We start from the raw sequence: 49,936 nt of genomic DNA, 5'->3' as shown, positions 1-49,936 counted from the left end.
AAAAAATATTAAGGTGGTTATAGCGCAGGGGTTCCACCTCTTCCCATTCCGAACAGAGAAGTTAAGCCCTGCCGCGCCGATGGTACTGCATAGAAGTGGGAGAGTAGGTCGCCGCCGATTTTTAGAAAAGCCAGTTGAGTAATCAGCTGGCTTTTTTGCGTTGTAGACTTTTTTATCCGCGAAGTGCACGAGGGGATCAGGTAGAAAAAGTTTTTTTAACCGCGAATTACACGAATTACACGAATTATACGAATTCTTTGCTTCGCAATGTGTCGAAGACAACGATAACTATGCTTCGCAAAGCGACTGCGTCGATTAGTACTAATGGAACGAATTGTTGCTCGGTGGGTCTTAGTGCCTTCTCGGGGGGCTCTGTGTAATGGTGGGTGACACAGAGGTGCACAGAGGTGACACGGAGGGGCACGGAGTTTTTTATTGAGTTGGATCGGGGGCTTGATGTGAAGCCTGTTTGTGATGGGGTGCTGTTGGGTATTAGGCGTTAGGGATTGCAGCGGAGCCCGATCCGAGGGGGAACGCCCAAAAGAAGAGTTGAAGAGTTTAGAATGGTGGAGTTTAGGGGGGGATTTAGGCAGGGGTAGAAATTTGTAACGAGGAGTGTTGAATTATTCCAGCCACTCTAATTGGTTGTTGGCGTTTGTGATGATGAGATCGACGTCTTCGAGCCAACGAATTACTTTTTCAACGTCGGGGCTTGGGATGTTGAGGGCGTGAACGAGGTCGGGGTATGTGAGGGGGGTTTGTGTGAGGAGTTGTCGGATAGATTGTTGGATGGATTTGAATTGTGAGTCGGGCAGGCCAGTCTTTTTTTTGTCGATGCAGACGTCGCAACGGCCACAGTCGGTGGTGTTTTTTTCGACGAAATAGTGGAGGAGTAATCGGCTGCGGCATGTGTGAGTGGTGGTGGCGTAGAGGATGACCGAATCGACTTGTTGGCGGTAGATGTTGAGCCGGTCGGCATAGATGGCTTTTGAGAATGTAAGGTGACGCAGGTCTTCGCGAGGTTGTGAGTAGGTGATTTGTGGTCCTTTTCGGCGGGGGATGTAGTGGATGACGCGAGCCTGGTTGAGGCGTTTGAGATATTGGTAGATGGTGTCGAACGAAGAGGCGGTTCGTTGAGCCATGAGGTTTTCATCGATGGCAGCGTATTCGGTGAATAGGCCGGTGTACGAGCGGAGCAGGAGTTTGATGAAAGCGTCGAGATCGGCATTGGCGACCTGGAATTTGTAGAGTTCGTCGCGTTGCAACAGGAAGATGATGCGGGAGGGTAGGTTGATGTCTTCGGTGAACTCGAGGTATCCGGCGCGTTCGAGAATTCGGAGACTGCTGAGCGTGTTGGAGATACTGAGGTGGTAGTTGTGGCAAAAAGCGGCCATGTTGAAGTCGTGAATGGTTCCTGAACCGGAACCAACGGCGATTTGAAAGAAGTTACCGAGGGCTTCGTAGACGCGGCGAACGGTATCGAGTTCGGGGAATGCGGTGGAGACTTGTCGGTTAAGGTTGGTTTTATCGTTAGGCGACCAAAGGAGCACGGCGTATGCTTTGAGGCTGTCGCGGCCGGCACGACCGGCTTCCTGGAAGTAAGCTTCGAGGGAGTCGGGGGCTTGCATGTGAACGACGAGTCGGACATCGGGTTTGTCGATGCCCATGCCAAAAGCGTTGGTGGCGACCATGACACGCGTTTGGTTGAGCGTCCAGCGTTTTTGTCGTTCATCGCGCAGGTCGTGGTCGAGACCTGCGTGGAAATAATCGGCCGAAATGCCCTGCTGGAGGAGCATTTGAGCGATTTCTTTGGTTTGCTTGCGGTTGCGGGCGTAAACAATGGCGCTTCCGGGAATGGCATTGAGCATGTTGAGCAGTTGCTCTTCCTTTTTTTCAGAGTGACGCACAACGTAAATGACATTGGAGCGTTCAAAACTTTTTTGGAAGAGGTTTTTGCGGGAGAAACGGAGTTTATCCTGAATGTCGTCGACCACTTGCGGTGTCGCAGTTGCGGTGAGAGCCAGCACGGGGACGTGAGGAATAATTTCGCGCAATTCGGCCAGCTTGAGGTATGAAGGGCGAAAGTCGTAACCCCATTGCGAGATGCAGTGTGCTTCGTCGATGGCCAGGATGGAAATGTTGAGTTGGGTGACGCGTTCGCGAAAAAATGGAGATGCAGCTCTTTCGGGGGAGATGTAAAGGAATTTGTAACCGCCGAAGAGGGCGTTGTCGAAAGCAATAGAGACTTCTTTGCTTTGCATCCCGGAGTGGATGGCCAGCGCTTTAATACCCCTGCGGGATAGGTTGGCGACCTGATCCTTCATGAGGGCGATGAGGGGTGTGATGACGATACAGATGCCATCGAGCACCATGCCGGGAACCTGAAAGGTGAGTGATTTGCCCCCCCCAGTGGGCATGAGTCCCAAGGTGTCGTTGCCCGAAGCGATGGACTGAATGATGTCGCCCTGCAAGGGGCGGAAATCGTTGTAACCCCAGTATTGTTTTAGTATCTGTTTGAATTTGTCCATGGTAAGCGATGGCGTGGCAATAAGAATAAAAGTAGGAATGCGCGTTTAGATGGCATGAGCGAAGATAATACGAAATCAGGTTCTCGAGCCGGATTATTTTGAAGTTGATTGAGGTCGCTGATGGTGTTTGTGATATGTAGAGTTGGAAGGAATATGCTCCGAGTTTTTAAATGAACACGGAGGTACAGGGACGCCGCGTTTTTTTAGATTATGACGTAAGTTTGAGAAACCTTAAACCTGTGTTCCAATAGAAATCAGATTACTCAGCCTTAAATCATCTTTCTTAGCTTGATCATCTAAGAACTGACACTGATTGCAGTGAGATATGATGATCGCCAGTGAGAAGAAGAAACCTCAGTCCAATTCAACAAAAGATTTAATTCATAATTCCTCATCAAGCGGTGTTATCGCGCTTGAATAATAATAACTTAACTTGTTGTTATGTAGGAGAGATGAGTCGAATAAGGGAAAATGTAAGTTTATCGTCTGAAACCTAGTTCAATGACTTCGAGGTTTTGGATGTTGCTGCCGTCGATGACAAAACGAACGGCGGTTCGAACCACGTGAAAGCCAGATAGACCGGCAGCTCCCGGGTTGATGTGTAGTAAGTTGAAGGAGGGATCGTTTATGACCTTGAGGATATGACTATGGCCGGAGATAAAGAGTCGGGGTGCGTTTAGTTGCATTTGTTGACGAATGCCAGGGGCGTATTTACCCGGGTATCCGCCAATGTGAGTCATCCACACGTCCACATCTTCGCAGCGAAAGCGTTCATGTTCGGGCAATTCGTGACGTAAGGCGGCATCGTCGATGTTCCCAAAAACGGCTCTGCAGGGTTTGAAATCGGTGATGGATTTTAGAACATCCGAAGCGCCAATGTCGCCGGCATGCCATATCTGATCCACATCTTTGAATAAATCGTAGAATCGGGGGTCGAAATAACCATGGGTGTCAGACAGAAGGCCAATGCGAGTCATGTGGTTGTTTTGACGACGAAAATATCGTTTATTCGTAAGAATGCCAATAATGCAGTGTTGTAATGTTGATATGTAAAAAGTTTTAGCTTTACACCAAAACAGCGGATTCAGCGTTTGTTAAACAACAACCCACAAAAGATGAAAACAGGTCTTTTTATTCCCACGCTCAATGCCGGAAAAGAATGGGAGAAGTTGCTTCGATCCATTGAAGAGCAAAGTCACACCTGTCATCGACGCGTTATTGTGGATTCCGGTTCTTCGGATCAGACAGTTGCATTGGCTCATCGGTATGGGTGGGAGGTGGTTGAGATTTCACCGACAGCGTTTGACCATGGCGGCACTCGCAACATGGCGCTCACCTTGTTATCCGATTGTGATGTGGTTGTGTATTTGACACAAGACGTGATGTTTGATTTGCCGGATGCCCTGAGTCGGTTGGTGGAGCCGTTCGAGATTAACCCAGAAGTGGCATGCAGTTACGGGCGACAATTGCCACATGATGATGCCAGTGCCGTAGCTCGGCATGCGCGAATTTTTAATTATCCGGTCAGGTCACAAATTAAAGATCATCACATGATTGAAACCTATGGTTTTAAGACATGCTTTGTGTCCAATTCCTTTGCAGCCTGGCGAATGAGTGACCTGCGACAGAACGGAGGATTTCCTTCGGATATTGTGTTTGGAGAGGATGCCTGTATGGCTGCAAAATTAATATTGAAAGAAAAGCAGATTGTCTATGTGGCAGATGCACAGGTTCATCACTCTCATAATTACAATTTTTTAGAAGTAATGAAACGTTACTTTGATATTGGCGTTTTTCATGCCACGCAGCCCTGGATAAGGGATCAATTTGGGACTGTTTCAGGAGAAGGCGTGCGTTTTATTGTCTCTGAAGTGCGTTATCTATTGATGCATGCCCCACATTATTTGTTGAAAGCCGCATTGGATAATTTGTCTAAGATGCTTGGATACCGCTTAGGGCGAGTTTATCATCGTCTCCCATTTGCTTTGCGAGCACGGCTTAGTTTGAATCCGAATTATTGGGAGCGACTGAAGCAGAAAAGTTGCAAATGTGATGCACCATCTTGAAATATGTGCCAATCTGTTGCCGCCTCCCCCAATTTTTGATAATTTTAGCCCGCTATAATTTGTCGGGGGAATACACCCAAAAGGGTTATTGAATTCCCTGATATCATTCATTACATTACCGCTAATCAATTGCCTGATTATGTCGCAACAGACAGCGCAACAATTTGACCACGTTATTGGGTTATGCAAGGATATTTTTGAGAAAAAGATGACTGATTATGGAACGGCCTGGCGAATCTTGAGGCCCAGCTCGATGACAGATCAGATCTTTATCAAAGCGCAGCGTATCCGGAGTATCGAAATCAAAGGGTCATCCCGAATCAACGAGGGAATACGCGATGAGTTTATCGGGATTGTCAATTACGCGGCCATGGCACTCATACAGTTGCAAATGGGAATTGCCGACCAGCCCGAGATGGATCCCCAAAAGGCATTGACGATGTATTTGGAACAGCTTTACACCGCCAAGGCATTGATGGATGATAAGAATCATGATTATGATGAGGCATGGCGGAAAATGCGCATCAGTTCTTTTACTGATTTAATATTGATGAAATTGCATCGAACCAAGCAGATTGAAGACAATCAGGGGAAAACACTTATTAGTGAAGGGATAGATGCCAATTATAAGGACATGATAAATTACGCGATTTTTGCGTTGATCAAACTGGAATTTCCTGAACCAACAAAATAGACCTCGATATGAAAGCCATACGCATTATAAGTCTTTGGATAATAGGGTTGACCTTTATATTTTCAGGGTTTGTAAAGGCTGTCGATCCCATTGGTGGTTCCATTCAATTGACGGATTATTTGTATGCTTTTCATTTAGAGTTTTTTAAAGGAATGGTCAAGTTTTTGGCCATTGGTTTGGCTGCCATGGAATTTCTGATAGGAATACATTTGATTTTACAAATGCGCATCAAATGGGTGTCTTGGCTCATGATGGTTTTGATGGCTTTTTTTACGCTTTTGACGTTAGTGATTGCCATCTTTAATCCGGTGAGTGATTGTGGTTGTTTTGGAGAGGCCGTGAAGCTGACCAATTGGCAGACGTTTTTTAAGAATCTGATTTTATTTCCCTTTGCTGTTGTGATTTTTGTTGGGAGGGACAAAATATCATCAGTGTTGAGCCCCGTTCGCAGTACATTGGTAGGGTTGCTGAATTTGTGTTTTATTTTGACCATCAGTTGGTATGCTTATTATGATACGCCCATATTGGATTTTCGGCCATTTAAGGTTGGGGTAAATATTCCACATGCCATGAGTATCCCTGCCGATGCCGAACAGCCGGTTTATGACACCCGATTTTTATTGGAAAAAGATGGGGTGCAACAAGAATTTGGTGTAAACGATTATCCCTATACCGATTCTACATGGGTGTATGTGAGCAGCAAAACGACACTATTAAAAGAGGGTTTTGTGCCCGCTATCAAGGATTTGCATATTAGTACGCCAGCACAGGAAGAAGTGACCGATTTATTGCTCAAATCGCCAAGTGCCGTGTTTGTGATGTTGGCCCCCAAATTGACCAAGATTGATACCACGAATATGGAGAATGTAGTGAAACTTCATTTTTTGGCACAAGAGAAAGGGTTTGGTTTTTATATCATTACGGCATCAGCCAATGATGAAATATCGAAGTTTGATGCCCGATATGGAGTCGGATTTCAGTATTTGACCGCAGATGAGTCGACCATTCGAACCATTACTCGCGCTAACCCGGGGGTGATGATGCTTCAGAATGGAACAATTATCGGGAAGTGGAATGTAAACCGTATTCAGGATGCATCCATATTTAGCAATCCGCTTGAAGGGGCGCTCACGATGTTACGCAAACGGAGTGATGCCATCATGTTGTTCAGTTGCTTCTTTTTATTATTAGCCGGAATATCTATTATTTTTCGTTATAAATAATTCTATAAACACAAACCAAAATGAGACAGAACATTGTTGCCGGAAACTGGAAAATGAACAAAACCCTTCAGGAAGGGATTGAATTGGCTAAAGAAGTGAATAGCCTGGTGGCCGGCATTTCGCCCAAATGCAAAATTGTATTGGGTACCCCTTTTACCCACATCACCGAAGTTGTTAAAGCTGTTGATGCATCGAAAATAGGTGTGGCAGCACAAAACTGTGCCGATAAAGTTTCGGGTGCTTATACAGGTGAAATCTCAGCTTCAATGGTTCAGTCAACCGGAGCTCAATATGTGATTTTGGGTCACTCAGAGCGTCGCACCTACTATGGTGAGACCAATGCCATTTTGAAAGAAAAAACCGATTTGGCACTTGCCAACGGGTTGACCCCCATTTTCTGTATTGGCGAAGTATTGGCCGAGCGCGAATCGAACAAGCATTTCGATGTGGTGAAATCACAAATCGAAGAGGCATTGTTCCACCTTTCAGCCGAAGCCTTTGGGAAAATTGTGTTGGCTTACGAACCCGTTTGGGCCATTGGAACCGGAAAAACGGCCAGCTCAGAGCAAGCACAGGAAATGCATGCCTTTATTCGTAAGACTTTGGTGGCAAAATACGGCGAGGCTGTAGCCAATAATACCTCAATCCTTTATGGCGGTAGCTGTAATGCTGCCAATGCAAAAGAATTGTTTGCAAATCCTGATGTCGATGGTGGTTTGATTGGAGGAGCTTCGTTGAAAGCGGCTGACTTTTTGGCAATCATCACTGCTTTTTGATTTATACAGATTTAAGATCATTAAAACGCATCCATTGAGGGTGCGTTTTCTTTTTTAATCCTATTGAGTATTTCAATATCAATGTCGTTAAGTTAGTGCGATTCATAAAAGAGACAAGAAGATGATTAGACTAAATACAGATAGATTAGACTAAAGAGACGAAGAGAACGGATCTAAACATCTGTTTTTATCTCATCATCTGTCTCTTCGTCTGCCATCTTTTTCTCTTAACTAAACGACATTGATTTCAATATGCATTCATTAGTGGATGTTGTGGAAACTGCTATTGGAGATTTTAGAATTCATTGGATTAGAAGGAACTGGGGAGTGCAGAAAAATAAATTCGATTTGGAGTTGTATGGGACGGGAAATTGCCTAATTTTGCCAAAATTTTTCAATTCCAAAAACACCAAGCGATGTCGTTTATAGAAGATAAAATTGTATCAGACGGATTGACATTTGATGATGTATTGCTCATTCCATCATATTCCGAAGTCCTTCCCCGCGAAGTGGATCTGAGTTCCATGTTTACCCGCACCATTAAAGTGAATACGCCCATTGTGTCGGCAGCGATGGATACCGTGACCGAATCGCGTTTGGCCATCGCCATTGCCCGTGAAGGAGGAATTGGAGTGATTCACAAAAACATGACCATTGAGCAACAAGCCAAGCAGGTTGAGATTGTGAAACGAGCCGAAAACGGGATGATTTATGATCCCATTACCATAAAAACGGGAAGCACCGTGAGTGATGCGCTGCGTTTGATGGGGGAGTATAAAATTGGAGGTATTCCGGTGGTCGATCAGCATGGCTACCTGGTTGGAATTGTGACCAACCGCGATTTGCGTTTTGAACGTAATATGTCACGTCTGATTGACGAGGTGATGACCAAGGATAAATTGGTGACAACGCAGCAAAGTACAGATCTTGAGGCTGCAGCTGAGATTTTGCAGCGCCATAAAATTGAGAAGCTACCTGTGGTTGATAAAAACAACAAACTCATAGGGTTGGTGACTTATAAAGACATAACCAAGGCAAAAGATAAACCACTCGCCTGTAAAGATGAAAAGGGTCGTTTGCGAGTGGCTGCCGGTGTAGGTGTGACATTTAATACATTTGAGCGCATCGATGCGTTGGTGAAAGCCGATGTGGATGCCATTGTGATAGATACAGCCCATGGACATAGTAGAGGTGTGCTTGAAACGTTGAAGGAGACCAAGCGTCGTTATCCCAATTTACAAGTGGTGGTAGGAAATATTGCCACGGCAGCAGCAGCACTCGATTTGGTGAAAGCCGGTGCCGATGCTGTGAAAGTGGGAATTGGACCCGGTTCTATTTGTACCACCCGGGTTGTTGCAGGAGTGGGAGTGCCACAGTTATCGGCGGTGTACGATGTATCCCGTGCTCTTGCCGGCACCGGTGTTCCAGTGATTGCAGATGGCGGTTTGCGTTATTCGGGTGATATTGTGAAGGCCATTGCCGCCGGGGGCGATTGTGTGATGGCAGGTTCGTTGTTTGCCGGTGTTGACGAATCGCCCGGTGAAACCATCATATTTAACGGACGTAAATTTAAGAGCTATCGAGGAATGGGTTCTGTTGAGGCAATGCAACAAGGCTCCAAAGATCGCTATTTCCAGGATGTTGAAGATGATATCAAAAAACTGGTTCCCGAAGGGATTTCGGCACGAGTTCCCTATAAAGGAACGTTGAATGAAGTGATTTATCAAATGATTGGTGGGTTGCGTGCCGGCATGGGGTATTGCGGAGCCATTAATATCAATGCACTTAAGAAAGCGCAGTTCACAAAAATCACCAGTGCCGGTATCACCGAGAGTCACGCTCACGATGTGACCATTACCAGTGAGGCGCCCAATTATTATCGTTAACGATATTGTACTATCCATATTTAAGCCTGAGAAGCATGTCTTTTCAGGCTTTTTTTGTTGTTTGGGTGTAATACTATTCGTTTTTTAACGTTCATAAGGCTATTGAAGCCAATGTTGGGTGCATTCAGTCATCGTTGAAAGCGTGATGTTCAAATGTTTTCTGTTTGTATTATTGTTGGCTTTGCGTCCACATCAGATGTGCTGTTATTGTGTGTGACTTGCTATGTGTGATTATGAATGTCGTTGGTGAGGAAATTTATTAAACAGTTACGAGGAAGATGTGACCATTTTTGTAGTGTAGTGTTTGTTTGAATTTTAAAGTAGTGTTATTGTAAATAAATAGACAGATGAGACGATTGTTTTTAGTTTTTCTGACGGCCATGACCTGTTTATCGATGATGGGTCAACAGAAATCCACCGTTGTTTTAGAGATTGATAAGCAAAAGTTTTTTCTCGATGAGTTCGAGTTTGTGTACCATAAAAACAATCAATTGAGTCAATCACCATTGACGCCGCACGAGTATTTAGATCTGTTTACCAATTACAAGTTGAAGGTGATTGAAGCAGAGAGGCTGGGTTACGACAAGCGAGAGGGATTTGTAAAGGAGTTCTCATATTATCGTGATGAGTTGGCGAAACCTTATTTGACAGACAAGCGTGCAGAAGATTTAGTGATTGAAGAGGCCTATGAGCGATTGAAGTTAGAGGTAGATGCCAGTCATGTTTTGGTTCGTTTCCCGAGTCAAACCCCATCGCCTGAAGATACGCTCAAGGCATGGCAGCGAATTCATGAACTCAAGGCCATGATTGACCAGGGAAAATCGTTTAGCGATGTGGCCTCAGCGCATTCCGAAGACCCTTCGGCGCGTCAAAATAAAGGTCATTTAGGATATTTTTCAGGTTTTCAAATGGTTTATCCGTTCGAAACTGCAGCTTATCAAACGCCTGTGGGGCAAATGTCAGGTGTGGTGCGTACGGCATTTGGTTATCATCTGATTCTGGTACACGATAAGCGCCCCACCCGTGGGGAGATTTTGGTGTCTCATATCATGAAAATGTATCCTTATAATGCCGAAGGTGCGCAGGAACAAAAAGCGAAAGCCTCCATCGACAGTATTTATGCTTTGATTCAGCAGGGTGCTGATTTTGAGCAACTGGCACGAGAATTATCAGACGACCGTCAATCAGCAGAGAATGATGGTCAGATGCCATGGTTTTCGCCCGGACGTATGATTCCTGAGTTTGCAACGCCAGCCTTTGAACTGAAGGCCAATGGTGATATTTCTCAGCCCATTAAGACGCCATACGGGTGGCATATCATTAAACGGATTGACCATCGAGGTATCGAATCATTTGAGAATATGCGGGACGAAATCAGCAAAAGAATAGCCTCCGATGAACGCGCTTTTGCCGGTCAACAAGCGGTGCTGCGTCGATTAAAAGAGACGCTTCAGTTTCAGTCGTATCCCAATGCAATTGAACCGCTGAAAAGCGTTCTTAAAACAGACAGTATCAACGATTCCATTTTTTATTCACGTGTGATGTTGATGAACGATCCTGTTTGTGTTTTTGCCAAGCAACGGTTGACTCAAACTGACTTTGCTAAATATTTGCAGTCGAAAAGCTGGCCGGTGTCCGCAAAGAATGGTGCAGATCTCGATGAGCAACTTGAACAGTTTTGTCATGCACAGTTGCTCGATTACGAGAAAGCAAATCTTTACAACAATCGTCCAGATTATCGATTTTTGGTATCGGAGTATCATGATGGGTTGTTGATATTTGAAATAAGTCAAGCTGAAATATGGAACAAAGCAGCAGCAGATACCGCTGGTTTGGAAGCTTTTTTCAACCTTCGTCGTGCTTCATATCCTAAGCCCGTTTCATGGGAAGGTTCGCTTTATTACTGTGCTAACGACAGTGTCTACGACGTGGTTAAGAATTTGATTGCTAACAAGAGCCGCTCTGAAGCAGACTCGTTGGTGAAGGCCATGGCATTGCCTGTGTCGCAGTTAAAAGTTGAATCGGTGAAGGCCATTAAAGGAAATAAGCCATTGATAGACAAAGAAGTGTTTGGAGTGGCTGATGCACATGTGACTTACCCGAAGGGGTATGACCGGGCACTCTTGTCAGGGAAAAGTTACCCCGAGGGGTTGTACGAGTTAAGTGAGATAAGGGGGCAGGTGTTGAGTGATTATCAGGTTGAGGTTGAGAAACAGTGGATTGCTTCGTTGAAGGAGCGCTATCGACCCAAAGTGAATTATAAGGCTTTGCGTAAAATGAAAGGCACTGACGCAAAGTGATTTTTGCCCCTTTCCATATAGCCCCCGCCCCTGATGCTTTGAGCAGATATAGGACGGGGGCTTCGTTTTTATTGGTTGATATTTTTTGCGCATTGCTCGATTTTATGCCTGCTTTTGTGATTTTTAGTTGTGTGATAAACGAATCGTCTATATATTTTCAGCGCTGATTCATTTTAACTAAATTTAGAGCCACCAAAATCAATTCGTTTGTCATGCGAAGTTTTAGTAAATCGATTCGAATTTTTGTCTTTCAAGGGCTCATTGGCTTGTTGATTCTCAGCGCGTCGTGTCGGCAGTCATCAAATGATCCGCTCAATATTCCGGTGGTTGATATTGAAGGAAAAGTATTGACTCAGCGCGATTTGTATGAAGCTGTTCCTCATAACATGTCCAAAGAAGACAGCCTTGTTTTCGTTCAGGACTACATTACCCGTTGGGTCAAAACACAGTTGCAATTGCGTAAAGCAGAGTTGAATTTGACCGAAGAGGAAAAGAACATCGAGAAATTATTGGACGACTATCGCACGTCATTGCTGACTCATCAATATCAGCAAAAATTATTGGAGCAAAAGTATGCGCCCATGATCACGAGTTCCGAAGTAGAACGTTATTATGCCGAGATGAAGGAAAATTTCCCGTTAAGGGAGGTTATCATCAAAGGCATTTTCATAAAAATGCCATTGACAGCACCCAATCTTCAGCAGTTTGAGCCATTTATTCGCTCCAAAAAACCGGCAGATATGTTAGAAGTGGAAGGGTATTGTATTCAAAATGCCAAGAAATTTGATCAGTTTATTGATCGCTGGATTCCCTTTTCCCAAATCAATAAGGAATTGCCCAATCGCGTGGACGACCCTTCGGCGTTATTACGTTCGCAGCTTTATTATACCGATCAGGATTTGGAATTTAAATATTATTTGGTGGTGCATGAAGTGGTGTTTGATGATGAATTAGCGCCATTGGAATATGCCAGTGAAAGGATTAAAAGCATCTTATTGAATAAGAAGCGTGTTGAATTTATTCATCAACTCGAAGAGGATTTGTACGAAGAGGGGTTGGAACAAAAAATTGTGAAATTCTACTAACTTTACCCGCCTTAGTAATTGCCTGAGTGGTGCTTCATAGGTGTTGTTTCTGGTTTATTGAGAAATTTACTCCGACACAACGGTTTATGCCCGGAAGTGGTTTTCTGAGAGATTGATGATTGATAAAAGAATATACGATAAAGAGAAAGATAGATGAAGTTGAAATACATCATGCTCCCGTTATTCGGGATGTTTTTTGGGATGAATGCTCTGATGGCGCAGGGTAATGTGATTGATGAAGTGATTGCTATTGTGGGCGATAAAGCAATTTTGCGTTCCGATATTGAGCATCAATACCAACAATCGTTAATGGAGGGGGTAAATTTCTCGGGCGATGCCAAATGCAAAATTCTTGAAGAACAATTGATTCAGAAATTGATGCTCAATCAAGCTGTGCTTGATAGTATTGAGGTTGGAGAAAATGAGGTTGTCAATGAGGTTGATCGTCGCATGAATTATTTCATCCAGCAAATTGGAGATCAAAAGAAACTGGAGGAGTATTTTAATAAATCGATGATTCAAATTAAGCGAGAGCAAATGGAGATGGTTCGTAATCAAATGCTGACGCAGCGAATGCAAGGAGATATTACGAAAAACATCAAGGTGATTCCAGCCGAAATACGTTTGTTTTATCGTGATGCCAATAAAGATAGTCTACCCATGGTGGGGACGCAGTACGAAGTGCAGCAAATATCGGTTTATCCCGAAGTGGAGCAAAAAGAGATTGATCGAGTGAAGGATCAATTGCGTGATTTTCAGAAGCAAATTAATGAGGGTCGTGATTTTGCGACCCTGGCAGTGCTTTATTCCGAAGATCCAGGAAGTGCAACTCGCGGGGGAGACTTAGGGTGGGCTACCCGATCGACTTTTGTGCCCGAGTTTGCCACCGTGGCATTCAATCTTCAAGATAAAAACAAGGTGTCGAAAATTGTGGAGACGGAATATGGCTTTCATATCATTCAATTGCTTGACCGCAAGGGAGAGCGCATCAACGTTCGCCACATTCTCATCAAGCCCAAAATTTCGTCTGTCGCCAGGGATAATGCCCGTTTGCGATTGGATTCGATTGGGGTGTTGGTGAAGGAAAAAGGGATGCCTTTTCACGAAGCAGCTTTGCGTTTTTCGATGGACAAAGATACCCGCGCCAATGGTGGCTTGATGGTGAATGAGTACAACAATTCATCGAAATTTGAAATCACCCATTTGGAGCGGATGCCCGAATTGGCTCGTGAGCTGCAGAAAATGAAAGAAGGGGATGTTACAGCGCCTGTATTGACCAAGGATAAGAATGGGAAAGAGGTTTATCAGATGTATCTGTTGAAGAAAAAAACCGATCCCCATCGTGCGAATTTGCAGGATGATTATCAGGTGATACAAAACGCGTTGCTGGCACGCAAACGTGAACAGACCATGAAAAACTGGATTCGTGAAAAGCAGCGCTCGACCTATGTTTCGTTAGATAAAGCGTGGATGAATTGCGAATTTGAATACGAAGGTTGGGGAAAATAAGTCATTATCACAGTCTGGATGTTACGAATCTGTTCATTTTGTAGGCTGCGTTCGGGGTTACGTGCGTGGGCTATTTTGTTGGTAATGATGCCCCTGGTGTTGTTTGCACAACGTCGCACTCGTGTTGAGCTTGAGAAAGCCGATGTGCTTAAGGCCGATGAATCAAAGTATGGCAAGGGAGTTCAAGCAGTTTTTGGCAATGTCCGTTTTAAGCATGTCAATACCATCATGTATTGTGACAGTGCTTATCTCTATCGCGATTCAAACATGGTGGTGGCTTATAGCAATATCCATGTCATTCAAAACGATTCCATCCATTTGTATGGTGACAATATGGATTACCTCGGGAATCAGAACCTGGCTCGTGTTCGCAATAACGTGCGCATGGTCAAAGGCGATGTGACTCTGACCACCCAAAACTTAGATTACGATCGTTTGGGGCAGGTGGGTTATTATTTTGATGGTGGCACGGTGATGAGTGGCGATAATAAGCTGGAGAGTCACTGGGGTTATTATTATCCCAACACCGATATGGTGCATTTTAAGGAGACGGTGAGGGTGTATAACCCACAATACACGATCTATTCCGATACCTTGAAGTATCATACAGTGACCGAAGTGGTGAGTATTTTGGGGCCAACGGATATCATCAGTTCTGATAGCATTAATAAGATATATTCGGAGGACGGTTATTACGATACCAAGACTGATTTTTCTCAGTTGCGTCGTCGAAGTGTGATTACCGGCAAAGAGCAGGTGCTCACCGGCGATACCATCAATTACAATCGTCGCTCGGGATTGGGCGAGGTATATGGCAATATGGAGTTGACCGATTCGGTCAATAACGTAATTATTAAGGGGAATTACGGACTCTATAATGAGTTGACCAAGAGTGCGCTATCGACACGTAAAGCCTGTTTGTTGCAGGTGTATAATAATGATACGCTGTATTTACATGCCGATACGCTGAGGATGGATACCATCCCCGAATTGGGCACCAAGTTGGTGAGGGCTTATTACAAGGTGAAGTTTTTTCGACCCGATTTACAGGGACGATGCGATTCAATGGTTTTCAATTTAAAAGACTCCACCAATACCTTTTATCACGATCCGGTGATTTGGGCGCAAGGCAGTCAGCTCACAGCCGAAACCATTACCATGTTCAGTCATAATGAGGTTTTGGAACGAGTGGAGCTCGAAAATTCCGCCTTTGTAGTGCAACCAGAGGATACCACTTTTTTGATGTTCAATCAAATTAAAGGGAAGAACATGATTGGTTACATTCGCAACAATGAGTTGTATAAAATAGATGTGGATGGTAACGGGCAAACCATTTATCACCCCAAGGACAAGGAACTCATTATTGGGGTGAATCGTGCCGAAAGCAGTAACATGACCTTGATGTTCAAAGAACGTCGCATCGATCGCATCATTATGCGCGTGACCCCAACCGGGAATATGAATCCTCCATTATTTTTGCCGGTTGAGGATGTTAAGCTTGAAGGATTTTTGTGGCTTGAGAAATATCGACCCAAAAATAAAGAAGACATTTTTAGAACCGACGTGATGCCGGTGATGGAGGCTCGACCAACCTACGACGATTTTCAGGAAGAAGGGGTTGAGAGTATCAAAGGGCAGAAGTGAATAAAATATAAAAGCCGACTAATCGTATGATTGTCGGCTTTTTAGTGTCTGTGAAAACCAGTCGTTGTGCTTGATTATTGCGGTATTTTAATCTGATAGGTTTTCTTGCTTAAGTTGGTCAATTTTGTATCTCTAAGCCAGGAGTTTAGGTTTTTTAGAGTTTTATAGTTGGTGCCGTTTTGTTTGGCGAAATCGGCAAAGTTGGTAATGGCATCGCTCACTTCGATAGAGGATGTTGTAATCGGGGCATAAAGGTCTGATTCGGTGAGGTTGAATCCGTATTTGTCAGGGTACGACATGATTTCTTTAACGGCCAAAATTCGATACACGTACCGTCCGGTTTCCTCGCCGAAAAGGATGTTGTAATAATCCTCTTCCTTTTGTAATGTCAATTGTTTGTTGACACCGGCCATGCCAGCGTTGTATGAAGCAGCCGCCATGGTCCAAGTCCCCAATTTTTGTTTGGCACTTTTCAGATAGCGGCATGCGGCTGCGGTACTCTTTTCGATATGATACCGTTCATCCACTTCTTTATTGACTTCCAGTCCGTAGGATTTTGCTGTTTCGGTCATAAACTGCCATAAGCCAGACGCCCCGGCCGGAGATTGGGCGCGAACCATGAGGCTGCTTTCAATGACCGCTAGGTACTTAAAATCATCGGGTACACCTTCTTGTTTTAATATCGGTTCGATGATGGGGAAAAAACGGTTCGCGCGTTTGATGAAAAGTAAGGTTTGCGAGTGCCAAAAAGCGTTGACCTGTATTTCGCGATCCAGTCCTTCGCGCACATCGTATCTGTCCAAAGGCACTTTTTCCCCGCAAAAATCGGCCGATTCCGGCAGCGGAAATGCGGCATGAATGATTTGCGAATGATCGGGTTGTTCGGTATTTGGTAAGGTGCTGTGCGTAAAGAGTTGGATGATAAGAATGGCCGCAATGATGCCCATTGAAATGGATCCAATGCGGATGAACAGTGAAGTGCGTGATGACATAAGGTTGAATTTTTGGCTAAAATATCATATTTCTTTCTTTTATCTGCCTCAATGTGTCCTTAACTTACATCAGGTTTTGTATTGGTCAATCGTATGAATGTCCATGTTTTCGGCTTGTAACCGTTAATTGTATTTAAAATGGCAGGTTATCGACGGATTCTATTGGTCGGATTCAATCTCGTGTTTGGTTTTTCATTATATGGATCCGGGAGTGTGAAGTTTAAGAAAATTTCCATCGAGCAAGGATTGCCCGGCGTTTCGGTGCAGTCTGTTGCTCAGGATCACAACGGGTTAATGTGGTTTGGGGTTGAAGGCAGTGGGTTGGCCATGTACGACGGGCGCAATTTTACGCTTTTCAGTAATGATGATAATGATAGTACGTCGTTGTCCAATAATTTTATAAATTCTATTGTTATTGACAATCAAAACCGGGTGTGGTTGGCCACATTGCATGGGTTAAACTGCTTTGATCGGGATAAGAATCATTTTCGCCGATTTATTCATTCTCCAGATGTTGCGTCATCGATAGGAGGTAATTACTTAACATCTTCAATGTTGTATTCAGATGGAACCGTATGGGTTGGGTCTGAGAATGGGGTGAGCATTTTTTGTCCTCAAAAAAACGCATTTCTCAATCTTCGTTTTTCATCCAGTGCATCAAACGTAGATCGGTATGGTGTTCAGAGTCTTTATTGCGATGCTGATAGTCAAGTGTGGGTTGGGACGACCCGATTTGGGTTGTTATGCTTAACGAAGTCGGTTGTGTTGGATTTATAGAAAAGCTGGCAATCCCCATACGAGGGCGTTCGATTGGTTGACTATGTGCAATACCCTGTTGAAAAGCCGATTCCCGATCGGGATGTTGAAATTTGGTCGATTCAATCCGATTGGCATGGGACACTCTGGGTGGGAACCAGTGATGGGTTGTATTGGTTGAGGCCCGGTGCGCATGAACTTAAAAAATATTCATCAACACATCCGTTTTGGCATTATTTAGAAATGTCTACCATCGATGCATTATATTTAGACAAACAGGACGTATTGTGGATTGGTTCCACCAGTGATGGGATTGGGCGGTTGTCGCTTCGCGATGGTGATTTTTTGTATCTCTCCGAAATGTATCCTCATGCCAGTGGACTGGGGAGTAATACCATTCGGGATATCTATGAAGATCAAAGCGGTTTGATTTGGTTTGCCACAAAGTTTGCCGGATTGCATCTTTATGATCGTCGTCAGGATCAGTTTGAGCATTATATGAAAGCAGAGGGCTCATTTCCAGGGTTGAATAGTGGGTTTGTGATGTCGATGTGTCAGGATATAAATGGGGTGATCTGGATTGGAACTAAAGATGGGGGAATCAATCGTTGGGATCGTGAAACAGGTTCGTTTAAGCCTTATCATTATCTCCGAATGATGGATGGTCAAAAAATGAGTCATCGCATTCATTATTTATTGCCATATAAAGGGAAAGGTTTTTTTGTCGGGACTGATAATGAGATAGAATGGTACGAACCTTATACCGGCAAAGTAGAGCTCTTGAAGAACAAGGTTGTAGTGTATGTGATGATGCTCGATTCAAGCCAACGGTTATGGGTGGGAACTTCAAAAGGGATTTTTTTATTTGATGCCGATACGCGCCGCGAGATCTCGTTGCAATCTCCGTTATCGATGGAGGTTTTGAATAGGGAGATGGTTGTGCAATGCTTGTTAGAAGATTATCTTCACCGAGTTTGGATTGGTACTCGTTCCAATGGTTTATGGTTGTTTGATGTGCCCAATGATTCTCTGCATCGATATTTCTCGTCCAAAAATGACTCCTGTTCATTAGGAGGCGATATGATTCGATCCATTTATGAAGATACTCGCGGGAACGTTTGGATAGGAATGAAGGCGACAGGATTAAACCGATTTGATGAAGCCCGAAATTGTTTTGTTCGCATATCAGCACAAAATGCCTTGATGGGTAAAACCATTTATAATATTATGGAGGATCGCAGAGGGCATTTGTGGATGGGAACCCATGATGACATTGTTCAATATGACCCACAGATGGATTTGGCCGAAAGTTACAATCTGGATTATGGATTGCAAGGAAAGGTGTATGAGGGTGGCGCATATCTCAAAACAGCTGATGGCGCCATGTTGTTGGGAGGACAAAACGGGTTTAATCTTTTTTATCCCGAAAAAGTACAGAGAGTGCATTATGTTGCACCAATGGTGTTGGTGAAGTTTAAGGTTTTTGACGAAGTTCGGTTGCGGGATGTCACACAACACCAAACGGTTCGGCTAGACCGACATGATAACTATGTTTCGTTTGAGTTTGCTTTGTTGGATTACATTGCACCGCTTCAAAATCAATATGCTTATCAATTAGAAGGGATTGATAATGATTGGATCTATTGTGGCAATCGCAATTACGTGTCGTACACCAATATTCCACCGGGAACGTATCGGTTTAAGGTGTAAGGAGCTAATGTGGACGGTGTTTGGAACGAGCAGGGGATGAGTTTGACCTTGATTATGCCAGCGCCCTGGTGGATGAAATGGTGGTGTCGTGTCGCGATGATACTGTTGGTGATCGGATCCATTGGGTTGGTGTTTTATGTGCGTATGAGAGGGGCGCGACGTCGGGAAATACTGTTGCGTGAGACCGTTCGATCCCGCACTGCCGATTTGCTTGAAGCCAATGAAGAGTTGAAAGTAAAAAGCGAGCAGATTGTTTCACAAAATCAAGAGTTGGAATTGCATCGCCAAAATTTAGAGCAATTAGTGCAACAGCGCACCCATGATCTGGAATTAGCCAAAGAAAGAGCAGAGCAGAGCGATTCACTGAAGTCGGCATTCTTAGCCAATATGAGTCACGAAATACGCACTCCGCTCAATGCCATTCTCGGCTTCTCGAGTCTGTTGGTTGCTGACGCTGTGTCGAAAGAGGAAATGCCCGGTGTTGCCGGTATCATTCAAAACAATGGAGAGGCCTTGTTGCAATTGATTAATGACATTTTGGATGTTTCGCTTATTGAAGCCAATCAAATTGAGCTCAATAGAACAGCTTTCTCCATTTTTGAGTTGTTGACACAGTTGCAAAGTGAATTGACAGTTCTTTTGCATGCGCATGACAGAAGTAATGTTGCCGTTTTAATTGATTTCGATTCTCAGGTGGGGCATGGATTTTCGATGGTTGCAGATTCGCGGCGTGTTCGGCAGGTTTTTCTGAATTTGATGGGTAATGCAGTAAAGTTTACGTCAAGTGGTCGCATTACATTGGGTTTTCGGGTCAATCAGCAGGCGCAAAACGTCCTTTTCTTTGTGAAAGATACCGGCGTTGGAATTGATCCCGAGAATGTTGATGTCATTTTTGATCGATTCCGGAAAATTGAATTCAATCAGAGTGAAGTGCATCGAGGAACCGGTTTGGGATTGTCTATCAGTAAAAACCTGGTTGAATTGATGGGTGGAAAAATATGGGTTGAGTCTGAGCGCGACGTTGGATCTGTGTTTTATTTTGAACTTCCGTTGGAGCAATCTCCGGATGAGGCATTGATCGAATCCTCTCGCGAACAAAAAGACCTAACCGATGGGTGTTGGCATGATCAGGTGGTTTTGGTTGCCGAAGATGAGGAGTCTAATTTTTTAGTGATTCAAGCTTTGCTGAAATCAACACAAATAACCATCGAGTGGGTTGCCAATGGTCAGTTGGCTGTTGAGCGTGTTGTCGCTAATCCGTTACGATATGGTTTGGTGTTGATGGATGTGAAGCTGCCCGTGATGAATGGTAACGATGCCACCCGGTTAATTAAGAAGGAGTGTCACATTCCGGTTGTGGCGCAAACCGCGTTTGCCACAGCAGGTGAAATCAATGAATTTATGAAGTACGGTTATGATGACTATGTGTTAAAACCTCTTGATTTTAAGTCGCTCACCGGTGTGATGAAAAAATTTTTGACATAGCTAATCGGATATGGTTCGGAAAAAAAAGAGGATGAACAAATAGCTTGCTCATCCTCTTTTTTATATCTGTTTTACGATAAATTATATTGAATATCCTGTGGTCACCTGTTTGTTTTTAATCATCAAAAGTGATTCTAAAACTCTGTGAAATTTGTGTTTTTTTATTGTTTCGCAGAGTAAGAATAACAAGATGCTGAGCAGAATAGGCATTTTTAAGGATATTCAAATAAATTATACCAATCCGGCAAAACCCATAAATGCCAATGCCAACAGGCCTGAAACCACCAGGGCAATGGGGGTTCCACTCATTCCCTTGGGAAGATCCACCAGGTCGAGTTGTTCGCGAATCCCGGCGAATGTGATCAGCGCCAAACCAAATCCTAATGCGGTGGCACCGGCAAATACAACCGATTCGACCAAATTATAGTTTTTCTGTATCACCATGATGGCAACACCAAGGATGGCACAGTTGGTGGTAATCAATGGCAGGAAAACGCCCAAAGCCTGATACAGGGGAGGGCTGATTTTTTTTAAGATGATTTCGACCAACTGAACCAATGCTGCAATCACCAATATAAATGAGATGGTTTGAAGATAGGTGATTTCAAATGGTTCAAGCACTAGTTTTTGTAGTAAGAAGGTCATTAAGGTGGCAATGATCATCACAAAGGTCACGGCGCCGGTCATGCCGATGGCCGTGGAGATACGTTTGGATACACCCAGAAATGGGCAGATTCCCAAAAATTGAGCCAGAACAACGTTGTTGACGAAAATGGCTGAGATAACAATGAGTGCGTATGTCATGGTTGTTCCTCCTTAAGCTGCTTTAAGTTTGTTGATGATGGCGATGAGAAATCCTAATGCCAGAAAGGCGCCCGGAGCCAGCACAAATACCAGCATGCCGTAGTCTTCGGGATAAATGGCCAGGCTGAAGATTTTCCCGCTCCCTAAAAATTCACGTACCGACCCCAGCAGGGTGAGTGCCATGGAGAAACCCAGTCCCATGCCCAAGCCATCGAGAATAGAGCGGAAGGGATTGTTTTTTGAAGCAAAGGCTTCAGCCCGCCCCAGTACAATGCAGTTGACCACGATGAGTGGGATGAAAAGCCCCAGAGAGGCGAACAGCGATGGGAGGTAGGCCTGCATCGACATTTCAACCACCGACACAAATGTGGCAATGATGACCACAAATGCAGGAATTCGTACTTTGTCGGGGATAAAATCCTTCACCAGAGCAATGACCATATTCGACATCACCAACACAAATGTGGTTGCCAGTCCCATGCCCAATCCGTTGCCGGCCGACGAGGTCACCCCCAGTGTGGGACACATCCCTAGTAAGAGTGTGAATGTTGGGTTCTCCTTCAGTAATCCGTTGGCAAATATTTTCCAGTTATTCATAGTTCTTTCCTCCTTCTTTTGTGGTAGCTCCGCTGACAGCGTCAGTCGAAAGATTGGCTTCTTTGGCGTAAGTCTTATAGGCTCTGACCACGGCATCCAAAAATGCTCGCGAACTGATGGTTGCAGCCGTGATGGCATCTACCTCGCCGCCATCTTTGCTGACAATCATTTTGTTTTTTCCCGGGTTCATGCCCACGATACTGCGATTGCCGCCGCCCGATGCCTTGATCCCGTAGAGCCATTTGGCAAATGACGTTTCTTGGTCAGCAGTTGCATCGGCTTTGGGAGCCTGGGGGCGGAACCATTCTTCCATTTTACTGCCCAACCCAGGGGTTTCTTTGTGGTCGAGCACGCGATAGTTGATGATGGTACCGTCGGGTTGCATGCCTACCATGATGCGTATTTCACCACTGAAGCCATTGTTTGTGAGGGTTTCAACGGCAACACCCACCAATTCTCCTGCTTTTTTTGCGGGAAACATTTTTAGTTCAAGTCCGTCTTCCGACTGGAGGGTTTTGGCCTCGGCCAACGGGTCGTTGTCGAATTCCGGTACCACATCTTTGATGGCCGCTTGTTGTTTGGCTGCTTTGGCCTGTTCGATAGGCGCTTTGGTGAGTTTATACACATACCCCAGCGAAGCACCCGAAATGACTGCAATCACCAGCAGGGTGAGCAGCATATTCACCAGTGTTGATTCTGTTTTTGCCATGGTTTGTTATGCTTTAACGGGTTTTGCCACTTCGCCGAATGCTTTGGGCTTGATGTATTTATTGATGAGCGGGGTGAAGGCGTTCATGATGAGGATGGCGAACGAAACTCCTTCGGGATACGCCCCAAACACTCGAATCAACACCGTGATGACCCCAATTCCGACCCCAAAAACGATCATTCCCGGGTGCGACATGGGGGAGGTGACGTAGTCGGTGGCCATGAAGATGGCGCCCAGTAACAAGCCTCCTGTCAAGAGATGAAACAGGGGAGATACATACTGTTGCGGATCCACCAGGTGTAAGATGCCTGTAAATATCAATACCGTTGCAATAACGCTCACCGGGATATGCCAGGTGATGATGCGACGAATGAGCATGTATGCCAATCCGATGATTAGCGCAATGGCCGCTACTTCGCCCAAGGAACCTCCCATGTTGCCCAGAAACAAGTTGATGGAAGAAGGGATTTTCTCCGTTAACTCGGCCATGCTTTGACCACTTTTAACGCCCTCTTTCAATACGGCCAAAGGAGTTGCCCCTGTGAGAGCATCCACGTAACTCATGCGTGATGCAATGGGGAGTGGCCATGAGGTCATTTGTACCGGAAATGAAATGAGCAGAAATACCCGTCCCACCAATGCTGGGTTGAACGGATTATTGCCCAAGCCGCCAAATGCCATCTTGCCAATGCCAATTGAAACGGCGGCTCCGATGATGATGAGCGCAATGGGCAAGTTGGAGGGGAGGTTGAAAGCCAACAGAAGGCCGGTGATGATGGCCGATCCGTCAAGGATGGAGGGCGCGCGGTTCAATAGATACTTCTGAATCAAAAATTCAAACAATAAGCAAGCGGCCACCGAGGTGAGCGTTACCACCAGGGCACCCACCCCAAAGAACCAAAGCGATGCCAGCAGTGCCGGCATTAGTGCAATGATCACACCGTACATGTTCTTTTTCACACTGTCACCGCTGTGAACGTGCGGTGAGGGCGAAACGGTCAGTTTATTCATAAATACATTGTTTTTTGTAGGTGAGTTACTTGGTGCGCGAACGCATGATTTGTCCAACCTTGTTCTTGCCCAAACGGATGTGGTCGAGCAGTGGACGTTGCGATGGGCATGTAAAGCTGCATGAGCCGCATTCGATGCAATCCATCACTTTTTCTTCTTCGGCGCGATCCCAAATGCCTTTTTGCGATAGCACCATTAATAAATATGGTTCTAATCCCATAGGGCATGCCGAAACGCATTTGGCGCAACGGATGCAATTTTGCATGGGCTGTCGTGTGGCTTCACGGTCGGGCATGATTAGGAGTCCTGAGCTGCCTTTGGTGACCGGAATGTCAATGGATGTCAGTGCTTTTCCCATCATGGGGCCGCCCCCGATGATTTTGCCCGTATCAACGGGTAATCCGCCCGACGCCTCAATGAGCGAAAGCATGGGGGTGCCGATGCGCGCCAGGTAGTTGCCCGGGGTGGACACCGATTTTCCGGTAACGGTAATGACCCGTTCGATGAGGGGTTTGTTTTTTTGTACTGCTTCGTAGATGGCCAGTGCTGTCCCGATGTTTTGAACCACCGCTCCAACCTCGATGGGCAGTTTGCCAGATGGCACCTGACGGCCAATGCATGCATCGATGAGTTGCTTCTCACCCCCTTGCGGGTATTGCACTTTCAGGGGCATGATGCTGATGCCTTGATAGGCTTGTGCCATTTTGTTGAGGTGTGCAATGGCATCGGGCTTGTTGTTTTCGATGCCGATGATGGCTTTGTTTACCGAAAGTGCTTTCATTAGGATGGCGATCCCCACCATGATTTCATCTCCTTTTTCGAGCATCACGCGATGGTCGGCGGTGAGGTATGGCTCGCATTCAACCCCATTGATGATGAGGATGTCGCATTTTTTGCCCGGCGGGGGCGCCAGTTTAATGTGTGTGGGGAACGTTGCGCCCCCCATGCCTACGATGCCGGCATCGGCAATGCGCTGAATGATTTCGGCCGGCGACAGGCTGATCTCTTTTTTGAGATCGGGTGTACGGTCGATGGTCTCGAGCCATTCGTCGCCATCGGTTTTGATAAAGATGGCTTTGCGTTTGTAGCCCGAGGCGTCGGCCACGTCATCAATTTTCTCGATGGTGCCGGAAACCGGGGCGTGGATGTTGGCCGACACAAAGCCCGACGCTTTAGCAATCAGTTGTCCGGTTTTTACGATGTCGCCTTTTTGTACCACCGGTTCGGCCGGTGCACCAATGTGTTGCGCCAGCATCACGATGGCTTGTGCCGGAAGGTCGAGCGTTGCGATGGGGTTCTGAGCCGAAAGTTTGTTTTCGGCCGGGTGTATGCCCCCTATTGAAAAAGTCTTTAACACGATAGTTCCTCCTGTTAAAATATTGGTTGCACGAGGCGCATGAGCCTCGGTTTAAAACTCATTGATTCATTAATTGGCCGGAGCCTCTTCTGTTTTCTCCTCTGTCGTTTTTTCTTTACGGGGAGGGAAGTTGATTTCGTGAATGGCATTGGTGGGGCACACCTCAACGCATTTGCGGCACAATTTGCATTTTTCGTCGTCGATGTATGCCAGGTTGTTGGTGATGGTGATGGCGCCATGGGGGCACACTTTTTCGCATTTTCCACAACCAATGCAGGCTACCTCACAGGCTTTGCGAGCAACTCCACCCTTGTCCTTGTTAACACACGACACAAAGATGCGACGGCTTTTGGGGCCTTTCTTTCGCAGTTGAATGATGATTTTGGGGCAGGCTTTCACGCAGGCGCCACACGCCACGCATTTATCTTCAATAATGACCGGGAGCCCTGTTTTTTCATCCATATACATGGCGTCGAATTGACAGGCATCCACGCAGTCGCCTAAGCCCAAACAGCCAAAGGAACAACCTGTGTCGCCACCGTAAAGCGAAGCGGCAATGGCGCATGATGAGGCACCATCGTAGTTGTTGGTTTTAGGGCGTACATCGCAATTGCCGTTGCATCGAACCACTGCCACCATGGGAGCAGTGGCGGCTGCTTCTTTACCCAATATGCCCGCGGCCTGCGCCATCACGGCCGCACCGCCTACCGGGCACAACAGTGTGGAGATGTCATCGGCTTTGACCAATGCCTCTGCAAAAGCACGGCAACCCGGAAAACCACATCCCCCGCAATTGGCAGCCGGCAATACTGCTTCGACCTGATCGATGCGGGGATCTTCGTAAACTTTAAACTTTTGGGCAGCTGCATAAAGAATCACGGCTGCTGTTGCACCAAGCACCACAAGGGTTGCGATGGTAATCATGACAACACTCATATCGTTAGCTGAATTGATTTTTTATTTTAAACGAAAAGGTTTTCTGAAGTCTGTCTTTGAGCAGGTACACCACACCATAATAAACAGAAACGGTCGCAAGCGAAATGATGGCCGAGGCCATGTCGCTATTGGTGGTGGCGTAGGCGACAATCAGGCTGGTGATGACCAAGATGGATGGGATGACATAAGCATAAAGCACTGCTTTGAATCCCAGCGACTGATGTCCGGAAATGACGACCCGTTGTCCGGTGTGATAATCGTGCCCGTCGGGTGCGATGTCAATCAGTTTGTCCTGCATGTCAGCCGCCGAACAAGCACCTTTGGCATGGCATCCACTACAGGCTGATTGGGCCATGATGCGCACGACAATTTTGCGATCGTTGATGGACACCACGATGCCTTCGTGTTCGATTGTTTGGTTTGGTTCCATTGTATTGGTTTCCATATACCCCATGTTTCCGATTCGGGTTTTTCTTTTTTTATGAAAGTTGATCGGGCAATTTACAATAATGTCAGATGTGAATCAATGATTTGGAAAAGGGGCTGAAAGTACCTTGTAGTGGGTCATTTCCCCTACAAGGATAAATCAAAAGTAGATGAAAGGTGGAATTGTGCAAACGTTTGTCTTTAATTTTTCTTTGGAATGAATAAAAATAATTCCGACGTTTTCTCACTCAATTTGCAGTCATTGAGTGTGGTAATGGTTGTTTATTTTTACACTTTCGAACGAAAAATCACTCTTTTTTGAACAAATTTTGCCATTTAAAAATGACAAATCACAAGAGAAACGTGCATGTGAACGTGGCAGAAAGGTTGGTTTTTTGTTTAGTCAGCTAATCATGCTCCAGTTCATCTTTTGGCGAGCCAATTTGGTGAGTTGCTTGGTGAGGATGTGATTTTCGGGATGTTCAAGCATTGGGTCGGTGTCGAGAATGTCACGGGCAGCCTGTCTGGCTTGTTGCAGAATGAGTTGGTCGCGTCCCAGGTTGGCGATTTTCAATTCAAAGGGGAGACCCGATTGCTGAGTGCCTTCCAAATCACCAGGGCCGCGTAGCTTGAGGTCGGCTTCGGCAATTTCGAAACCGTCGTTGGTGCGGGTCATGATTTCCATGCGTTTGCGGGTGTCGTCGCCCAGTTTGGGAGAAGTCATCAGGATGCAGTAGCTCTGTTCGGCACCGCGTCCCACACGTCCGCGCAGCTGGTGAAGTTGTGACAGACCAAAGCGTTCGGCACTTTCGATGACCATCACCGAAGCGTTCGGGACGTTAACGCCCACTTCAATCACCGTGGTGGCCACCATGATGTGGGCACGTCCGCTGATGAACTCTTGCATGGCCGCATCCTTTTCGGCGGGGCGCATTTTACCGTGTACCATGCAGGTGGTAAATTCTGGGAAGGCCTTTTGCATGTAGTCGTAACCTTCGGTGAGATTTTTGAAGTCGACTTTTTCTGATTCATCAATCAGAGGAAACACCACGTAGGCTTGCCGTCCTTTGCTGATTTGCTCGCGGATAAATCGGTTGAGGTTGTTTCGGCGGTTATGAAAATAGTGTACCGTTTCAATGGGTTTGCGGCCGGGGGGGAGCTCGTCAATGACCGATACATCCAGGTCGCCGTACATGGTCATGGCCAGTGTGCGGGGAATGGGTGTTGCTGTCATCACCAGCACGTGTGGGGGGTGAATGTTTTTCTTCCAGAGTCGTGCCCGTTGTGCCACGCCAAAGCGGTGTTGTTCGTCGATGATGACCAGTCCCAGGTTTTGAAATTGCACGTGTTCCTCAATCAGGGCATGGGTGCCGATGAGCATGTGCAGCTCGCCCGATAACAGTTGTTGAGATAATATTTCGCGGTCGCGTTTCTTGGTGGAGCCGGTAAGTAACGCGACGTTAATGCCCATTCCTGCCGTGAGTTGAGTGATGGATTGATAGTGTTGTGTGGCCAAAATTTCGGTAGGAGCCATCAAGCAGGCCTGAAACAGGTTGTCGCAGGCAATGAGCATCACCATGAGAGCCACCAACGTTTTTCCACTGCCCACATCCCCCTGTAGCAGTCGGTTCATTTGTCGGCCGCTGCCCATGTCGCGCCGTATTTCTTTGATGACACGTTTTTGGGCGTTGGTCAGTTCAAAGGGTAGTTTTTCGTTGTAAAAAGTATTGAAAAAATGTCCCACCACCGGGAAGAGATGTCCTTGTACAGAAAAGGTGCGCTGGTTTTTTAGCTTCAGGATGTTGAGCTGTATGTAAAAGAGCTCTTCGAATTTGAGGCGAAATTGCGCCTTTTCGAGCGTGACCATGTCGGTTGGGAAGTGGATGTTGCGCAAGGCATCGTCCAGCAGCATTAGCCGGTGTTTGTGAATGAAGTGGGCAGGCAGGGTTTCGGGTATCCTACCCTTGAAGGCCTGAAAAACGGTGTGTTGCAGTTTGTGGATGGCTTTCGAATTCAGAAAGCCCGATTTCATTTTTTCGGTGGTGTTGTAGTGGGGCATCAGGCCGATTTCGATGCGTGGGGTGTCGGCTTTGAGGCGTTCGAGCTCGGGGTGCACCACGTTGATGGTGCCGTTGAACACTCCCGGTTTGCCAAAAATGATGTATTCGGCTGTCGGGTCAATTTGATCGCTGATGTATTTGTTGCTTTTAAACCACACCAATTCCAATATGCCGGTGCCGTCGGAGGCTTTGGCCACCAATCGTTTGCTGCGTCCGTCGCCCACGGGTTGCGGAGTGCTGATTTTGGCTTTTACCTGTATGTAGGGCATGTTGCCGGTCAGCTCGCGGATGGCGTAAATGCGGCTGCGGTCGATGTACTTGTAGGGAAAGTAGTATATGAGGTCTTCGAACGAAACCATCTTAAGCTCCGTTTTCAACAGATCGGCTTTTTTGGGGCCAACCCCTTGCAAGTACATGATGTGTAGTGCCGATAGTTCGGACATGGCGATGAGAAAAACTGTCTGGTCGGTTCGTGGGGCAAAAATAACGTTAATATTTGGGCAAAAAAAAACCGTCCCTTTCGGAACGGTTAGGCTTTTTGGTGCTATTCGTATAATTACTGAGCAGCAACAGTTGAATCAACGGGAGCAGCAACAGTTGTGTCAACAGCAGCAACTTCTTCAACAGGAGCAACAGCAGTAGAATCAACAGCTTCAGTTTTAGGAGCCTGGTTTCCGGCACAAGCAACAGCAGCAACAGCAATAGCAAAAGCAGCAATGAACTTTTTCATGTTTAACAGATTTATGGGTTTGAATAATAGTGTTAAAAACAGGGCGCAAGATAAATGATTTAAGTTTAATATGAAAAAATCATCACAAAAAGTTTTCAATAAAATGATGCGTTTGTGTTTGGTTATTGATGATTAGGTGTGGTGTTCTTTATTTTGAGGCCTTATGAAATGGGGGATGCCGAAAATCGGCTATCTTCGTGAAGCCCAATTTTCGCATCTATGAATTTTTTTATTGCCAAACGTTTTGTTGCTCATTTGTTCAAGGCTCGTCATTATAAAGGACATGGCATTCACAGTCCTTTTGTGTTTCGACTGGTTCACGATCTGTTTTGCCAAACTCATCGGTACTACGCTTTTGATGTTATTAATGAGGTACGTCAGAGATTTCGAAGTGATTGTTCTGAGATGACGCTTCCCGTGGGGGGAACGACAACTGTAGCTCGGGTAGCACGGAGGAGTGCCATTGGAACAAAACATGGAGAATTGTTGTTTCGTTTGGTGAGAGAATTTGCGCCCGCCAACATTCTCGAATTGGGAACATCGCTGGGGATCAGCACGCTCTATTTGGCAATGCCCAACAAACAGGCATGCGTTTATTCTATTGACCATTCTGGTGCAGCACAAGATGTCGCTCGAAAAACCTTCGAGTTGCTGGGGCTGAAACGCGTCGAGTTGCGACAGGGCGATTTTGATGTCGCTCTGCCCGGGGTGTTGCGCGAAATGGGGCGTGTCGATTTTGTGTTTGTTGATGGAAATCATCAGCAGGCACCCACTTTGCAATATTTTGAGCAGTGTCTCGAATATGCTCACAACAACACGGTGCTGGCCTTTCACGACATTCATTGGTCGGAAGGGATGGAGGCGGCCTGGCGAACCATTTGCGAGCATCCCCGGGTAACGGTGTCTATCGATACCTTTCACGTGGGTTTGGTGTTTTTGCGCCGCGAATGTCTCAAGCAACATTTCGTGGTGAGGTTTTGAGGAAGAGAGTGGCAGAGGAAGAAAGTTTCAAAGTGGCAAAGCGAGAGAGTGGCAAAGAATAACATCAAATAGTGGCATGCTTCTTTAAGGCCCCCGTTGGGGGATTTAGGGGGCATTTAATATTTTAAGCAATGAAAAAAAGTCTTGTCTATACCAAAACCGGCGATAAAGGACAAACGAGCCTTATTGGCGGCACGCGCGTACCCAAACAGCACATTCGGCTGGAGGCCTACGGCACCATTGATGAGTTGAATGCATACATTGGCATGATATGGTCGTATCCGGTGCCCGAGGATGTGAAAAAGATGATTTACGACATCCAAAATCAGTTGTTTGTGGTGGGAGCCTGGCTGGCGACCGATGATGCCGCTTCCGACATGAAGCAGCAATTGATTGGTGATGATGCCCTGACCCAGCGTCTCGAAGAAGAGATGGATCGACTGGAGAATGACTTGCCGCCTTTGAAATATTTTGTCTTGCCTGGTGGTCATCCGGCGGTGGCGGCGGCGCATATTGTTCGTACGGTTTGTCGGCGTGCCGAACGGTGCGTGATGCGTCTCAATGATGAGTTTCCCGTGGAGGGATGGATTTTGGTGTTTCTGAATCGGTTATCGGATTATTTCTTTGTGCTGTCACGTCATTTGACAAATTATTTTCAGGTTGATGAAATTCCTTGGGTGCCGGTGAAGCGTTAAATTGTTTTTTTACTATCTTCGCCAATGATCAGTCTTATTGATAAATAATAATAACCAACGTTAAATATCCCACTATGTACTGGACATTAGAATTGGCTTCCAAGCTGGAAGACGCACCATGGCCCGCATCGAAAGATGAATTGATTGATTTCGCCATTCGGAGCGGTGCTCCTTTGGAGGTGATAGAAAACCTTCAGGAAATTGAAGATGAAGGCGAGATTTACGAAAGTATCGAAGACATCTGGCCGGATTATCCCAGTAAGGATGATTTCTTCTTTAATGAAGATGAGTATTAAAAAAATAGAAAGGGGCTTAGGCCCCTTTTTTTATCCCATGCCGGAATGTTATCTTTGCCCATTCAACAGTCACGAACGTGAAAGAAAACGGCATTTCATCCACCACTGCGCAACCCGACGACGACTCCATTGAAGTCTTTGGCGCTCGGGTTCACAACTTAAAAAACATTGACATCACCATTCCTCGCAACCAGTTGGTGGTCATTACCGGGTTGAGTGGTAGCGGCAAGTCGTCGCTGGCATTCGACACCATTTATGCTGAGGGGCAGCGTCGTTATCTGGAGACCTTTTCGGCCTATGCGCGTCAGTTTCTCGGGGGCATGGAGCGTCCCGATGTGGATCGCATCACGGGTTTGAGCCCCGTGATTTCCATCGAACAAAAAACCACCGGCAAAAACCCGCGATCAACGGTGGGCACCATCACCGAGATATACGACTTTTTGCGTTTGCTGTATGCCCGCGCCGGCGATGCATACTCATTCGAGACCGGCGAGTTGATGGTGAAATACACTGACGAACAAATCCTTAATTTGATTTTCGACAAGTTTGAAAATCGCAAGGTGTACCTGTTATCGCCATTGGTGAAGGGACGAAAGGGACATTATAAAGAACTGTTTGAGCAGGTGCGTAAAAAAGGGTTTCTGCACGTGCGGGTCGATGGGCAAATCAAAGAGGTGGTGTACGGCATGAAGGTGGATCGTTACAAAACGCACTTCATTGAGCTGGTGATTGACCGCATGGAGGTGACCCGCGATGATGCCAAACGCCTGAGTGACTCCATTAAATTGGCCATGAAACATGGCAAGGGTGTGATGATGGTGGTGGACAAAGAGACCAACGAGGGGCGCTACTACAGTCGCATGCTCATGTGCCCCACCACCGGGTTGTCGTACAACGAACCGGCGCCCCACTCCTTTTCGTTCAACTCGCCACAAGGGGCTTGTCCCAAGTGTAAAGGGCTTGGCGAGGTCGATGAGGTCGATTTCTCAAAAATCATCCCCGATACCAAGGATAATATTTACAATGGCGGCATTGTGCCGTTGGGCAAACATAAAAACTCGCTTATCTTTTGGCAAATCGAAGCCATTGCCGAAAAGTTTGGCTTCACGCTCAAAACGCCCATCGAGGAGATTCCCGATGAGGCCATCGAGATGATTCTGCATGGCTCCAGCGAGCCGCTCACCATCAAAAACACGCCCTTGGGAGTCAATTCCAATTACTTTATGAGTTTTGAAGGCGTGGTGAAATACATTGTTGAGCAGCAGGACAACGACACCTCAGAGAAGGCGCGCAAATGGGCCGGTCAGTTTATCCGCACCTGCAAATGTCCCGAGTGCAAAGGTCAGCGCCTCAATCGCGAAGCGTTGCATTTTCGTATTGCCGATAAAAACATTGCCGAATTGGCCGAGATGGATTTGTCGGTGCTGGCTGAGTGGTTTGTGGGGGTTGAAGATCGCATGAATCCCAAGCAACGTGCTATTGCCGTCGAAATTCTCAAAGAAATACGCAGCCGCCTGGGCTTTATGCTCGATGTAGGGCTCGATTACCTGGCACTTAATCGCAGTGCAGCGACCTTGTCCGGAGGGGAGAGTCAGCGCATCCGCCTGGCCACGCAAATTGGCTCACAGCTGGTGAATGTGCTTTACATCCTCGACGAGCCCAGCATTGGTCTTCATCAAAAGGACAATCACAAGCTCATTCATTCCCTGTCGCAACTGCGCGACACCGGCAACTCGGTGCTGGTGGTGGAGCACGACCGCGACATGATGATGGCCGCCGACTATGTCATCGACATGGGGCCGCGTGCCGGCATTCACGGGGGCGAGGTGGTGGGCTGCGGCACGCCCATGCAGCTCTTGCAGGGACAATCACTCACGTCAAAATATCTGCGCAACGAAGTCGCCATTGAGGTGCCCTCGCAGCGTCGACAGGGGAGTGGCAAAGAGTTGGTGATTCGCGGGGCTCGCGGCAACAACCTTAAAAACATCACGGTCAGTTTTCCGCTCAACAAACTCATTTGCGTTACCGGGGTGTCGGGCAGCGGCAAGTCGACGCTCATCAACGAAACGCTTTATCCCATCCTCAATCAGCACATTTACCATTCGGTGAAAGACCCCTTGCCCTACGATGCCGTGGAGGGGCTCGAGTTTCTCGATAAGGTGGTAGATGTGGATCAGGCGCCGCTGGGACGCACACCCCGATCGAACCCTGCCACTTACACCAAGATTTTTGACGAGATACGTAAGCTCTTTACCGAGCTGCCCGAGGCCAAGATACGTGCCTACAAGCCCGGGCGCTTTTCGTTTAACGTGTCGGGGGGGCGCTGCGAAACCTGCAAGGGGGGCGGCTATCAGCTCATCGAGATGAACTTTTTGCCCGATGTGATGGTCAAATGCCCCGATTGCGATGGCAAACGCTACAACCGTGAAACGCTGGAGGTGCGCTTCAAGGGCAAGTCTATCAGCGATGTGCTGGACATGACCATCGACAAAGCGGTGGTGTTTTTTGAAAACATCCCCTCTATATATGGTAAAGTAAAGGTGTTGCAGGATGTGGGGCTGGGGTATGTCACCCTGGGGCAGCCATCCACCACGCTGTCGGGGGGTGAGAGTCAGCGCGTGAAGCTGGCCACCGAACTGGCCAAAAAGGACACCGGTAAAACCATTTACATCTTGGATGAACCCACCACCGGCCTTCATTTTGAGGATATCCGCGCCCTGTTGGACGTGCTGCAAAAACTGGTGGACAAGGGCAATACCGTGGTGGTGATTGAGCACAACCTCGACGTCATTAAAGTGGCCGACCACATCATCGATATTGGCAAGGATGGGGGGCGTAACGGCGGGCAGGTGCTTTGTGTTGGCACACCCGAAGAGGTGGCGCTCAATGCCGAAAGTTACACGGCTCAGTTCCTGAGGGACGAGTTGAAGCGGTAATCTATTTCTAAACCTTCGAGGTTTTTAAAACCTCGAAGGTTTAAGTGAAGATGTGTCATTGCGTTATTTGAGCCATTCCCCAAAATTGTCTTTGTTGATGACTTCGAAAGAGGCATCGGGATAGGCGCTTTTCCATTGTGACGGAATTTTGACCTTGTTTTCCTGCCATTTGAACTCATACCCAAACAATGCTCCGTCTCTCTCTTCCACCCAGTCGACTTCTTGTTGCTCGTAGGTTCTCCAGAAATAGTTGTTTGAAATGATGCGGCGGTACTCCTGATGTTTAAGCCGTTCGCCGATGATGTAGTTTTCCCATAAAGCCCCAATGTCATTGCGTGCTTCCAAGGGGTTGAAGTTGGCGATGACCGCATTTCGGATGCCATTGTCGATGAAGTACCACCTTGCGTTTTTCGTGATTTCTTTCCTTAGGTTTCGACTAAAACCTTCCACTTTGTGGAGAATGAAAACCTTGGTGAGGAGGTCTAGGTACTTCTTTACAGTGTTTTTGCTGATGCCCAGCTGATTTCCCAATTCTTGCAGCGACACTTCTTCGCCAATCTGAAAGGCAATCAGGCGCAACAGGTTGAAGATCTTTTGCGAGTTCTTGATGCTTTCGTACACCAAAATATCTTTGAGCAGATAGGAGCTGACCATCTCATTCAGGTAATCAATTTTGTCGGTTCTGTCGGGAAGTTGCAATAATTCGGGATAGTTCCCAAAAACAAGTCGTTCCCTCAGTTTGTCTGTTTTGGAGATGCTGTTCTCTACCTGGTTGTACTCATTTTCGCAAAGCGGAAACAGGTTAAAAGAGTACTTACGCCCGGTGAGCGGTTCGCCGGCTTCTTTATGGATGTCGAGTGACGAGGAGCCGGAAACGATAATCTTCAGCCCTTCGATTTCATCAATCATCAGTTTGAGTTTTTGTCCAATGTCCGGAATCTTTTGGGCTTCATCAATGTAAAGCAGCCGGTACGAGCCGATGATTTGTTTGTAGTTTTCAATGCTACGGATGGCCAGTTTGTCGTGTACGTTGATGTCCTCGCCATTGAGGGACAGAACCGGCTCGTTGAGTTGGGTGAGAATTTCTTTCACCAGCACTGTTTTGCCCACCCGGCGGGCTCCAAAAATGATGATAACCTTGTTGGGTTGTAGTTTCCGGATGATGCTTTGCGATAAATCGCGAATCAGATAGTTCATAATTCCGTCCGTTTGGTGACGCAATTTACGGGATTTTGTGGATACCCGGACTAAACCTTCGAGATTTTCAAAACCTCGAAGGTTTAAGTGGGTTATTTAAAAATCCTCCTCCCTTTTCTCCTTCTTCACCAACTCCTTGGTCGAGAGCAACCCACAGGCGGCATAGATGTCTTCGCCACGGCTTCGGCGGATGGTGGTGGTGATGCCTTTTTTGGTGAGTTCGTCGCGAAAGCGGGTCATCTGTTCTGTGGATGACCCCTCGAGGGGCGTGTTGGGGATGGCGTGGAACTTGATGAGGTTGATGCGGCACTTGATGCCGTTGAGCAGTTTGGTAAGACCCTTGACGTGGGCGGGGGTGTCGTTCACATCTTTAAACATGATGTACTCAAACGATACGCGGCGCTGTTTGCTCCAGTCGGTCTCTTTGAGCATCTCCACCACTTCTTCGATGGGATACACGTTTTCGATGGGCATGAGGTTTTTGCGCTCTTCGTTGAAAGGCGAGTGGAGGCTGATGGCCAGATGGGCTTCGCTCTCGTTGATGAAACGTTGCATGGCCGGCGCCACGCCAATGGTCGAGACGTTGATGCGGCGGGGGCTCCACGCCAAGCCCCACGGGGCGGTGAGTATCTCGAGGCTTTTGAGCACCTGGTCGATGTTGTCCATGGGTTCGCCCATGCCCATGTACACAATGTTGGTGAGCCGATCGAACTCGGGCAAACTAAAGACCTGGTTGATGATTTCACCCGCCGACAGCTGTGCCTGAAAACCCTGTTTGCCCGTCATGCAAAACAGGCAGCCCATTTTGCATCCCACCTGCGACGACACGCACAGTGTGGCCCGGTCGTCCTCGGGCATGTAGGCTGCTTCAATGTATTGGGCGTGCTGCGTGGCGAAGAGGTATTTTTTGGTGCCGTCCACGGATTCCTGCACCTTCATCGGCGCCAGGCGTCCCACCTGGTAACGTTCCGTGAGTTGTTGCCGGGCATTTTTCGACAGGTTGGTCATCTGCTCAAAGTTGGTGACCCGTTTGGCGTACAGCCATTCGGCAATTTGCTTGGCGGTGAAGCCCGGCAGGCCCATCACTTTTACCATTTGTTGCAGCTCGGTGAGCGTTTTGCCCAGCAGGCTTTCTTTTTCAGTCATCGGGAGTTGTTAAAAATAGATTTCGGCCAGCACGTTGTGGTAGGGAATGCCCTTTTGTTCCACCAAAATGCGGCGCACTTCTACCACCATGTCGGCATGGCCGCAAAGATAGTATTTTATCTCCAAGGGCAGATGGGGATGCGACTCGAGCCAGTGGGTGAGCCTGCCGTGTGCCACGTGGGGCGCCTGAGCGGTGGTGCAAAAGCGGTGGTAGCGATCGCCCAAATGCTGCTCAAACAGGGAGGCGAAATAAAACTTGTTGAGGGTGCGCGCCCCGTGAATGAGTGTTTTGTTGTGTGCCAGCCCCGCTTCGGTCATGCTTACGAAGGGCGCCACGCCGGTGCCGGTAGCTATCCACCATGCCGGCGCATCGTCGCCAATGAATTTGCCAAAGGGCTCGGACACCTGCACGTGGTCGCCGGGTTTGAGTCTTGCCAGGCGGGGGGTGAGCCATCCATCGGCCTTCACGTCAAAGAGGATGCGCAGTCGGGTCTCGCGGGGGCTTCCCGCCACGCTGTAAAGGCGTGGCTTGTGTGCATCGTCCGGAAGCGCCACGGCCACCACCTGTCCGGGCAAAAAGTGAAATCGTTTTTCGAGGTCAAGCACGTACACCTGCGGTGCCACGGCCTCAATGGCCAGCACGCGATGCGGGAAAAGGGCATAGGGTGTCCCTACGGATGATGTCATCGCTAAAAATGTTTGATGATGTAACAACGGGTCGGGCCAATGGTTCACGCCTTGTATCATGATGCGACCCGGCTGTAAAAATGCACTCCCCTCTTCACAGCCCCTCCACTTCTCCACCCCTCCACTTCTCCTAAAACCTCTTTTTCATCGCCTTCTCCAAATCTTCGTCGGGCTGAATCACATTGTAGTTGTCCCAAAATCTGGCATCAAAGGCATCAATTTTCTCCGACAGCACATAGTCGGGTTTAAAGGTCTCGGCATATTTGAGTCGTTGCCCGTCGGCGGGGCGAAAGTCGGTGACCACCATCTCGGTCACGGCTTCAAAGTGGGAGGTGAGACGTTGTTGGCGGTCGCGGATGCGCACTTTTATTTCGCCCTTAATGCGGTTGAGCACCCAGCGGTCGTGAAAGGGGCGATAGTCGATGTGGTAGATGGCAAAAAAGGGCGTGGCCTTGGCCTGGCGCGTGTCCTTGCGGATGAGGTACTTGCGGCTTTGGCGCAGCGTGGGGCGTGTCATGCGAAAATCGACCGACACCAGGGCATAACTCTCCCCATCAATGGCCAGCTCGCCCTCGTATAGCAGCTCGCCATTGTCGTCAATGGGCTTGAAGGCGATTTTGTAAAGCGTGCGGCCATGCTGATAATCATATCCGGCAAACGCGTATTGGTACACCTCGGGGGCATCCTTGTCGGGGAAAAAGTCGAGGTAACGAGCCACATCCATGCGCGAAAAGTAGTACGGTCCCCCCTGCAACCGAAACTTCACCAGGTTCATCTGTGCCACGGTGCTGCTTTTGCGTCCCTTTACAAACCGCACCTTCTCAAACTGGTAGTTGTTGGTGTAGGCCGGTTTCAGAATGTCGATGACCGCCTCCGATACCTCCACGTACTGCGAGTCCTGCCGAATGGTCTCCCTGAGAAATGCCTCCAGCAGCACATCCGATTGCAGGTAGTTGCGGTGTCGGTTGGCCAGCATCCGGTTGATGATGACCCGTGCCGGAATGGCCATCACCTTCACCTCGGGCAAACGGATGTCGGTGGTGCTCAGGCGCAGGTCGGCCAGCGTGTCGGCCAGGGGAACCGCCAGGTGAGCCGACGCATACCCGATGCTCGAAAAGGTAAGCGGACGCCCCCGGTAGCGGGCAGGGAGCCGAAACTCGTACTGACCCTCGGCATTGGTGGTGCTGCCCACCGGTTCGCCCACGATGCTGATGTTGACGTAGGGGAGGGGCTCGCCACTGTCGGCATCGGTCACCATGCCCCGGATGCGCACCTGCTCCTCTTGCAAAGGCTGGTGTCTTGTGCTGCGACTGATCACGATCTGATCCATGAACAGGCTCACGTCCACATCGTGCGCTGCCAACAATTGGTAAAGCAACTGCCGCAGGGGTGTCTCCCGGGCGTCGATGCGCACCAGTGAGTCGAGGGGCAGCGACCCCGCATCGTAAGCAAAGCCGGTATTTACCTGTTTGCTCAGCGTGTCGATGGCCTGACGCAGGGGAATGTTCTCGAGATGAAGCTGCACGGGGGCGGTCAGGAGGGTGTCCTGAGCCAGGGCTTCGCAATAAATGCACATCCCAATAAAGAGCAGATAAGCAGAGAGGCTACGTGATGACATTTTGGGGAGTTTTCGCAGTCATCAAATTTAACCAAATGGATGATTCCGCAGTCGGATGGTTGCGATTTGTTGGGATGGTTGATGCCGTGAGCTTGCTTTGTATTTATTTACATGATGACGGGCAGGGGCGTAATTTCGATGCTTTCTTTACTAATTTCGTTAATGAAGTCGTCTCCTTCGTAGTAGTATTGAGTCGAATAGGGGTGTGTTTCGATGGTTGGATATTTAATGTTGATTCTCGAATAGAGTTTAAGGTTTTCAAATACATGGCTCTATTCTGATTTGTGTGGGTAATCATAAGTCTCAATTCACACAAACCATTTTTTCGTGTCCTCGAGCCGGGCGGGCTCTTACTTTTTATTCGGAAAGGGTTTGTTTTCATTTGCCCTCATGATTAAGCGTCGCTGAGCTCCGCTGAATTGGCTACAGCCCCAAAAAGTAAGCAAAAAAGGCCGCCGCTGACGTAAAATGGCTAAAAATCATAGGCCTTCGCTAAAATCTGCGAACTCGCAAGCTCAAACAGCGCATCTTTTTTAACGTTCAGGCCTATGATTTTCTTAACGCCATTTTCCGAAGGCGGCTTAGTTACCTTGCTTGATTTCGTGCTGCCATATATTGTTTATCAATAGGGTTCGAAATAGAGCCCCTTTTTTATTTGAAAACAGGTATAATCGTATCTCAAATGTACGTCATAACGTTCATAATCCTCCGTGCCTCGGCGTCTCTGTGTTTATTGAAAACTCTGGCTGATGATGTTATCTTTGTGTCATTCGTTTTGACACCTTTGATGTTATGAAAACAGCTCCTGTACTTGAGTGCCCCCATTGCCACTCCCGTTTCTCGAAAGACGACCTTGAAAAATACTGTTCCAACTGTTTCAGTTGCACCGGGTGCGAAATATACGAGTGCCCCACGTGTCGCAAGCTCATCGAGGTTCGCCCCGTGGGAAAACCCATGCGCGGGCGTCCTGCCCTTGATGACGATGCCGGTCGGGCAGGGGGGTGACAACTTTTCAGTTTGGCAACCCATGGTTTTGTTGAGGTTGTCATTTTGAGGTGACGCGATGTCCTTTTTGATGTAATAATGTCAGTTAAAAGGTTCATTATCAGGGTTGGCACGTCTGTTGTAGGTTTTGGGTAAATGTTTCACTTATAAATGGAGGACAAAGCCATGACACTGTTAAAACGTCACGAAAGCAGAGTTCCCTCTTTCCCTTCATTGTTCGATAACTGGATGAACAGGGATTTGATGGACTGGATGAACTGGAACTTCTCGGATACCAACACCACGGTTCCGGCCGTGAACGTGATGGAAAACGAGAATGAGTTCGTCATTGAAGTAGCCGCTCCCGGCATGCAAAAGGATGACTTTAAGGTCAACCTCGACCAGGACACGCTCACCATCTCTTCGGAACGCAAAAGCGAACACACCCTCGAGAAAAAAGGCCGTTACACCAAGCACGAGTTCAGCTATCAGTCGTTCCAACGGAGTTTCACACTGCCCGAACGGTTGGTAGATGCCGAAAAAATTGTGGCCAAATACGATAACGGCATTCTGCACATTACCCTTCCCAAACGCGAAGAGGCCAAGCCTCGTCCTGCCAAAGTCATCGAAATTAAATGACCTTTTTTAACCATCGCCGTCGGCATTAACTGGCGGCGATGTTATTTTTGCAGGCATTGTGCCACGCTTTAATCCCTTTTTGCTTGCAATCCCCCGACTTATATCTCTTCAACCCCACTTGCGACATTGCTGTGGGCAACAATTCCATTAGTTATACCCCCGCACGGGGATTGTTGCTGTTCGAGACCGATACAGCCACCCTGCCCATGTGGCTTGCCCGTTGCGATGACATGGTGTGTGTGCCGGCGACTGTCGATGTCCCTTTTCTCGATTTGATGACGCAATGCGGCATTTCTTTGCCACGCTTTGTGACGCTTGGTGAGGTGCTCGGCGGTCAGGAGTCTTTGCGTCGCTTTGTGCCGTGGGGCTGGAGCCGTGCCACGCACCATGCTTATGCCGATGTGATGAGGCTGTGCGATGCCTCGTTTCGGGCATTGCCGGTCGCCTTATGGCAACCGGCTCATCGGGAGCTCATGAGTCGGCTCACGGCCATTGCCCTGGCCGATGTTTTGAGGCCTTTGGTGCCTGAGGGTTCGCCGGTGCAATTGCCTATGTCCACGCGAATCATTCGTTCGGTGTCGCAGGCGCATGATGTTCTGGAGGGGTTCTCCGGCAGGGTGATTTTTAAGGCACCCTGGAGTGCTTCGGGGCGCGGCCTGATGATGTGCGATGTGCCCGCGGGTCGTCTGCCGGATATGCGATGGGTGGAAGGATCTGTTCGTCAGCAGGGCTTTCTCACGGCCGAACCATTCTTGAACAACGAGATTGACCTCTCCTTTCATTTCGAGATTCACCCCGGGGGTGAAGTCGAATATGTAGGGCACAACTTTTTCAATACCAACGACAAGGGGCGCTTCACCGGATGTTTGTTGGCCGCATGGCCCGATGAGGTGATGCGTCGCGATGATGCCGCTCGTTTGCGAGCGGCTGTTGAACTGGCTGCTGTGGCTCTTCGGCAGGCACTGGCAGGCATGGCGATTCATCGTCTTTACAGTGGTCCGCTGGGGGTTGATGCGCTGTGGTACCGTGCCGATGACGGCAGTTGCTATCTGCATCCTGCCATCGAAACCAACATACGCTACACCATGGGGCGTCTCAATATTTCGTTGCGCCAGCGTTTGCATCCGTCGGCACAAGGCCACTGGCAGATGGAGCAGTTTGCCGGCAACGGCTTTGGTGAGTTTTGCGAAAGCCATTTGCGTCAGTCGCCACCTGTGCTGGAAGCAGGACAATTGCGGTCGGGTATTTTGCCCATGGTGCCGTGGGGTGGCTCCTGGGGCGCGTGGCTCGTGTTGCGGTAATGCCACGGTTGGGTTATTTTTTTGCCCCTAACCGTTTGAGTTCGTTGTAAGCGTTTTCTTTCTCTTTTTGCAGTTGGGCTATTTCTTTGAGCAGGAAACTGATTTCGTACCCGTCGCGAATGGCCTCCTTATCGGGTTTTTCCATCCATACCACCGTATTTCGTTTGCCCATGAGCTGCACTTTAATGGTTTTGTCGGCATTTCGGGCAATCAGGTCAATGACGCCGTTGTCTTTGCCATCGCGATATTGCACCACTTCCCAATAAAGGCCGCCATCGTCAAATTGCCGGTTGTAAAAGCCATCGGGTTCAATGGTTTCCGAAACCATCGATGCATCGCCCGCAGTCACCTTGATGTGCGTGTGATGAATGTTCCCTTCGCCGCAGTAATAGCTTGTCAGGTAAAAGTTGCCCAATGTGTCGAGCGTGGGTCGCAAATAGGTGCGTCCGTAGTAGTTGATGCGTTTTTGTTGTTTGTGCACCAGGGTTTTGCGCGAGCCGTCATCGGTGATTTCAAAGTTTTGCATCAGGGGAGCCAGTGAGTCCCGTTTCACCACCATAAGGCTGTCGAGAAAGCGGAGGTTGTTCTCCTGTTCGGAGATGTTGATTTTATGTAGCAAATCTTTGGCGCGTGTGGTCACGGCAATTTGTTCGGGATAGAGTTCGATGATGGAATCGAGTTCCAGCTTGGCCGTGTGGTACTGATGATTGCAAAACAAGCTGTCGGCAACGGCATAACGGGCTTCGGCCTTTTTTTGTGATGTGTGGCAGCCTGTGGTTGCCACAACAATGGCCAGGGTGATGAGAATCAAATATTGCTTCATGTTTCAGTGGGGGTGAGTGATGTGTGGGTTAATGCCTGCAAACTTATATCATTTTCGGTTGATGGCCATGGTTGTGGCAAATCAATTGGCGCTGTCTGTTCAAATAAAAGCCCCTGCCGGAGTGCGGCAAGGGCAGAGTTGAAATCTCAATTGTATGACAGTTAATTCACTAATTCCAGTTCTTTCACGTTGATGCAGAGATAAGATTTCGGATCCCCTTCTTTCGATTTGTAGGCATCGGCCGACGGAATGCCTTCAATGAGCACTCTTTTCCCTTTTTTAAGATAGTCCGAAACTTTGGTGCTTTGGTTTTCATTTTTCCACCACACGGCTTTTACCCATTCGGTGCGTTCTACTTTTTTCCCTTCACCGTCGTAGTAGTCCATGTTCACCCCAATTTTGAAGTTGATGGCGGTGCGGCTGCCCACCTGTCTTAATTCGGCATCCTCAGCCAGGTTGCCGTTTAGAATCATTTTAAGCATAATCGGTTTTGTTAAAGTTAATTGTCAGGTAATTTATTTTGAATTGTTCAAAATGTCAATGGGCAATGGTTTTTTTATTGTGTTGAAAATGCGATAGCCCCCTGAAAGGCGCATATGCTTCTGTTTCGCGCGCTTAATTGGCGACCAGACGTGCGGTTTCGAGGCTGATTTTCGCGCTGAGCCAGTTTTTTGCATCTGTGATGTCCTGAAAAGCCTTGATGTCTCGCCGGGTTTGGCGAATGGTGTTTTTAAACACCACTTGCGAGAGACTGTTTAGCCCAATGACGGCACTGGCGTAGATGTGGTCGCGATTGCCCGTGATGAAATCCACAAACAGCTCTTTGATGCCGGTGTTGATGTGCATCATGCTGATTGATACCAACACCAACAACGATTTGGGTGGTTGATTTCGAATGTAAGTCTTAGCGTTGTGAATGACCGTGGTGATTTCCTCGATGCTCTTGAGGTGCGAAAAGTCGATGTAGTAGATGCTTTTTCCGTGATGATGGATGGTTTCAGGAAGCTTCATGGGTGTAAATAGTTAAGGGTTAGAGGTTGTCAAATTAACAACTCTAACCCTTAATCGCAATATTTTTTTGATGACGCTTTTTTTACATCCTAATGGCCACCAAAGCATGGTTGGGTAAAGCCCGATAGATGGTTTTGGCATCCGTTTCAAACAATTCAATGCGTATTTCGGGCGTGTACGATGGCAATTTGAAATGCTTGAGCGAGTCGGTGGTTGACTTGAAAATTTTCATTTTCTGATCAAAGAATAATGGAAAATACGAGTGCCCTTTTTCATGTTCATGCACAAAGGTGACTTCAATGCCATTGTCGAGGGCAAAGTAATAAAACGACGGATTCACATCCACGCTGTCCTGCTTGGCCGCTTCTTCCTGTTGTGCGGCTTCAATGGTGTCTTTGGGTGCTTTTTTGATGATCTCGGGCTCTTTGACGATGGTCGATGATTGACGAAGCACCTTCATGGGGGTGTTGATGAGGTTGAGCTGCGCTTCGGGACTTAAGGCGCTCAATACCGCTGTTGAGGTGTAATTCACCATTTGAGCCTTGTGAATGGCAACCCCTTTCAGGTCTAATGATACGGTGCTGTCTTTCAGGTCGATGATGAGCGATACGGAGTCGTTTTTTGTGAGCGACAAACGCGCTTCGGTGAATGCGTTTTCTTTGCGTATTTCGAAAATGCGGGGCAGGTCATTGCCCGGCATGGGGACTTCGGCGCGATAACGTTCGTTAAGCTCACTGATTTTTTTACGAGCTGCCAGAATGCCCATTGCCGTGTAGATGATGGCAAAAATCAGCAGAATGCCTAAGATGATGTGGATGAGCTTGGTTTTATGGATGAATTGAGCCACTTGAAGATAAAAACCTTTCATTGTGTGTAATTCTATATGTGGTGAATAACCGAATGTTAATAAACAAATACTTTTGAACCGATGACCAACGTTTTGTAGATGGCCTCCAGATCTTTATCGCCCAGGCGGATGCAGCCGTGGGTGACGGCCTGTCCCAGGAATCGTTGGTAGATGGTGCCATGCAGCATGTAACCGTCACCAATGTGGAGGGCATAGTCGCCCAATACGCCGTATTCGTAACGCGACTCATGACGAGCCGAAGGAACCGGCAAGCCCTCTTCAATAAAAGCCCAATCGGGTTTTGTCCATACCGGGTCTTTCACTTTGTTGATGATTTTGCGCACTCCTTTAGGGGTCTTAAAAGTCCAGGTTTTCTTTCCATTGTCAAGGGTGATGTAGCTTCCGGTGGAGCATACGCCTTCGCGCACCAATTCCATTTTGGCATTATAGAGCCAAAACTTATTCTCGGTAATGTTGATGACGATAAAGGGATGCTTGGGCACAAACGAGTTGAGCTTGGTGCGGTTGCGAACCAGCGTTTTTTCGAGTGTTGCATACAGTTCATCAGCATCGTATGCAATGGTATCGGCCTGAAGCGTTCCACTTTGACCAAACAGGCCAATGGCGACATTCTGAACCGGGTGCACCCAAAATATCAGGTAAAAAGGGAGCATCGCCACAAAGGCAATGATTGCCAGTGTCACAAACACGGGTTTAAGCCATTTTCTGAATCTGTCGGATGTGGGAAGGGGGAGGTTGTCTGCAGTGGTGAAATCTTGTTCTGCCATGCTGTTGTTTGTCAGTGTGTTTGTGTGTTGATGACGTTAAAAATTAAAAACTTCTTCAAACGGGCGAAGTGACCCAACGATGGTGACCGGTGTGCCCACTGTCACCTGATGATATATTTTATCCATGTCGGGGTTCGACAAAGCCACGCAACCATCGGTCCAGTGCACGCCTTTACCGCCGCCACCATGTATTTCGATGTTGTTGCCGATGCCGGCTGATGAGGGGATTTGTCCTTTCTTCTTGGCTGCTGCAAACGAAGCTTTGTCTTCTTCGTTGGGGTAATTGATTAACAGTGCTTTGTAGTAAGTGGTGTTTCTGCCCGATTTTTTTGCAGTGACATAATAGTTTCCTTCGGGAGTGGCTTTGTCGCCTTTCATTTTTTTGTCGCCGATCCAGTTTTTTCCCAACTCTGCATCCCATGTGCTTATGAGTTTGCCTGAGTGGTACAGATAACATTTGCCGGCAAATTTGTCAACCACAATGGCCGGAGCATTTTGTTTTCGTGAACGGGCAATGGCATTGTCAACCTGTTGTTGCCATTCCGGATGGTTGTCGAAGTAGTTCTTCATTTCGTTTTTAGCGACAATAAAGACTTCGTGAATTTGCTCAGTGGCCTTGTCAATGCATTTGGCACTTTTGAGATAGTCCTTTTTGTCGAATGCCAGTTTGCCTTCGGAAAACAACAGGCGTGCCCTGACTTCTTTTTTCTTGAGTGCAGTCGGCCAGGGGACTTTGTTGAAATTCTGGTCGTACTGTTTTAGCAACGAGTCTGTTTCTTTAATGGTTTTGCCGAGCCGGTTTTGGAATGAGGCAACGTTGTTGATTGACCGTTCTTTGGCTAAGATGGCTTTTTTTTCGGATCGCAGCGCTAATGACTCAATGTGGCTGTATTTGCGGTTGAAGAAAATTTTTTCGTTTTCAATTTTCCAATAATGCATGGCCGAATCGTAAAGCGTGACTGCTTCTTTGTATAATGATGCAGAATATTTTCCCGACAATGATTTGTCTGCTTCGGCAATGGCATTTCTGGCTTGGTTTACTTGAGCTGCCGGCGGTTGTGGCAAATTGTAAATCCAAATGGTTACAATGGTAATCGTAATAATTGGTAGGATGATGAAAAACAGTCTCTTGCGCATTTTCTGTGTCAGTCTCTCTTGCTCAGAAGGTTCGTGAAAATATGATCTTAAAAAAAATCCCCGGCTTGGCCGGGGATTTTCATTTATTTATAATCCCGTAAGATTATTTCTTTTTTGTTTTGTCGATAGCAGCTGTCAATTCTTCTTTGATAGAAGCAGCTTTATCTTTCGCAGCTTTGATCTTGTCGATGGTACCTACATACTGACCATTGTCATAAGCAGTTTGGCACTCAGCGATAGTCGCTTCCACAACAGACAATTCGCTGTTGATAGCTTCCAAAGCAGCTTTGCCTTCTTTACCTTTAGGAGCTTTAGCTACCAGTTCTTTGTTTTCAGCCAAAGAAGCAGTTACTTCAGCAATTACAGCCACAATTTCTTCTTTCAATTGAGCTTTACGAGTTACAGCGTTTTGAGCAACCTGACCGGCGTTAGCAGACACCCAAGTCAAAGTAGAAGCCGCTTTGTCGTAGTTCGCGAAGAATTTAGATTTTTGAGTTTCAACTTCAGCCAAAGCGCTTTTCATTGAATCTTCCAAAGCAGTCAATTGCTCAGGAACATAAACAGCGGCTTCAGCAATTTTAGCTGAATCAACAGCAGCTTGAGCTCCGTCAATAGCAGCTTGAGGAACTTTAGCACAGCTAGCAAATAACACAACCATACCCATGGTCAACATGCCTAAGAATGCAAATTTTTTCATGTTTTTTAATTTTACCTGAAATTAATAATGAATAATGAATAGATATATATTTGCCGCCGATTCGGTTGCCCGTTTCTTTGGTCAAATTTCATGATTAAGACGCAGCAATTGCTAAAAGTAACACTTTGGAGTCAAAAAAAACAGACTTTTTTTTAATCGAATGGAATTCAGAGCGTTTTCGGCGTTTACGGATGAGCAAATCTTGCATGAGATTGTGCATAACCATCGGCATGAGTTGTTTGAGGTGCTTTATAAGCGTTATTTTCCCAAGGTGGTGGATAAGTGCTATTCGTTTTTGAAAAAACGTTCGCTGGCGCATGAAGTGGCCAACGATGTGATGTCAAAGACTTATGAAAAGTTAGGGGACTTTAAGCACAATGCCACTTTTTCGTCGTGGCTCTATTCCATTACTTATAATTACTGTATCGATTATCTGCGCTTGCAAAAGAAATTGCACTATCCCCAATGGAATCAGGACAATGAACTGCCTGAAATCATTGATGAGACAGAGGAAGATGTGTTTGAAGTGAACTTTCATAATCTCATGACAATTCTTGAATCGGTTCATCCCGAGGAAAAAGCCATGATTTTGATGAAGTATCAGGACAATCTATCAATCAAAGAAATTAGTGTGGCGTTGCGGGTGAGCGAAAGCGCATGCAAAATGCGCCTGAAGCGGGCAAAGGCGCGTGTGCTGTACCTTTATAAAGAAAAATTCAAAGAATAATCATTTATTCAACCATCATCTTAATCAGTGGTTGTTTATTCTAAAAACGAATAAAAAATGAGTGATACCTTCAGTTTTTCCTTTGGGAATGGAGATTCTCAAACATTGTCTGTTAAAACGCGGCAGTTATTTCAGGAAATGTTTCCCCGTGCCATTAATGTCGAATGGTCGAAGGGGGCTTCGTGCGAAGAAGCTATTTTTTATCAGGACGACAACGAGTGTATCGCCTTGTTTAACCCCGAGAATGGTTTGGTTGAGTATCGGGTCAATCACAACCGCCTGATGTTACCGCTTGAGATTGAGCAGGCTGCCGCAGTTCACGGTGAAATTATGAATGTGATCACGGTTCACAAACATCCGATGAATGATGATATTGATCATTACGAAATTATATTCAGGGATGCTCATCTTGTGCGATACACGCTTTTACTCCGACCTGATGGTTCTGAGGTGAGTATCACTCGATTATAGGATTGTGTAAGGGGTGTAAAATAAAAACACAGAGTCAAAATAAACGCTGAGGCGCGAAGGCGCTGAGTTGGCTTGATTAATAGATTGCGTTTAAATATGAAAGCAGATAACTCAGCATTTAATCATCGTCCTCTACTTAACGAACTAAGAACTAATGCTGAGTTGCAGTGAGATAAGATGAGAACCAGTGAGGAGAAGAAGCCTCACTGGTTCTCGGTAAAAGAGTTATATAGTAGGTGTCTATTTAAGTGACTACCTCTGCGTTTTTTTATTGCTTAACGAATAGGTCGTTTTAGATCATCGATAAGGTTGCAATGGCTGTGATAAGGCCAACGGTTAGCATGATTACCATTAAGGCTAGCATCACAATGGTGAAAATGCCCACGAGGGTGTATTGTTTTCTAAGGGCATTGAATGCTGCTTCTAATTCACTATCGAGGTTGAGGGTGATGGCATTGGCTGATTTGGAGGCGAAGGAATACATGTAATACGCGATAAAGAAATAGAATACGGCTAAAGCCATGTATGCAAACCCTAAGACTTTAAATGGCATGAAAGTTACCGGGCTGGGGCTTATTTGACTTAAGTCGGGCATGAACGAACTTAATGTGAGAACAAACAGGCTGACCAGTAGCATAAAGCCTGAGCCGATATAGCCGATGATGGCCAGGAATTTCGCCCAACGGGTCACGGTGAGCAAGTGATTTTTTGCATTGAAATTCAGAGTGAGTTGTTGTGTGTCGGTCATGTTAGTTGTTTCCATAGTCGTAGTTTTCGTGATTTTGAATTTGATTTTTTATTTCGTTCCAGCGTGCGGGGGTGAATTATTTCCCTACTCTTAAGGCTTTTCGGTCACGCCGGTTTTTTCGTATGGGTTGAAAATTCCGGTATCAATTTTAATGAAAAATTATCATAAGTGGGTGTGTGATGGAATTTTTTTTTGTTGTATGGCTTCTGTGGTATATGCTGATATCATAAAAATGACACCTTCTCTCAATGTAATCATGTAGTTTACTCCCTAAAAGAGAGGGCTTAGTCAAATCGAGCTATTCTCGCTGTTGCGGCATCGTAAATTTAGTTGGTGTGAACCAAAACAGATCGTCATGAGTCGTATCACTATTTTACTATTGTGTGCCTTGATGTGGGCAGGGAGCAGTAACGGTTATGCACAGCTAACGTTTACTTCTTCGGATGCGGTTGTGGTTGATCAAGGAAGTTCGTTGTTGCATGAGTTGACAGTAACCGGCTTTGAAGGAGAATTTGTGATTGTCGTTGAATCAGTCTTGCCAAGTTGGTTGGTGTTTGACAAAGATTCCCAAAATCGTTATTGGTTATCCGGAATTCCCAATCAATCTGATGTTGGGAGTCATAACGTCCAGTTTCGCGTGACAGATGCTGTTGGTTCGGCCATGCAATTGTTCTCGTTGACCGTTAATAATGTGAACGATGCCCCCGTCATCAAAGGACAAGTGCCCCTCACCACCGTTGAGGAGACGCCGTTGACGCTCACGCTGTCGCACTTCACCATCACCGATGAGGATGGCGATACGAATTTCACGCTTGCCGTGCAGTCAGGCACCAACTATATTGTGAGTGGTACCACCATCACGCCGTCGGTTGATTTTCAAGGTGCTCTGACGGTTCCCGTGACGGTGAGTGACGGAAAGGCCA

47 protein-coding genes and 1 rRNA gene are annotated in these 49,936 nt (G+C 46.9%); 24 read left to right on the top strand and 24 right to left on the bottom strand.

What is annotated here, in order from left to right; genetic code table 11:
* The first annotated feature begins 9 nt into the window (after window positions 1-9).
* Window positions 10-120, top strand: a 5S ribosomal RNA gene (gene rrf, locus LX69_RS13650).
* 503 nt (window positions 121-623) lie between these two features.
* Here the strand turns inward: rrf and LX69_RS13645 are convergent.
* The gene (locus LX69_RS13645) at window positions 624-2,528 is read right to left on the bottom strand and encodes a RecQ family ATP-dependent DNA helicase (RefSeq protein ID WP_111446609.1); all 1,905 of its coding nucleotides are present in this window, start codon (window positions 2,526-2,528) and stop codon (window positions 624-626) included.
* Window positions 2,529-3,007: 479 nt separating this feature from the next.
* Window positions 3,008-3,505: a metallophosphoesterase family protein gene (locus LX69_RS13640; protein ID WP_111446608.1), complete on the bottom strand. Its 498-nt coding sequence runs from the start codon at window positions 3,503-3,505 to the stop codon at window positions 3,008-3,010.
* 138 nt (window positions 3,506-3,643) lie between these two features.
* On the opposite strand from LX69_RS13640, the gene LX69_RS13635 reads away from it, so the two are divergent.
* The 9 genes from LX69_RS13635 to LX69_RS13595 all read left to right on the top strand — a co-directional run bounded on the left by LX69_RS13635 (window position 3,644) and on the right by LX69_RS13595 (window position 15,711).
* Window positions 3,644-4,594, top strand: a complete 951-nt coding sequence (locus LX69_RS13635) for a glycosyltransferase family 2 protein (protein ID WP_111446607.1) — start codon at window positions 3,644-3,646, stop codon at window positions 4,592-4,594.
* Window positions 4,595-4,733: 139 nt separating this feature from the next.
* Window positions 4,734-5,288, top strand: a complete 555-nt coding sequence (locus tag LX69_RS13630; protein ID WP_111446606.1) for a DUF1599 domain-containing protein — start codon at window positions 4,734-4,736, stop codon at window positions 5,286-5,288.
* Window positions 5,289-5,296: 8 nt separating this feature from the next.
* The gene (locus LX69_RS13625) at window positions 5,297-6,511 is read left to right on the top strand and encodes a BT_3928 family protein (protein ID WP_111446605.1); all 1,215 of its coding nucleotides are present in this window, start codon (window positions 5,297-5,299) and stop codon (window positions 6,509-6,511) included.
* Between the two features lie 20 nt (window positions 6,512-6,531).
* Window positions 6,532-7,287, top strand: coding sequence for a triose-phosphate isomerase (tpiA, locus tag LX69_RS13620; protein ID WP_111446604.1), 756 nt, complete (start codon window positions 6,532-6,534; stop codon window positions 7,285-7,287).
* 416 nt (window positions 7,288-7,703) lie between these two features.
* Window positions 7,704-9,173 carry an IMP dehydrogenase gene (gene guaB / locus LX69_RS13615; protein ID WP_111446603.1) on the top strand — a complete coding sequence of 490 codons (1,470 nt, stop codon included), beginning with the start codon at window positions 7,704-7,706 and terminating at the stop codon, window positions 9,171-9,173.
* A gap of 347 nt (window positions 9,174-9,520) precedes the next feature.
* Complete coding sequence (locus LX69_RS13610; protein ID WP_111446602.1) at window positions 9,521-11,473, top strand: peptidylprolyl isomerase; 1,953 nt, start codon at window positions 9,521-9,523, stop codon at window positions 11,471-11,473.
* Window positions 11,474-11,685: 212 nt separating this feature from the next.
* Window positions 11,686-12,558, top strand: a complete 873-nt coding sequence (locus tag LX69_RS13605; protein ID WP_111446601.1) for a hypothetical protein — start codon at window positions 11,686-11,688, stop codon at window positions 12,556-12,558.
* Window positions 12,559-12,711: 153 nt separating this feature from the next.
* The gene (locus tag LX69_RS13600; protein ID WP_111446600.1) at window positions 12,712-14,067 is read left to right on the top strand and encodes a peptidylprolyl isomerase; all 1,356 of its coding nucleotides are present in this window, start codon (window positions 12,712-12,714) and stop codon (window positions 14,065-14,067) included.
* Window positions 14,068-14,085: 18 nt separating this feature from the next.
* On the top strand, window positions 14,086-15,711 hold the full coding sequence (locus LX69_RS13595) for an OstA-like protein (RefSeq protein ID WP_111446599.1): 1,626 nt from the start codon (window positions 14,086-14,088) through the stop codon (window positions 15,709-15,711).
* A 74-nt stretch (window positions 15,712-15,785) separates the two neighbouring features.
* On the opposite strand, the gene LX69_RS13590 is transcribed toward LX69_RS13595, so the two are convergent.
* Window positions 15,786-16,703, bottom strand: a complete 918-nt coding sequence (locus LX69_RS13590) for a lytic transglycosylase domain-containing protein (protein ID WP_221621362.1) — start codon at window positions 16,701-16,703, stop codon at window positions 15,786-15,788.
* 138 nt (window positions 16,704-16,841) lie between these two features.
* Between LX69_RS13590 and LX69_RS13585 the strand changes: the two genes are divergently transcribed.
* The 3 genes from LX69_RS13585 to LX69_RS13575 all read left to right on the top strand — a co-directional run bounded on the left by LX69_RS13585 (window position 16,842) and on the right by LX69_RS13575 (window position 20,654).
* Window positions 16,842-17,480: a ligand-binding sensor domain-containing protein gene (locus LX69_RS13585; protein ID WP_111446598.1), complete on the top strand. Its 639-nt coding sequence runs from the start codon at window positions 16,842-16,844 to the stop codon at window positions 17,478-17,480.
* 222 nt (window positions 17,481-17,702) lie between these two features.
* Complete coding sequence (locus tag LX69_RS13580; RefSeq protein WP_146260747.1) at window positions 17,703-19,169, top strand: ligand-binding sensor domain-containing protein; 1,467 nt, start codon at window positions 17,703-17,705, stop codon at window positions 19,167-19,169.
* Between the two features lie 36 nt (window positions 19,170-19,205).
* Complete coding sequence (locus tag LX69_RS13575) at window positions 19,206-20,654, top strand: ATP-binding protein (RefSeq protein ID WP_111446596.1); 1,449 nt, start codon at window positions 19,206-19,208, stop codon at window positions 20,652-20,654.
* Window positions 20,655-20,885: 231 nt separating this feature from the next.
* Here LX69_RS13575 and LX69_RS13570 read toward each other — a convergent pair whose 3' ends face one another.
* The 9 genes from LX69_RS13570 to LX69_RS13530 form a co-directional block, all read right to left on the bottom strand.
* Window positions 20,886-21,458, bottom strand: coding sequence for an electron transport complex protein RnfA (locus LX69_RS13570; protein WP_111446595.1), 573 nt, complete (start codon window positions 21,456-21,458; stop codon window positions 20,886-20,888).
* Window positions 21,459-21,470: 12 nt separating this feature from the next.
* The gene (gene rsxE, locus LX69_RS13565; protein ID WP_111446594.1) at window positions 21,471-22,055 is read right to left on the bottom strand and encodes an electron transport complex subunit RsxE; all 585 of its coding nucleotides are present in this window, start codon (window positions 22,053-22,055) and stop codon (window positions 21,471-21,473) included.
* Window positions 22,048-22,764, bottom strand: a complete 717-nt coding sequence (locus tag LX69_RS13560; RefSeq protein ID WP_111446593.1) for an RnfABCDGE type electron transport complex subunit G — start codon at window positions 22,762-22,764, stop codon at window positions 22,048-22,050. The genes rsxE and LX69_RS13560 overlap by 8 nt, the downstream gene beginning before the upstream one ends.
* A 6-nt stretch (window positions 22,765-22,770) precedes the next feature.
* The gene (locus tag LX69_RS13555) at window positions 22,771-23,775 is read right to left on the bottom strand and encodes an RnfABCDGE type electron transport complex subunit D (RefSeq protein WP_111446592.1); all 1,005 of its coding nucleotides are present in this window, start codon (window positions 23,773-23,775) and stop codon (window positions 22,771-22,773) included.
* Window positions 23,776-23,800: 25 nt separating this feature from the next.
* A complete protein-coding gene (gene rsxC, locus LX69_RS13550) occupies window positions 23,801-25,132 on the bottom strand; it encodes an electron transport complex subunit RsxC (protein ID WP_111446591.1) in 1,332 nt (443 codons plus the stop codon).
* Between the two features lie 69 nt (window positions 25,133-25,201).
* Complete coding sequence (locus LX69_RS13545; RefSeq protein WP_111446590.1) at window positions 25,202-26,068, bottom strand: Fe-S cluster domain-containing protein; 867 nt, start codon at window positions 26,066-26,068, stop codon at window positions 25,202-25,204.
* Window positions 26,069-26,072: 4 nt separating this feature from the next.
* Window positions 26,073-26,513 carry a SoxR reducing system RseC family protein gene (locus LX69_RS13540; RefSeq protein WP_170124397.1) on the bottom strand — a complete coding sequence of 147 codons (441 nt, stop codon included), beginning with the start codon at window positions 26,511-26,513 and terminating at the stop codon, window positions 26,073-26,075.
* Window positions 26,514-26,897: 384 nt separating this feature from the next.
* Window positions 26,898-28,997 (bottom strand): ATP-dependent DNA helicase RecG, encoded by a 2,100-nt coding sequence (gene recG, locus LX69_RS13535; protein ID WP_111446588.1) that lies wholly within the window; start codon window positions 28,995-28,997, stop codon window positions 26,898-26,900.
* 113 nt (window positions 28,998-29,110) lie between these two features.
* Entirely contained in the window at window positions 29,111-29,284 is a 174-nt protein-coding gene (locus LX69_RS13530) for a hypothetical protein (RefSeq protein WP_170124396.1), read from the bottom strand.
* 219 nt (window positions 29,285-29,503) lie between these two features.
* Here LX69_RS13530 and LX69_RS13525 point away from each other — a divergent pair, with 219 nt between their 5' ends.
* The 4 genes from LX69_RS13525 to uvrA all read left to right on the top strand — a co-directional run bounded on the left by LX69_RS13525 (window position 29,504) and on the right by uvrA (window position 34,192).
* Entirely contained in the window at window positions 29,504-30,265 is a 762-nt protein-coding gene (locus LX69_RS13525) for an O-methyltransferase (RefSeq protein ID WP_111446586.1), read from the top strand.
* Between the two features lie 131 nt (window positions 30,266-30,396).
* Window positions 30,397-30,960, top strand: coding sequence for a cob(I)yrinic acid a,c-diamide adenosyltransferase (locus tag LX69_RS13520; protein WP_111446585.1), 564 nt, complete (start codon window positions 30,397-30,399; stop codon window positions 30,958-30,960).
* 74 nt (window positions 30,961-31,034) lie between these two features.
* A complete protein-coding gene (locus tag LX69_RS13515; RefSeq protein WP_111446584.1) occupies window positions 31,035-31,256 on the top strand; it encodes a DUF2795 domain-containing protein in 222 nt (73 codons plus the stop codon).
* A gap of 77 nt (window positions 31,257-31,333) precedes the next feature.
* Window positions 31,334-34,192, top strand: coding sequence for an excinuclease ABC subunit UvrA (uvrA, locus tag LX69_RS13510; protein ID WP_245935021.1), 2,859 nt, complete (start codon window positions 31,334-31,336; stop codon window positions 34,190-34,192).
* Between the two features lie 63 nt (window positions 34,193-34,255).
* Here the strand turns inward: uvrA and LX69_RS13505 are convergent, their stop codons facing one another.
* The 4 genes from LX69_RS13505 to LX69_RS13490 form a co-directional block, all read right to left on the bottom strand.
* On the bottom strand, window positions 34,256-35,389 hold the full coding sequence (locus LX69_RS13505; protein ID WP_111446583.1) for an ATP-binding protein: 1,134 nt from the start codon (window positions 35,387-35,389) through the stop codon (window positions 34,256-34,258).
* Between the two features lie 96 nt (window positions 35,390-35,485).
* Window positions 35,486-36,535 carry a 23S rRNA (adenine(2503)-C(2))-methyltransferase RlmN gene (gene rlmN, locus LX69_RS13500; RefSeq protein WP_111446582.1) on the bottom strand — a complete coding sequence of 350 codons (1,050 nt, stop codon included), beginning with the start codon at window positions 36,533-36,535 and terminating at the stop codon, window positions 35,486-35,488.
* Window positions 36,536-36,544: 9 nt separating this feature from the next.
* Window positions 36,545-37,222, bottom strand: coding sequence for a ferredoxin--NADP reductase (locus LX69_RS13495; RefSeq protein WP_111446581.1), 678 nt, complete (start codon window positions 37,220-37,222; stop codon window positions 36,545-36,547).
* Between the two features lie 130 nt (window positions 37,223-37,352).
* Entirely contained in the window at window positions 37,353-38,840 is a 1,488-nt protein-coding gene (locus LX69_RS13490; RefSeq protein WP_111446580.1) for a carboxypeptidase-like regulatory domain-containing protein, read from the bottom strand.
* A gap of 35 nt (window positions 38,841-38,875) precedes the next feature.
* Here LX69_RS13490 and LX69_RS13485 point away from each other — a divergent pair, with 35 nt between their 5' ends.
* The 4 genes from LX69_RS13485 to LX69_RS13470 all read left to right on the top strand — a co-directional run bounded on the left by LX69_RS13485 (window position 38,876) and on the right by LX69_RS13470 (window position 41,764).
* A complete protein-coding gene (locus LX69_RS13485) occupies window positions 38,876-39,121 on the top strand; it encodes a hypothetical protein (RefSeq protein WP_111446579.1) in 246 nt (81 codons plus the stop codon).
* A gap of 511 nt (window positions 39,122-39,632) precedes the next feature.
* A complete protein-coding gene (locus LX69_RS17555; protein WP_146260746.1) occupies window positions 39,633-39,845 on the top strand; it encodes a hypothetical protein in 213 nt (70 codons plus the stop codon).
* A 165-nt stretch (window positions 39,846-40,010) separates the two neighbouring features.
* Entirely contained in the window at window positions 40,011-40,463 is a 453-nt protein-coding gene (locus LX69_RS13475; protein WP_111446610.1) for an Hsp20/alpha crystallin family protein, read from the top strand.
* 83 nt (window positions 40,464-40,546) lie between these two features.
* Window positions 40,547-41,764: a hypothetical protein gene (locus tag LX69_RS13470; protein WP_146260745.1), complete on the top strand. Its 1,218-nt coding sequence runs from the start codon at window positions 40,547-40,549 to the stop codon at window positions 41,762-41,764.
* Between the two features lie 13 nt (window positions 41,765-41,777).
* On the opposite strand, the gene LX69_RS13465 is transcribed toward LX69_RS13470, so the two are convergent.
* The 7 genes from LX69_RS13465 to LX69_RS13435 all read right to left on the bottom strand — a co-directional run bounded on the left by LX69_RS13465 (window position 41,778) and on the right by LX69_RS13435 (window position 47,067).
* A complete protein-coding gene (locus LX69_RS13465; protein ID WP_111446576.1) occupies window positions 41,778-42,587 on the bottom strand; it encodes a hypothetical protein in 810 nt (269 codons plus the stop codon).
* A gap of 161 nt (window positions 42,588-42,748) precedes the next feature.
* Window positions 42,749-43,069, bottom strand: a complete 321-nt coding sequence (locus LX69_RS13460) for a single-stranded DNA-binding protein (protein WP_111446575.1) — start codon at window positions 43,067-43,069, stop codon at window positions 42,749-42,751.
* A 133-nt stretch (window positions 43,070-43,202) separates the two neighbouring features.
* Window positions 43,203-43,598 carry a hypothetical protein gene (locus LX69_RS13455; RefSeq protein WP_111446574.1) on the bottom strand — a complete coding sequence of 132 codons (396 nt, stop codon included), beginning with the start codon at window positions 43,596-43,598 and terminating at the stop codon, window positions 43,203-43,205.
* 82 nt (window positions 43,599-43,680) lie between these two features.
* A complete protein-coding gene (locus LX69_RS13450) occupies window positions 43,681-44,466 on the bottom strand; it encodes a hypothetical protein (protein ID WP_111446573.1) in 786 nt (261 codons plus the stop codon).
* A 35-nt stretch (window positions 44,467-44,501) separates the two neighbouring features.
* Complete coding sequence (locus LX69_RS13445) at window positions 44,502-45,233, bottom strand: L,D-transpeptidase (RefSeq protein ID WP_111446572.1); 732 nt, start codon at window positions 45,231-45,233, stop codon at window positions 44,502-44,504.
* 36 nt (window positions 45,234-45,269) lie between these two features.
* Window positions 45,270-46,370, bottom strand: coding sequence for a L,D-transpeptidase family protein (locus LX69_RS13440; protein WP_111446571.1), 1,101 nt, complete (start codon window positions 46,368-46,370; stop codon window positions 45,270-45,272).
* 103 nt (window positions 46,371-46,473) lie between these two features.
* Window positions 46,474-47,067: a hypothetical protein gene (locus tag LX69_RS13435; RefSeq protein ID WP_111446570.1), complete on the bottom strand. Its 594-nt coding sequence runs from the start codon at window positions 47,065-47,067 to the stop codon at window positions 46,474-46,476.
* 160 nt (window positions 47,068-47,227) lie between these two features.
* Between LX69_RS13435 and LX69_RS13430 the strand changes: the two genes are divergently transcribed.
* Window positions 47,228-47,794 carry an RNA polymerase sigma factor gene (locus LX69_RS13430; protein WP_111446569.1) on the top strand — a complete coding sequence of 189 codons (567 nt, stop codon included), beginning with the start codon at window positions 47,228-47,230 and terminating at the stop codon, window positions 47,792-47,794.
* Between the two features lie 57 nt (window positions 47,795-47,851).
* Window positions 47,852-48,265: a hypothetical protein gene (locus tag LX69_RS13425; protein ID WP_111446568.1), complete on the top strand. Its 414-nt coding sequence runs from the start codon at window positions 47,852-47,854 to the stop codon at window positions 48,263-48,265.
* 292 nt (window positions 48,266-48,557) lie between these two features.
* On the opposite strand, the gene LX69_RS13420 is transcribed toward LX69_RS13425, so the two are convergent.
* Window positions 48,558-49,028 carry a hypothetical protein gene (locus LX69_RS13420; RefSeq protein ID WP_111446567.1) on the bottom strand — a complete coding sequence of 157 codons (471 nt, stop codon included), beginning with the start codon at window positions 49,026-49,028 and terminating at the stop codon, window positions 48,558-48,560.
* Window positions 49,029-49,368: 340 nt separating this feature from the next.
* On the opposite strand from LX69_RS13420, the gene LX69_RS13415 reads away from it, so the two are divergent.
* A partial coding sequence (locus tag LX69_RS13415) for an Ig-like domain-containing protein (protein ID WP_146260744.1) occupies window positions 49,369-49,936 on the top strand: 568 nt, incomplete at its 3' end.

The sequence above is a fragment of the Breznakibacter xylanolyticus genome, from assembly GCF_003254275.1.
Taxonomy (GTDB): domain Bacteria; phylum Bacteroidota; class Bacteroidia; order Bacteroidales; family Marinilabiliaceae; genus Breznakibacter; species Breznakibacter xylanolyticus.
This window is presented reverse-complemented; position numbering and strand designations above follow the sequence as displayed.

Coding starts and splice junctions, on each gene's coding strand:
- LX69_RS13625 (WP_111446605.1), top strand. CDS start 5,297: ATGAAAGCCATACGCATTATAAGTCTTTGGATAATAGGGTTGACCTTT.
- LX69_RS13630 (WP_111446606.1), top strand. CDS start 4,734: ATGTCGCAACAGACAGCGCAACAATTTGACCACGTTATTGGGTTATGC.
- LX69_RS13440 (WP_111446571.1), bottom strand. CDS start 46,370: ATGCGCAAGAGACTGTTTTTCATCATCCTACCAATTATTACGATTACC.
- LX69_RS13430 (WP_111446569.1), top strand. CDS start 47,228: ATGGAATTCAGAGCGTTTTCGGCGTTTACGGATGAGCAAATCTTGCAT.
- LX69_RS13525 (WP_111446586.1), top strand. CDS start 29,504: ATGAATTTTTTTATTGCCAAACGTTTTGTTGCTCATTTGTTCAAGGCT.
- LX69_RS13420 (WP_111446567.1), bottom strand. CDS start 49,028: ATGGAAACAACTAACATGACCGACACACAACAACTCACTCTGAATTTC.
- LX69_RS13445 (WP_111446572.1), bottom strand. CDS start 45,233: ATGGCAGAACAAGATTTCACCACTGCAGACAACCTCCCCCTTCCCACA.
- LX69_RS13610 (WP_111446602.1), top strand. CDS start 9,521: ATGAGACGATTGTTTTTAGTTTTTCTGACGGCCATGACCTGTTTATCG.
- LX69_RS13460 (WP_111446575.1), bottom strand. CDS start 43,069: ATGCTTAAAATGATTCTAAACGGCAACCTGGCTGAGGATGCCGAATTA.
- LX69_RS13555 (WP_111446592.1), bottom strand. CDS start 23,775: ATGAATAAACTGACCGTTTCGCCCTCACCGCACGTTCACAGCGGTGAC.
- LX69_RS13485 (WP_111446579.1), top strand. CDS start 38,876: ATGGATGATTCCGCAGTCGGATGGTTGCGATTTGTTGGGATGGTTGAT.
- rlmN (WP_111446582.1), bottom strand. CDS start 36,535: ATGACTGAAAAAGAAAGCCTGCTGGGCAAAACGCTCACCGAGCTGCAA.
- LX69_RS13590 (WP_221621362.1), bottom strand. CDS start 16,703: ATGTCATCACGCACTTCACTGTTCATCCGCATTGGATCCATTTCAATG.
- LX69_RS13495 (WP_111446581.1), bottom strand. CDS start 37,222: ATGACATCATCCGTAGGGACACCCTATGCCCTTTTCCCGCATCGCGTG.
- LX69_RS13640 (WP_111446608.1), bottom strand. CDS start 3,505: ATGACTCGCATTGGCCTTCTGTCTGACACCCATGGTTATTTCGACCCC.
- rsxE (WP_111446594.1), bottom strand. CDS start 22,055: ATGAATAACTGGAAAATATTTGCCAACGGATTACTGAAGGAGAACCCA.
- guaB (WP_111446603.1), top strand. CDS start 7,704: ATGTCGTTTATAGAAGATAAAATTGTATCAGACGGATTGACATTTGAT.
- LX69_RS13515 (WP_111446584.1), top strand. CDS start 31,035: ATGTACTGGACATTAGAATTGGCTTCCAAGCTGGAAGACGCACCATGG.
- LX69_RS13585 (WP_111446598.1), top strand. CDS start 16,842: ATGGCAGGTTATCGACGGATTCTATTGGTCGGATTCAATCTCGTGTTT.
- LX69_RS13580 (WP_146260747.1), top strand. CDS start 17,703: ATGTCTACCATCGATGCATTATATTTAGACAAACAGGACGTATTGTGG.
- LX69_RS13600 (WP_111446600.1), top strand. CDS start 12,712: ATGAAGTTGAAATACATCATGCTCCCGTTATTCGGGATGTTTTTTGGG.
- LX69_RS13595 (WP_111446599.1), top strand. CDS start 14,086: ATGTTACGAATCTGTTCATTTTGTAGGCTGCGTTCGGGGTTACGTGCG.
- recG (WP_111446588.1), bottom strand. CDS start 28,997: ATGTCCGAACTATCGGCACTACACATCATGTACTTGCAAGGGGTTGGC.
- LX69_RS17555 (WP_146260746.1), top strand. CDS start 39,633: ATGAAAACAGCTCCTGTACTTGAGTGCCCCCATTGCCACTCCCGTTTC.
- LX69_RS13490 (WP_111446580.1), bottom strand. CDS start 38,840: ATGTCATCACGTAGCCTCTCTGCTTATCTGCTCTTTATTGGGATGTGC.
- LX69_RS13520 (WP_111446585.1), top strand. CDS start 30,397: ATGAAAAAAAGTCTTGTCTATACCAAAACCGGCGATAAAGGACAAACG.
- LX69_RS13605 (WP_111446601.1), top strand. CDS start 11,686: ATGCGAAGTTTTAGTAAATCGATTCGAATTTTTGTCTTTCAAGGGCTC.
- LX69_RS13425 (WP_111446568.1), top strand. CDS start 47,852: ATGAGTGATACCTTCAGTTTTTCCTTTGGGAATGGAGATTCTCAAACA.
- tpiA (WP_111446604.1), top strand. CDS start 6,532: ATGAGACAGAACATTGTTGCCGGAAACTGGAAAATGAACAAAACCCTT.
- LX69_RS13450 (WP_111446573.1), bottom strand. CDS start 44,466: ATGAAAGGTTTTTATCTTCAAGTGGCTCAATTCATCCATAAAACCAAG.
- LX69_RS13540 (WP_170124397.1), bottom strand. CDS start 26,513: ATGGAAACCAATACAATGGAACCAAACCAAACAATCGAACACGAAGGC.
- LX69_RS13645 (WP_111446609.1), bottom strand. CDS start 2,528: ATGGACAAATTCAAACAGATACTAAAACAATACTGGGGTTACAACGAT.
- LX69_RS13505 (WP_111446583.1), bottom strand. CDS start 35,389: ATGAACTATCTGATTCGCGATTTATCGCAAAGCATCATCCGGAAACTA.
- LX69_RS13455 (WP_111446574.1), bottom strand. CDS start 43,598: ATGAAGCTTCCTGAAACCATCCATCATCACGGAAAAAGCATCTACTAC.
- LX69_RS13560 (WP_111446593.1), bottom strand. CDS start 22,764: ATGGCAAAAACAGAATCAACACTGGTGAATATGCTGCTCACCCTGCTG.
- LX69_RS13465 (WP_111446576.1), bottom strand. CDS start 42,587: ATGAAGCAATATTTGATTCTCATCACCCTGGCCATTGTTGTGGCAACC.
- LX69_RS13435 (WP_111446570.1), bottom strand. CDS start 47,067: ATGAAAAAATTTGCATTCTTAGGCATGTTGACCATGGGTATGGTTGTG.
- LX69_RS13570 (WP_111446595.1), bottom strand. CDS start 21,458: ATGACATACGCACTCATTGTTATCTCAGCCATTTTCGTCAACAACGTT.
- LX69_RS13575 (WP_111446596.1), top strand. CDS start 19,206: ATGAGTTTGACCTTGATTATGCCAGCGCCCTGGTGGATGAAATGGTGG.
- LX69_RS13530 (WP_170124396.1), bottom strand. CDS start 29,284: ATGAAAAAGTTCATTGCTGCTTTTGCTATTGCTGTTGCTGCTGTTGCT.
- LX69_RS13545 (WP_111446590.1), bottom strand. CDS start 26,068: ATGAGTGTTGTCATGATTACCATCGCAACCCTTGTGGTGCTTGGTGCA.
- LX69_RS13635 (WP_111446607.1), top strand. CDS start 3,644: ATGAAAACAGGTCTTTTTATTCCCACGCTCAATGCCGGAAAAGAATGG.
- LX69_RS13475 (WP_111446610.1), top strand. CDS start 40,011: ATGACACTGTTAAAACGTCACGAAAGCAGAGTTCCCTCTTTCCCTTCA.